60 protein-coding genes are annotated in these 50369 nt (G+C 29.5%); 44 read left to right on the plus strand and 16 right to left on the minus strand.

Features of this window, described 5'->3' with window-relative positions:
- Positions 1 to 61 precede the first annotated feature (61 nt).
- Positions 62 to 1972, minus strand: a complete 1911-nt coding sequence (locus L8W56_RS05880) for a motility associated factor glycosyltransferase family protein (protein ID WP_263659704.1) — start codon at positions 1970 to 1972, stop codon at positions 62 to 64.
- Between the two features lie 2 nt (positions 1973 to 1974).
- The gene (pseI, locus tag L8W56_RS05885; RefSeq protein WP_263659705.1) at positions 1975 to 3009 is read right to left on the minus strand and encodes a pseudaminic acid synthase; all 1035 of its coding nucleotides are present in this window, start codon (positions 3007 to 3009) and stop codon (positions 1975 to 1977) included.
- A 119-nt stretch (positions 3010 to 3128) separates the two neighbouring features.
- Here pseI and L8W56_RS05890 point away from each other — a divergent pair, with 119 nt between their 5' ends.
- Genes L8W56_RS05890 through L8W56_RS05900 form a run of 3 tightly spaced genes read left to right on the plus strand, consistent with a single transcriptional unit; the run spans position 3129 to position 4599 of the window.
- Positions 3129 to 3551, plus strand: coding sequence for a chemotaxis protein CheX (locus tag L8W56_RS05890; RefSeq protein ID WP_133319685.1), 423 nt, complete (start codon positions 3129 to 3131; stop codon positions 3549 to 3551).
- Positions 3548 to 3844: a flagellar motor switch protein FliN gene (gene fliN / locus L8W56_RS05895; protein WP_133319684.1), complete on the plus strand. Its 297-nt coding sequence runs from the start codon at positions 3548 to 3550 to the stop codon at positions 3842 to 3844. The genes L8W56_RS05890 and fliN overlap by 4 nt, the downstream gene beginning before the upstream one ends.
- Positions 3841 to 4599, plus strand: a complete 759-nt coding sequence (locus L8W56_RS05900) for a hypothetical protein (protein ID WP_263659706.1) — start codon at positions 3841 to 3843, stop codon at positions 4597 to 4599. Before fliN ends, L8W56_RS05900 begins: the two co-directional genes overlap by 4 nt.
- Here the strand turns inward: L8W56_RS05900 and L8W56_RS05905 are convergent.
- From L8W56_RS05905 to plsY, 5 genes are all read right to left on the minus strand, one after another.
- Positions 4596 to 6092: a Ppx/GppA phosphatase family protein gene (locus L8W56_RS05905; protein WP_263659707.1), complete on the minus strand. Its 1497-nt coding sequence runs from the start codon at positions 6090 to 6092 to the stop codon at positions 4596 to 4598. The genes L8W56_RS05900 and L8W56_RS05905 overlap by 4 nt on opposite strands.
- Entirely contained in the window at positions 6092 to 6337 is a 246-nt protein-coding gene (locus tag L8W56_RS05910) for a YfhL family 4Fe-4S dicluster ferredoxin (RefSeq protein WP_012660922.1), read from the minus strand. Before L8W56_RS05910 ends, L8W56_RS05905 begins: the two co-directional genes overlap by 1 nt.
- Before the next feature lie 119 nt (positions 6338 to 6456).
- A complete protein-coding gene (hsrA, locus tag L8W56_RS05915; protein WP_263659708.1) occupies positions 6457 to 7131 on the minus strand; it encodes a homeostatic response regulator transcription factor HsrA in 675 nt (224 codons plus the stop codon).
- A gap of 77 nt (positions 7132 to 7208) precedes the next feature.
- Positions 7209 to 7526 (minus strand): dihydroneopterin aldolase, encoded by a 318-nt coding sequence (locus L8W56_RS05920; protein ID WP_133319680.1) that lies wholly within the window; start codon positions 7524 to 7526, stop codon positions 7209 to 7211.
- Positions 7511 to 8122 carry a glycerol-3-phosphate 1-O-acyltransferase PlsY gene (plsY, locus tag L8W56_RS05925; protein ID WP_263659709.1) on the minus strand — a complete coding sequence of 204 codons (612 nt, stop codon included), beginning with the start codon at positions 8120 to 8122 and terminating at the stop codon, positions 7511 to 7513. Before plsY ends, L8W56_RS05920 begins: the two co-directional genes overlap by 16 nt.
- A gap of 198 nt (positions 8123 to 8320) precedes the next feature.
- On the opposite strand from plsY, the gene L8W56_RS05930 reads away from it, so the two are divergent.
- The 28 genes from L8W56_RS05930 (at position 8321) to recO (ending at position 29153) form a co-directional block, all read left to right on the plus strand.
- Positions 8321 to 9355, plus strand: coding sequence for a cytochrome-c peroxidase (locus L8W56_RS05930; protein ID WP_263659710.1), 1035 nt, complete (start codon positions 8321 to 8323; stop codon positions 9353 to 9355).
- A gap of 151 nt (positions 9356 to 9506) precedes the next feature.
- Positions 9507 to 9815, plus strand: coding sequence for a 50S ribosomal protein L21 (rplU, locus tag L8W56_RS05935; protein WP_263659711.1), 309 nt, complete (start codon positions 9507 to 9509; stop codon positions 9813 to 9815).
- A gap of 10 nt (positions 9816 to 9825) precedes the next feature.
- The gene (gene rpmA, locus L8W56_RS05940) at positions 9826 to 10080 is read left to right on the plus strand and encodes a 50S ribosomal protein L27 (RefSeq protein ID WP_039649045.1); all 255 of its coding nucleotides are present in this window, start codon (positions 9826 to 9828) and stop codon (positions 10078 to 10080) included.
- 95 nt (positions 10081 to 10175) lie between these two features.
- Positions 10176 to 11219 (plus strand): GTPase ObgE, encoded by a 1044-nt coding sequence (obgE, locus tag L8W56_RS05945; protein ID WP_133319676.1) that lies wholly within the window; start codon positions 10176 to 10178, stop codon positions 11217 to 11219.
- Complete coding sequence (locus L8W56_RS05950; RefSeq protein WP_133319675.1) at positions 11219 to 11686, plus strand: DUF6194 family protein; 468 nt, start codon at positions 11219 to 11221, stop codon at positions 11684 to 11686. Before obgE ends, L8W56_RS05950 begins: the two co-directional genes overlap by 1 nt.
- Positions 11683 to 12594 (plus strand): methionyl-tRNA formyltransferase, encoded by a 912-nt coding sequence (gene fmt, locus L8W56_RS05955; protein WP_263659712.1) that lies wholly within the window; start codon positions 11683 to 11685, stop codon positions 12592 to 12594. Before L8W56_RS05950 ends, fmt begins: the two co-directional genes overlap by 4 nt.
- Positions 12575 to 13210 carry a biotin--[acetyl-CoA-carboxylase] ligase gene (locus L8W56_RS05960; RefSeq protein ID WP_263659713.1) on the plus strand — a complete coding sequence of 212 codons (636 nt, stop codon included), beginning with the start codon at positions 12575 to 12577 and terminating at the stop codon, positions 13208 to 13210. Before fmt ends, L8W56_RS05960 begins: the two co-directional genes overlap by 20 nt.
- A complete protein-coding gene (locus L8W56_RS05965) occupies positions 13207 to 13989 on the plus strand; it encodes a ParA family protein (RefSeq protein WP_012660935.1) in 783 nt (260 codons plus the stop codon). Before L8W56_RS05960 ends, L8W56_RS05965 begins: the two co-directional genes overlap by 4 nt.
- A 3-nt stretch (positions 13990 to 13992) precedes the next feature.
- On the plus strand, positions 13993 to 14844 hold the full coding sequence (locus L8W56_RS05970) for a ParB/RepB/Spo0J family partition protein (RefSeq protein ID WP_263659714.1): 852 nt from the start codon (positions 13993 to 13995) through the stop codon (positions 14842 to 14844).
- 63 nt (positions 14845 to 14907) lie between these two features.
- Complete coding sequence (locus tag L8W56_RS05975) at positions 14908 to 15333, plus strand: FoF1 ATP synthase subunit B' (RefSeq protein ID WP_133319671.1); 426 nt, start codon at positions 14908 to 14910, stop codon at positions 15331 to 15333.
- Between the two features lie 9 nt (positions 15334 to 15342).
- Complete coding sequence (locus L8W56_RS05980; RefSeq protein ID WP_263659715.1) at positions 15343 to 15855, plus strand: F0F1 ATP synthase subunit B; 513 nt, start codon at positions 15343 to 15345, stop codon at positions 15853 to 15855.
- Positions 15855 to 16376, plus strand: coding sequence for a F0F1 ATP synthase subunit delta (locus L8W56_RS05985; protein ID WP_133319669.1), 522 nt, complete (start codon positions 15855 to 15857; stop codon positions 16374 to 16376). The genes L8W56_RS05980 and L8W56_RS05985 overlap by 1 nt, the downstream gene beginning before the upstream one ends.
- A gap of 9 nt (positions 16377 to 16385) precedes the next feature.
- Complete coding sequence (gene atpA / locus L8W56_RS05990; RefSeq protein WP_133319668.1) at positions 16386 to 17891, plus strand: F0F1 ATP synthase subunit alpha; 1506 nt, start codon at positions 16386 to 16388, stop codon at positions 17889 to 17891.
- Positions 17892 to 17900: 9 nt separating this feature from the next.
- Positions 17901 to 18785: an ATP synthase F1 subunit gamma gene (atpG, locus tag L8W56_RS05995; protein WP_263659716.1), complete on the plus strand. Its 885-nt coding sequence runs from the start codon at positions 17901 to 17903 to the stop codon at positions 18783 to 18785.
- A 14-nt stretch (positions 18786 to 18799) separates the two neighbouring features.
- Entirely contained in the window at positions 18800 to 20197 is a 1398-nt protein-coding gene (atpD, locus tag L8W56_RS06000; protein WP_133319666.1) for a F0F1 ATP synthase subunit beta, read from the plus strand.
- 2 nt (positions 20198 to 20199) lie between these two features.
- Positions 20200 to 20592 (plus strand): ATP synthase F1 subunit epsilon, encoded by a 393-nt coding sequence (atpC, locus tag L8W56_RS06005; protein ID WP_133319665.1) that lies wholly within the window; start codon positions 20200 to 20202, stop codon positions 20590 to 20592.
- The gene (locus L8W56_RS06010) at positions 20592 to 21152 is read left to right on the plus strand and encodes a MotA/TolQ/ExbB proton channel family protein (RefSeq protein ID WP_220566504.1); all 561 of its coding nucleotides are present in this window, start codon (positions 20592 to 20594) and stop codon (positions 21150 to 21152) included. The genes atpC and L8W56_RS06010 overlap by 1 nt, the downstream gene beginning before the upstream one ends.
- Positions 21153 to 21542 (plus strand): ExbD/TolR family protein, encoded by a 390-nt coding sequence (locus L8W56_RS06015; RefSeq protein ID WP_133319663.1) that lies wholly within the window; start codon positions 21153 to 21155, stop codon positions 21540 to 21542.
- A gap of 3 nt (positions 21543 to 21545) precedes the next feature.
- On the plus strand, positions 21546 to 22322 hold the full coding sequence (locus L8W56_RS06020; protein WP_133319662.1) for a TonB C-terminal domain-containing protein: 777 nt from the start codon (positions 21546 to 21548) through the stop codon (positions 22320 to 22322).
- Entirely contained in the window at positions 22322 to 23521 is a 1200-nt protein-coding gene (gene tolB / locus L8W56_RS06025) for a Tol-Pal system protein TolB (protein WP_220566503.1), read from the plus strand. Before L8W56_RS06020 ends, tolB begins: the two co-directional genes overlap by 1 nt.
- Before the next feature lie 66 nt (positions 23522 to 23587).
- On the plus strand, positions 23588 to 24073 hold the full coding sequence (pal, locus tag L8W56_RS06030) for a peptidoglycan-associated lipoprotein Pal (protein WP_263659717.1): 486 nt from the start codon (positions 23588 to 23590) through the stop codon (positions 24071 to 24073).
- 11 nt (positions 24074 to 24084) lie between these two features.
- Complete coding sequence (locus L8W56_RS06035) at positions 24085 to 25077, plus strand: tetratricopeptide repeat protein (protein WP_220566502.1); 993 nt, start codon at positions 24085 to 24087, stop codon at positions 25075 to 25077.
- A 13-nt stretch (positions 25078 to 25090) separates the two neighbouring features.
- Positions 25091 to 25672, plus strand: a complete 582-nt coding sequence (locus L8W56_RS06040) for an FKBP-type peptidyl-prolyl cis-trans isomerase (RefSeq protein WP_263659718.1) — start codon at positions 25091 to 25093, stop codon at positions 25670 to 25672.
- A complete protein-coding gene (gene fabD / locus L8W56_RS06045) occupies positions 25672 to 26592 on the plus strand; it encodes an ACP S-malonyltransferase (protein WP_263659719.1) in 921 nt (306 codons plus the stop codon). The genes L8W56_RS06040 and fabD overlap by 1 nt, the downstream gene beginning before the upstream one ends.
- Positions 26589 to 27275, plus strand: coding sequence for a 5'-methylthioadenosine/adenosylhomocysteine nucleosidase (locus tag L8W56_RS06050; RefSeq protein WP_133319656.1), 687 nt, complete (start codon positions 26589 to 26591; stop codon positions 27273 to 27275). Before fabD ends, L8W56_RS06050 begins: the two co-directional genes overlap by 4 nt.
- Positions 27272 to 28033, plus strand: a complete 762-nt coding sequence (locus tag L8W56_RS06055) for an ATP-binding protein (RefSeq protein WP_263659720.1) — start codon at positions 27272 to 27274, stop codon at positions 28031 to 28033. Before L8W56_RS06050 ends, L8W56_RS06055 begins: the two co-directional genes overlap by 4 nt.
- On the plus strand, positions 28026 to 28538 hold the full coding sequence (locus tag L8W56_RS06060; protein WP_263659721.1) for a cysteine hydrolase family protein: 513 nt from the start codon (positions 28026 to 28028) through the stop codon (positions 28536 to 28538). Before L8W56_RS06055 ends, L8W56_RS06060 begins: the two co-directional genes overlap by 8 nt.
- On the plus strand, positions 28539 to 29153 hold the full coding sequence (recO, locus tag L8W56_RS06065) for a recombination protein RecO (RefSeq protein WP_263659722.1): 615 nt from the start codon (positions 28539 to 28541) through the stop codon (positions 29151 to 29153).
- Here the strand turns inward: recO and L8W56_RS06070 are convergent.
- From L8W56_RS06070 to bamA, 7 genes are all read right to left on the minus strand, one after another.
- The gene (locus tag L8W56_RS06070; protein WP_039617382.1) at positions 29137 to 29457 is read right to left on the minus strand and encodes a hypothetical protein; all 321 of its coding nucleotides are present in this window, start codon (positions 29455 to 29457) and stop codon (positions 29137 to 29139) included. The genes recO and L8W56_RS06070 overlap by 17 nt on opposite strands.
- A 61-nt stretch (positions 29458 to 29518) precedes the next feature.
- Positions 29519 to 30445 carry a tRNA dihydrouridine synthase gene (locus tag L8W56_RS06075; protein ID WP_263659723.1) on the minus strand — a complete coding sequence of 309 codons (927 nt, stop codon included), beginning with the start codon at positions 30443 to 30445 and terminating at the stop codon, positions 29519 to 29521.
- A complete protein-coding gene (locus L8W56_RS06080; RefSeq protein ID WP_220566495.1) occupies positions 30442 to 31425 on the minus strand; it encodes a hypothetical protein in 984 nt (327 codons plus the stop codon). Before L8W56_RS06080 ends, L8W56_RS06075 begins: the two co-directional genes overlap by 4 nt.
- Entirely contained in the window at positions 31422 to 31778 is a 357-nt protein-coding gene (gene dksA / locus L8W56_RS06085) for an RNA polymerase-binding protein DksA (RefSeq protein ID WP_133319649.1), read from the minus strand. The genes L8W56_RS06080 and dksA overlap by 4 nt, the downstream gene beginning before the upstream one ends.
- A gap of 8 nt (positions 31779 to 31786) precedes the next feature.
- Positions 31787 to 32242, minus strand: a complete 456-nt coding sequence (locus L8W56_RS06090) for a 23S rRNA (pseudouridine(1915)-N(3))-methyltransferase RlmH (protein ID WP_133319648.1) — start codon at positions 32240 to 32242, stop codon at positions 31787 to 31789.
- Positions 32243 to 32244: 2 nt separating this feature from the next.
- The gene (accD, locus tag L8W56_RS06095) at positions 32245 to 33087 is read right to left on the minus strand and encodes an acetyl-CoA carboxylase, carboxyltransferase subunit beta (RefSeq protein WP_263659724.1); all 843 of its coding nucleotides are present in this window, start codon (positions 33085 to 33087) and stop codon (positions 32245 to 32247) included.
- A 50-nt stretch (positions 33088 to 33137) separates the two neighbouring features.
- Positions 33138 to 35354 carry an outer membrane protein assembly factor BamA gene (bamA, locus tag L8W56_RS06100; protein ID WP_263659725.1) on the minus strand — a complete coding sequence of 739 codons (2217 nt, stop codon included), beginning with the start codon at positions 35352 to 35354 and terminating at the stop codon, positions 33138 to 33140.
- Positions 35355 to 35431: 77 nt separating this feature from the next.
- Between bamA and L8W56_RS06105 the strand changes: the two genes are divergently transcribed.
- The 13 genes from L8W56_RS06105 (at position 35432) to ribD (ending at position 48223) form a co-directional block, all read left to right on the plus strand.
- A complete protein-coding gene (locus L8W56_RS06105; protein WP_263659726.1) occupies positions 35432 to 36259 on the plus strand; it encodes a prephenate dehydrogenase in 828 nt (275 codons plus the stop codon).
- Positions 36260 to 36335: 76 nt separating this feature from the next.
- A complete protein-coding gene (locus L8W56_RS06110) occupies positions 36336 to 37715 on the plus strand; it encodes a M23 family metallopeptidase (protein WP_263659727.1) in 1380 nt (459 codons plus the stop codon).
- A gap of 2 nt (positions 37716 to 37717) precedes the next feature.
- Positions 37718 to 38602 carry a UDP-3-O-acyl-N-acetylglucosamine deacetylase gene (gene lpxC / locus L8W56_RS06115; protein WP_263659728.1) on the plus strand — a complete coding sequence of 295 codons (885 nt, stop codon included), beginning with the start codon at positions 37718 to 37720 and terminating at the stop codon, positions 38600 to 38602.
- A gap of 41 nt (positions 38603 to 38643) precedes the next feature.
- The gene (locus tag L8W56_RS06120) at positions 38644 to 39051 is read left to right on the plus strand and encodes a tRNA threonylcarbamoyladenosine biosynthesis protein TsaB (RefSeq protein ID WP_263659737.1); all 408 of its coding nucleotides are present in this window, start codon (positions 38644 to 38646) and stop codon (positions 39049 to 39051) included.
- 8 nt (positions 39052 to 39059) lie between these two features.
- Complete coding sequence (thrB, locus tag L8W56_RS06125; protein ID WP_263659729.1) at positions 39060 to 39938, plus strand: homoserine kinase; 879 nt, start codon at positions 39060 to 39062, stop codon at positions 39936 to 39938.
- A 24-nt stretch (positions 39939 to 39962) separates the two neighbouring features.
- A complete protein-coding gene (locus L8W56_RS06130; protein WP_133319640.1) occupies positions 39963 to 40229 on the plus strand; it encodes a DUF448 domain-containing protein in 267 nt (88 codons plus the stop codon).
- Positions 40210 to 42840: a translation initiation factor IF-2 gene (infB, locus tag L8W56_RS06135; RefSeq protein ID WP_263659730.1), complete on the plus strand. Its 2631-nt coding sequence runs from the start codon at positions 40210 to 40212 to the stop codon at positions 42838 to 42840. The genes L8W56_RS06130 and infB overlap by 20 nt, the downstream gene beginning before the upstream one ends.
- Complete coding sequence (gene rbfA / locus L8W56_RS06140) at positions 42837 to 43199, plus strand: 30S ribosome-binding factor RbfA (RefSeq protein ID WP_039617407.1); 363 nt, start codon at positions 42837 to 42839, stop codon at positions 43197 to 43199. The genes infB and rbfA overlap by 4 nt, the downstream gene beginning before the upstream one ends.
- Positions 43189 to 43611 (plus strand): ribosome maturation factor RimP, encoded by a 423-nt coding sequence (gene rimP, locus L8W56_RS06145; protein ID WP_133319638.1) that lies wholly within the window; start codon positions 43189 to 43191, stop codon positions 43609 to 43611. The genes rbfA and rimP overlap by 11 nt, the downstream gene beginning before the upstream one ends.
- Before the next feature lie 73 nt (positions 43612 to 43684).
- Complete coding sequence (locus tag L8W56_RS06150) at positions 43685 to 43972, plus strand: hypothetical protein (RefSeq protein WP_263659731.1); 288 nt, start codon at positions 43685 to 43687, stop codon at positions 43970 to 43972.
- An 11-nt stretch (positions 43973 to 43983) separates the two neighbouring features.
- Entirely contained in the window at positions 43984 to 45894 is a 1911-nt protein-coding gene (locus tag L8W56_RS06155; protein ID WP_263659732.1) for an McrB family protein, read from the plus strand.
- Positions 45894 to 47222, plus strand: a complete 1329-nt coding sequence (locus tag L8W56_RS06160) for an McrC family protein (protein WP_263659733.1) — start codon at positions 45894 to 45896, stop codon at positions 47220 to 47222. Before L8W56_RS06155 ends, L8W56_RS06160 begins: the two co-directional genes overlap by 1 nt.
- An 8-nt stretch (positions 47223 to 47230) precedes the next feature.
- Positions 47231 to 48223 carry a bifunctional diaminohydroxyphosphoribosylaminopyrimidine deaminase/5-amino-6-(5-phosphoribosylamino)uracil reductase RibD gene (ribD, locus tag L8W56_RS06165; protein ID WP_263659734.1) on the plus strand — a complete coding sequence of 331 codons (993 nt, stop codon included), beginning with the start codon at positions 47231 to 47233 and terminating at the stop codon, positions 48221 to 48223.
- On the opposite strand, the gene sppA is transcribed toward ribD, so the two are convergent.
- Complete coding sequence (gene sppA, locus L8W56_RS06170; protein ID WP_263659735.1) at positions 48220 to 49113, minus strand: signal peptide peptidase SppA; 894 nt, start codon at positions 49111 to 49113, stop codon at positions 48220 to 48222. The genes ribD and sppA overlap by 4 nt on opposite strands.
- A 24-nt stretch (positions 49114 to 49137) precedes the next feature.
- The coding region (locus tag L8W56_RS06175) for an autotransporter outer membrane beta-barrel domain-containing protein (RefSeq protein WP_263659736.1) at positions 49138 to 50369 on the minus strand (1232 nt) is incomplete at its 5' end.

A 50369-nucleotide genomic window follows, 5' to 3' on the forward strand; every position in this document is an offset into this window, starting at 1 on the left:
ATTCATTTAAAGTCCAAATTTTTATTTTATTATATCAAAATTACTATATTTTATAAAAACATTAAAACAAGGTATTTTTTATCCTTGAAATTTGTTTTTGGAGATTTTTATTTATCAATTCTTTTTCTAAATTTGTAATATTTTTTTCTAGACTTTCTTGTAATTTTTTTATATGACCTATTATAAGTTCTAACCATTCTAAGTGTTCTTTAATCCAAAGATAATTTTTGTTAAAAACATCTTCTTTTGTTTTTGGGTTAAGTACATAAATTCTGGCAAGATTAAGCTCAAATTGAGTGTTTAAAGGATTAACTAATTCTTTTAAAACATTTATTTTTTCAAATTTAGTTTTAAAACAATCTAATTCTTTAATCAATAATGAAAAATTCTTTTCATCATTTCCTATAAAATTTAGTTTGTTTGATAAGTGAATGCATTCTTTGATTAAAGTGTGGCTTAGTTTTAAAACTTGATGAATTTTGTAAAATGCTTTTAACATTAATTCTTTTTGCTTGTTCTCATTTAATTTTTCAAGTTTAGCAAAAGGTTTTTTGAGTTCTTTTATTAGTAGTTCTTTGCATACTTGCTTAAATGGTTTTTCTATGGTATGATTAATTCTGGCTCCACCTTCGGTGCAATTATAGGTTGTGATATTAAGAAATTTCTTTGCATTAAAAACAGCTTCTTCTATTTGGGTTTTAAAAAGTATCCAAATTTCATTTGTTTTTACATAATGATTCCCATTGTAAGCTAATGTTGTTAAGCTATAATCAATTTCTTGAGGATCATAAGTATCATATTTTCCATAGTAATATTCTTCAGGATGTGAAGCTCCATCATCAGCATAAGCTAAGTCTTGGCCTATAAATATAATGTTTTCAAAATCTAAATTTAGGGCTAAAAAATATGCCATAGTCGCTACACTGTGCCCCATATCCATATAGCCAAAATTATGCAGCCCTATAAAGTGTGTAAAAAAAGTATAATAATTAATTAAAGTTGTTTTTCTATATTTGCTTTTAAGATGTTTAAATGTAATAGGATGGATTAAAGATTTTAAAACAAACACTATATTCTTATCAAAATCACCAAAATCATTATTAAAAAATTCTGAAGTTTCTATTATTCTTTCTAAAGATAATACATAATCAGGTTTTATATTGTGTTTTGCTAGTATAGGATAAGCACTATCAGCACAAAATATACTAGCATAATTAGCATATTGCTTTAATAAAGGAAGTTGTTTTATTAGTGATGGTCCTGTAGAAACTATGATTGCGTTTTTTGCTTGTTTTTTTCTTTTTAAAAGTAATTCTTTGAAAGAATAATTTGAGATAATATCAGGAAGATTGTAAACAAAATTTTCTATACCTTGTAAGGCATCAATGGAATCGTTTCCATATCTGAAAATAGATTTTTTTATGTATATTTGCATGTTTTTATTGGTTTGTATAATATCTTCTTGATATTTTTCATAATAATCGCAGTGCAAATCTAAAAAATATGTTCTTAAAAAATTAAAAAAAGGACTATTTGAACAAATTTCTTCAAAAATATTAACATCGATCGCGCTGGTATCTAAAATAATCAAAGAATTATTTTCTAATTCCTCACTAAAATCTATACATTGAAAACTTAGATAAATAAATTCTATTTCTTTTTCAAAAATAACTATTTTTTGTCTATTTTTGTTTTGTAAAAGGGCTTTATATAAAATTCCATTACCAAAACCATAAAAATAAAGCACAGGATATAAAAGATATTTATCATTATATAAGTTTAGTTTTTCATTTAACTCATTAAGAGTATTGCTATATAGTGTATACCCCCCCCCATGATGTATAAAATTAATATCTAGGGAGTCTTTTCCTTGTAGAATTTGGAAATTTTGGGGTTTAAAATTTTCTAATTTTTCTTTTAATTTTTTATTTTTTAAAGCTTCTAAATTTTTATTAAAAATATGTTTTTCCATGATTATTCCTTGAAATGTTTTTCTTCTAAAGCTTTAGCAAATTCTATATCACAACTTGCTTTTTTACCAAGCATGATAGGTAAAAATTTAGGATGCAAACCTAGGCTTGGTCTTACGCTTTTTATATTTTCTTGTGTGAAAATATCACCTTTTTTGATGTCTTTGCTTGCGTATAAACTTCTTGCAAAATGGCGGTTTTTTAAAGTTTTTTCATCCATGCTAAATTCTTTGTTTCCTAAAGCTTGCTCGCTTAAACGCACCATAGAACACATTTGCTTAAACTCCTCAAAATCAAGACTAAATTTAGCATCAGCACTATTTAAAGTTTTGTCTAATATAAAATGTTTTTCTATGACTCTTGCGCCAAGAGCTACGGCTAAAGTTGGTGCTAAAAATCCCTCGCTATGATCACTTAAACCAATAATAGTGTTAAATTTTTCTTGTAAAGTTTTTATGACATTTAAATTTAAATCACAAATTTGTGAAGGATAAGCCGAGGTGCATTTAAGCAAAATCAAATTCGGATTGTTTTCTTCTTTAAAAATTTTAACAATCATTTCAAGTTCTTCTTCATAGGCTATGCCTGTAGAAACTAAAGTAGGTTTGTTTTCTTTTGCTACATAACGCACAAAATCATAATCATTTGCTTCAAAGGAAGCGATTTTATAAGCTGGGGGATTAAATTGCCTTAAAAAATTTACATCTTCCTTAGAAAAAGGACTAGAAAAGCAAATTAAACCTTCATTTTTAGCACATTCAAAAAGTTTTTCATGCCACTCATAAGGAGTTTTAGCTTCTTCGTAGAGCTCATATAATTTGCGTCCATGCCATAAACCACCTTCAATAATAAAATCTTTTTTGTCAGAATTTAGTGTTAAGCTATCTGGGGTATAGGTTTGAATTTTTATAGCATCAGCTCCTGCTTGTTTGGCTGCTTGTATAGTTTTCAAAGCTATTTCAAGATTATTTGCATGATTGGCTGAAAGTTCAGCGATGATGAAAACTTTTTCATTTGTGTTAAAATTTTCTATAAACATTAAAAAACCTTTTTTAATTTAAATAAAAATTTACTATATTTTATATTTTAATTATTAATTATGATTAAAGGTTTATTTAGTAAAATAAATTTATTATAAAGTTATCTAAGGAAAAAACTATGACTAAAACACTAGAATATTCGATTTATCACTTTTGTGAACACATTTTAAAACTTAAAATTACACCAACAAGCGTGATTAGAGGCGAGCTTTATGGGGCTTCTATACCTTTGTATTTTAAAGATGAAGAATATAGTTTTTATCTGTTTTTTCAAAAAAAGGCTCTTAATGAGATTGCGCAATTTTTATTGCATGAAGAGTTAAAAGAAGATGATCTAGCAGATTTAGTAAAAGAAGTAGCTAATCAAATTATAGGTTATGCCAAAAAATTACTTAATGACACTAATGGCAAAGATGAATATCGCTTGGGTGTTCCTGAATATTTAGGACGTATTGATGGATTTTCAAAAATCAAACTCAAAGAAAAATTTACTTATGAAATGAAAAATGCTCGTTTTAGAATAGGTTATAAAAAATTATGATAGAAGATCATTTAGGATTGTTGCAATCTTATGAAGATATTTTAGATATTAGCGTTGATTTTGTTAGTGAGCTTGGTACTACTAATATGAGTGTAAGAGAACTTTTAAAGCTAGAAGTTGGTTCTGTGATAGACCTTGAAAAGCCAGCGGGTGAAAGCGTGGAACTTTATTTAAATAGAAGAATTTTTGGAAAAGGTGAGGTAATGGTGTATGAGAAAAACCTTGCTATAAGGATTAATGAAATTTTAGATTCTAAATCAGTATTGCAGTATTTCAAAAAAGAATTGCAATGAAATTTATTTGGATTTTACTACTTGCTTTACCTCTTTTTGGGGCAAAAATTCTTGATTACAATATTTATCCAAGAGAAGATAGGGTGGATATTACTTTTTCATTTGATGTTCCTTATAAAGAAGGTATTAGTCAAAAGAAAAAAGATGGTATTATTATTTTTACTTTAAATGCTAAAAGTGCAAAAGAGGAAGATAGAGCGTTAAATTCTGATATTATAAAAAAAATTAAAATTTTTTCAGAAGATAAAAAAACTTTTATAGCTTTAAGTGTAGGTGATAAAATACAAATTACCGCTGATGCGATTGGCGAATATGGTTTAAGGTTGCGTGCTCAAAAAGAAGGTGTAAATTTAAGTACTAAAAAAAGCTTAGAGGAAAAAAACGAGGAAATAAAAATGCAAGAATATGATTTTACAAATTATATTTTAGTTGTAAGCGTTTTGATACTTTTGCTTGTTGGACTTTGGTTTTTAAAAATATATCTAAGACAAAAACACCCTTTAGATAGGAATTTTAATTTAATCTTTCAAAGACCACTTGATAGACACAATCAACTTGTAGTTTTTGAGTATGGTTTGAAGCGTTATACTATGATTATAGGAAACTCTAATGTGGTATTAGAAACAAATGAAGCTTTGATAAAAAATGAAGAACAAAACAAAGCACCTCAAAAGCCAAAAGAAAAAGATTTTGACTCTTATTTTGAAGAAAATAAACAAAGATTGCAAAATTTACTTTTAAAACAAAATAATTAATTTTGCTGATTAAAAGCTAAAATGATAAGTTTTGGCTTCGAAATTTTTTTGATTTCTTCTTTTGAAAAATAAATTTGTTTTTTAGTCGAGTATATATACAAAGTATGATTTTTTAGCGTGAAATCAAGATTCTCATCAGTGTCTTTTGCAAGTTTTTTTGATAAAGCTAAAATAAAATTAAGCCAAGCTAATATGTGATTATTTGGTAGTAAATCTTTTATATTTTCTATCGCAAATGGATTGATTTTTTTTCCATTGGCTTTTAAAATAGTAGAAATTAATAAAATTTCTTTATGTGAAAAACCAAAATGCAGGCTATTTAGAGCTATATAAGCACTATGTTCATTGGCAAAATAGAAATTAATTCTCTCGCCTATATGCGATAATTTTGCAGCATTTATAAGATCTTTTTTAAAAGCAAGATTAATTTTATGGATAGGCAAAAGAGTATCAAATAGTTTATTTGCAAAATAAGCACTTTTATCATTATAATCTATACTAAAACGATCTTGTATAGATTTTAAGCTTGGATTGAAATTCGGAGGAAATTTGGCATTAAATTTTGAAAAATCCGTTGTTTCGTTTTTTATTTTAGTATATTTTTGAAAAAGATTAGATAAAAATACACCTTCTCTAACACCCACTGCAGAGGTGATGATATTTTTAGCTTTTAAATTTTTTGCTAGTGCTAAAAATATCACACATCCTTCTTTTATAGTATCAAAACGATCTTTTTTTATGTTAAAATCATTTAAATTTTTAGCATTTTGAATTTTTTCTATGTGATTTTTTTCTTTTTCAAAACTATAACTAAAATTATGAATCATTTTTAACGGGTAAGAGTTTTTTTTCATTATAGAATTTGACAATGCCCTTAAACTTCCACCTATGGCAATGATATTTTCATTTTGAAAATGCTTTGGAACTTGTTTTAGTGCTTCTTGTATAAATTGGTCTAGTGCATTAAATTTTTTTGTATCGTAAAAAATTTCTTTTAATCTTACTGTGCCAAGATCAAGTGAAATACAATCTACAATCTTACCTTCTTTGATTAAACAAAGCTCAGTCGATCCTCCACCTATATCTATAGTGGTGGCATTTTGAATATCTGATAGTAAATTTAGCGCAGCAAGCCCACCTAAAAATGACTCTGTTTTTCCATTAATACATTTTATATTTAAACCTACATTTTTTGCTATTCTAGCTATGAAATCTTTAGCATTGGGCGCATCTCTTAATGCAGAAGTTCCAACAGCAATAATTTTTCTACATTTTTCTTTTAAAGCTTTTTCCTTAAAATAAGTTAAAGCTTTTTCGGCTTTAAGCATGGCTTCTTCTTGAAGAATTTTATTATTATTGTAAGCATTTTCTCCAAGTCTTACTTTCTTTTTGTGCTCACTACAAATGAAAAAACCATATCTTGAGGTTTTTTCAAAAACTACCATACGAACGGAATTAGAGCCAAGGTCAATTACTGCTGTTTTTTTAGCCATTAAATATCTTTATTTTTATGTTTTAAGCGAAGCTCATCAATGCTTTCTACATTATCAGGATCAGGTATGATACAATCTACTGGACAAGCTACTATACAAGCTGGTTCTGAAAATTCATTCACACATTCAGTACAAAGATCAGGATCTATGACATAAATTGGATCATTATCATAGATTGCTTCATCGGGACATTCTTCCCTACATGCATCACAGGATATGCATTCTCTAGTGATTAAAAGTGACATATTTTTTTCCTTTTTATAAGTAATAAAGCAAACTTATACTATATAAAAACTTATAGGTAATTTAAAATGAAAGAAAAAACAAAATCTACTTTTTAGAATGATTAAATCATTCTAAAATTTTAGTTAGTTTTTTTAGGAAAACAAAAACGATACCCTCTACGACGCACGGTTTCTATGGTAGAGATATTAAGCGGTTTATCCATTTTTTGTCTTATTTGATTGATTGCAACCTCTATAACATTTGGAGTTACAAGTTCAGGTTCTTCCCAAATAGCATCTAAAAGTTGTTCTTTTGACACAATCTGATCTGAATGTCTAGCTAAATGAGTTAAAACTTCAAAAGGTTTTCCTTTTAATTCTATATCTTTTCCTTGATAAGTGATTTTTTCTTCATCAGGATCAATCACTAAATCATCGATTTTGATCACATTTGTTCCGCCAAATCTAAGTCTAGCTTCAATTCTCGCCATTAAAATTTCAAAATCTAAAGGTTTTTTTATATAATCATCTGCTCCAGCTTTCAAAGCTTTGATTTCATTTTCTTTATCTGCTTTTGCGCATATTGTAACTATAGTGGTTCTTGGAGATTTTTGCTTAATGGCATTAATTAAATCACTTGCGTCATTATTGCCAATAGTCCAATTTGATAATACTAAATCATAGTGTCTAATACCTATAAAATACTCAGCGTCTTTAAAATTTTCTGAAGTATCACTTTGGTAGCCAAACTCATTTAAGGTATTTGATAGAGTTTTATTAAGTGATGCTTCATCTTCTACAACTAAAATACGCATTTTATTCCTTTGAAGATAGTTTTAGTGCAAAAGTATAACACAAATTAAGCAAATGTTCAAAATTCTTTAAAAAAATTTTAATATTTTTTACTCAGACTAGCTCCAACGCATGCATTTTTGATAATATCAGGTTTGTAACAAGTGATATTTATAAATTTAAGCTTTTTATTATGTTTTTTAATATCCTTGCATATGTATTTTAAAGATTTTTCTATAGTTTTAAATTTTTTCTTTTTATAAATTTTTTCTATTCTAATACAAAGTTTTGCATAATCTAAAAATTTTTTACTTTTAGCTTCTAGTTCTATAATAACTTTTTGTTCTTGAATTCTTTCAAAATCCAAAAGCCCTATAATACATTTAAATTCTAAACTGACTTTTATATGACTTTGCATTCTTGTTTTCCAATAAGTCTTAAAATATTTGGTATATGTTTATAAATTACTATAAATGCAATAACAAAAATTGGTGCATGGGTGTTGATCACAGGCATGTCATAATGAAAAATAAATGAAGTAGCTATTAAAACAATTAAAGCTCCTAATGAAGCTAAGCTTGAAATTTTAAATACCTTTCCTATGATAAACCAAGCTAAAACCGCAGATATTATTTCAAAAGGTAAAAATACTGCTAAAACCCCAGCCCCTGTAGCCACTCCTTTGCCACCTTCAAATTTTAAATAAGGAGAAAAGCAGTGCCCAAATACTGCTAAAACAGCCATAGTCCATAAGATATTTTCATCATAGCCCATAAATTTTGCCACTAATATAGGTATGATTCCTTTTAATGCGTCTAAAATAGCGGTTGCAATAGCAAGTATTTTAGCTAGTTTAGGATCGCTTTCTTTTACTACCCTTAAAACATTTGTAGCGCCTATACTTTTGCTACCCATATTTTTAATGTTTGTTTTAGCAAAGATTTGAGCTAGTAAAAGCCCAAATGGTATAGCGCCTATGAGATAAGCTAAAAGATAGATTATTAAATTTTCCATTTACTTTTCCCTAAGATTTTTGTAAAACTCTGTAATAATAGCAAAAAACCCTGAAATAAATATTTAAGAGATATTTTCTCCTATAATAATTTTTATTGTTAAATATAAATTTTTTATATTATTTAAAGAAAATTATAGATATATTTTCAATAAGTTTATTTTAAATAGGCTTTATTTTATCTTATTTAGGAGTAGATAATGAAAAAAATTTCATTATTAGTTGCATCATCATTATTAGTTGCATCAACTGCTTTTGCTAACGATAAAGCTTTGCTTGATGAAGCAAAAGCTGCAGGTTTGGCGCCTTTACCAAAAGATCAGACAGGTGTTGAAAAACTATTAAAAGAAATGGGTATTAAAGCTAGTAAATTCTCTAAAGAGAAAGCTAACCTTGGTAAAAAGCTGTATTTTGAGCCAAGACTTTCTAAAAGTGGTTTGATTTCTTGTAATACCTGTCATAATTTAGGTATGGGTGGTACTGATGGTATAGCGGCTGCTGTAGGACATAAATGGACAGCTAATCCTCATCATTTAAATTCGCCAACAGTTTATAACTCAGTTTTAAATTCAACTCAATTTTGGGATGGTAGAGCAGGAACTTTAGCAGACCAAGCAAAAGGGCCAATCGAAGCAGAACCTGAAATGGCAACTCCTGCTAAATTAGCAGTAGAAAAAATAGCTTCTATGCCAGAATATGTAAAAGAATTTAAAAAAGTTTATGGTAGCAGTGGAGTAACTTTTGATAATATTGCAGATGCTATTGCTACATTTGAAAGAACACTTTTAACTCCATCTAAAATTGATAAATTCTTAGAAGGTGATACAAAAGCATTAAATAAAAAAGAAAAAGAAGGTTTGAAAACTTTCATCGATAAAGGCTGTACAGCTTGTCATACAGGGGTAAATTTAGGTGGTAGTATGCAGGCTTTCCAAGTAGCAGCTAAATATAAATTTGCAAATGTAGGAGATTTTAAAGGTGATGCAAATGGCTTAGTTAAAACTCCAACCTTAAGAAATATTGCTGAAACTGCTCCGTATTTTCACAATGGTGCTATTTGGTCTTTACAAGAAGCAATCAAAGAAATGGGCAGTGTGCAACTTGGCATAGAAATTTCTGATAAAGAAGCAGCTTCTATAGAAACTTTCTTACATGCCCTAACAGGTAAAAAACCAAGCATTACTTACCCTCAACTTCCAAAAGCAACTGAAAAAACTCCAAAACCAGAGCTTTAATTTAAATCTTAAGACGCTTTTTTGCGTCTTAAGCTTACTTTATATAAAATCAAGATATAATTACTGCTTTTAGCCATTAAAGCTTTCTAAATTTATGTTTATGCATAATGCTTTATGGTGCTACCAAAATATTTTAAGAAAGGATAGCTGTATGTATGCTATTATAAAACACAGTGGAAAACAATACAGAGTAAGCCAAGGTGATGAGCTTAAACTAGATCGTTTTGAAGCTGAAGCAAAATCAAGCATAGAAGTAAGTGAAGTTCTTGCTATATGCGATAAAGAATTAAAGGTAGGTGCGCCGTTTGTTGCGGGTGCAAAAGTTGTTTTAGAAGTGATTGCTCATGGAAAAGACAAAAAAGTTGTGATTTATAAAAAAAGACGCAGAAAAGACTCAAAATTAAAACGCGGTTTTAGAAGACAATTTACTCGCGTTAGAGTAGTAGATATTAAAGCTTAAGGAGTAAAGAATGGCACACAAGAAAGGTCAAGGTTCAACTCAGAATAATCGTGATTCTATAGGTCGTCGTCTAGGTGTTAAAAAATTTGGTGGAGAATTTGTTCGCGCTGGCAACATCATCATCCGCCAAAGAGGAACAGCAACTCATGCGGGTAATAATGTAGGCATAGGAAAAGATCATACAATTTTTGCTTTAATTGATGGTTTCGTAAAATTCGAAAGAAAAGATAAAAATAGAAAAAAAGTTTCTGTTTATCCTGCATAATTTTAAGGCTACTTTGTAGCCTTTTTCTTCTTTTTAATCTTAATATATTAAAAAAAATATAATATCATTTTAAAAATTTATACTTTGGTGATTGTATGTTTATAGATAATGTGAAATTAGTTTTAAGTTCAGGTAATGGTGGCAAAGGTGCTGTGAGTTTTCGCCGTGAAAAACATGTTCCACTCGGTGGGCCTGATGGTGGCGATGGTGGAAATGGCGGCGATGTATATTTTATATGTGATAATAATACCCATACGCTAGCGCACTTTAAAGGTAAAAAAGAACTTAAAGCACAAAATGGCCAGCCAGGCTTAGGTCGTAATAAAAACGGCAAAAGAGGGGAGAGTTTAGAATTAATCGTTCCTCAAGGCACTCAAGTAATTGACGCACAAAGTGGGGAAGTTTTGCTTGATATGTTAGTAGAGGGCCAAAAAGAATTATTTTTAAAAGGCGGTAAAGGTGGTCTTGGTAATACTCATTTTAAAAACTCTACTAATCAACGCCCAGATTATGCCCAACCGGGTGTGGCAGGAAAAACCTTAAGTGTGCGCTTAGAATTAAAACTCATAGCAGATGTTGGACTTGTGGGCTTTCCAAATGTAGGAAAATCCACTCTTATAAGCGTAGTATCTAATGCAAGACCTGAAATAGCTAATTATGAATTTACTACTTTAACTCCAAAACTTGGCATGGTTGAAGTAGATGATTATAATTCTTTTGTGATGGCAGATATCCCAGGTATTATAGAAGGTGCAAGCGATGGTAGGGGTTTGGGACTTGAGTTTTTAAGACACATAGAAAGAACTTCTTTTTTGCTTTTTGTGCTTGATCCATTAAGAGATATGAGCTTAAAAGAGCAATTTTGTATTTTAAGAAAAGAATTGGAAAAATTTTCAAGCAAGCTTTATGCAAGAAATTTTGGCTTAATGCTTTCAAAAAGTGATAGCGTAAATTTAGGCGAAGAATTTGCACAAAAAATAGAAGATGATTATAATGAGCTAAAAGCTTATTTGCAAAGTCAAAATAATCCGCAAAGTTTTTTCATCAAGGTTTCAAGCCTTGAAAAAACTGGACTTAAAGAGCTTAAATTTATGCTTTTAGAAGAAGTTAAAAAAATTAGAAGTCAAAATAATCTTTGATGAGTGAAAATTTAACTATAGATTTTATTCAAGAATATATCAAGTCTAATTTTAAAGGCTTGGTATATAAATTTACTTATAAAGAACATAGCTTTTTTTATAATCCCGATAAGGTTTTAAAAAACGGAGTTTATTTTTGCACTATTAAAGAAAATGATGGCATAAATGATAAAGCTTCGAATTTAAATAGAGAAGGTGTATTTCGTCTAAGTTGCTCTCTTTGTGATCAAGATTACCAAAATCTTTTTGGTAAAAAACCTAAAAAAGCTTTAAAGGGTGAGGTTGTTAGTTTAAATTATGATTTTTCTATGCTTGATTTTATCATGCCTCATCCAATTTATGCTTATATGGGATATATTTGCATCAACAACCCTTCTAGAAAAAATTTTGAAATTTTTAAAGATTATCTTGAGCTTTCATATCAAAAAGCTATAAAAACTTATAAAAAAAGGATAGTGGTATTATGAAAAATATCATTTTTATGGGAACTCCATCTTATGCAACTTGTATTTTAAAAGAGCTTGTTGATAAAGGGTTTAATATCCAAGCTTTATTTACTCAACCTGACAAACCTGTGGGTAGAAAGCAAATTCTAACTCCAAGTGATACTAAAAAATTTGTTTTAGAAAATAATTTAAATATAGAAATTTTCACTCCAAAAGACTTAAAAGATGAAAATATAATCAATGGAATAAAAAGTTTAAAACCTGATTTCATAGTTGTTGCTGCTTATGGGAAAATTTTACCAAAAGAAATTTTAGATATTGCCCCTTGTATCAATTTACATGCTTCCTTACTTCCTAAATATCGTGGTGCTTCACCTATACAAAGCGCTATTTTAAATGGGGATAAAATAAGCGGGGTTTGCACTATGCTTATGGAAGAAGGGCTTGATAGTGGTGCAATTTTAGAAAGTATAGAATGTGATATAGAAGGTAAAAATTCAGCTGAAGTGTTTATTATGCTTTCAAATTTAGCAGCTAAGCTTACTGTTTCTACACTTTTGAATTTTGAAAAAATTATCCCAAAAAAGCAAGATGAAAATTTAGTTACACATTGTAAAAAAATCAAAAAAGAAGATGGGTTGATTAATTTGGATAATGCAAGTGAAATTTATCAAAAATTTCTAGCTTTTACACCTTGGCCTGGAATTTTTTTAGAAAATGGTGTGAAATTTTTAGATATAGAATTAGTCGATAGTGAAAAAACTCAAAAATCAGGTGTGATTTTACAAATAGAGAAGGAAGGCTTTTTGCTTTCATGTACAAAAGGTGTTTTAAGGATTAAAAATTTACAAGAAAGTGGAAAAAAGGCTTTAGATGCTAAGACTTATTTAAATGGAAAAAGGTTAAAACTTGGAGATAGTTTATTTTGATGAGCTTGAATCAACTCAAATTTATTTAAGTGATAAAATTCGTAGTGGAGAAATTACTAACAATACAGCCATTTGTGCTTTTATCCAAAGTGCTGGTATAGGTAGTAGGGACAATGCTTGGCAAAGTAAGCAAGGAAATTTACATGTATCTTTTTGCATAAAAACTCAAGAATTAGCACAAGATCTTCCTTTGGCTTCTGCTAGTATATATTTTGCATTTTTAATGAAAGAAGTATTGCAAAGAAAAAATTCGAAAGTATGGATTAAATGGCCCAATGATTTTTATATAGAAGATAAAAAAATAGGCGGTCTGATGAGTTCTAAAATCAATGATTTTTTGGTTGTAGGAATAGGGATTAATCTTAAATATGCCCCATTTAATGCTGAAATTTTAGATATAGAAGTAGATATAGCAAAACTTTTAAATGAGTATTTTTCTTATGTAGATGAGAAAATTTTATGGAAGAATATTTTTAGCAAGTATATGCTAGAATTTGAAAAATCAAGAAATTTTTTTATACATAATGAAGGTAAGATTTTATCTTTAAAAGATGCTTTATTGTATAAAGATGGTTCTATATTGTTAGATAATAAAAGGATATATAGTTTAAGATGAGTGAGATAATAACTATTGCAAATCAAAAAGGTGGGGTAGGTAAAACTACTACCGCTATTAATCTAGCGGCTTCTTTAGCAGTAGCTGAAAAAAAGGTTCTTTTGATAGATATTGATCCACAAGCTAATGCTACAACAGGACTTGGTTTTAATAGAAGTAATTATGAGTATAATATTTACCATGTTTTTATAGGCAGGAAAAAACTTTCTGAAATCATTTTAAAAACTGAACTTCCACAATTATACTTAGCTCCATCAAATATTTCTTTGGTTGGAATTGAACAAGAAGTAGTAAAAGAAAGCGGAGAATATAGAACGATTTTAAGAGAAAAAATTAAAGAAATTGCTAAAGATTATGATTTTATTATCATAGACTCACCTCCTGCACTTGGAAGTATTACGGTAAATGCTTTTGCAGCAAGTGATAGTGTTATTATCCCTATACAATGTGAATTTTATGCGCTTGAGGGTGTTGCGATGGTTTTAAACACCATAAAATTTGTGAAAAAAACTATCAATCCAAAGTTAAAAATAAAAGGTTTTTTACCAACTATGTATAGCTCACAAAATAATCTTTCAAAAGATACTGTGGAGGATTTAAAGCAAAATTTCAAGCAAAAGCTATTTAGAACAGGTGATAATGAAGATGATTTTATTATCATACCAAGAAATGTAAAACTTGCTGAAAGTCCAAGTTATGGAAAACCTATTATACTTTATGATATAAAATCCCCAGGTTCAGTAGCATATCAAAATTTAGCACATTCTATATTAGGATAAAAAATGGCAAAAAAAAGTGCATTAGGAAGAGGTTTAAGTAGTATTTTGGCTGATATTGATGAGGTTTATGAAAAAGAATTGGGATCAAAAGAAGGCAAAATAGAAGAAATTGATATAGATTTAATTAGTCCAAATCCTTATCAGCCAAGGAAAAATTTTGATACACAAGCTTTAGAAGAGCTTGCGGGGTCTATTAAAGAATATGGTTTAATTCAGCCTATTGTAGTTTTTAAAAAAGATGAATTTGATTATATTATAATAGCTGGCGAGAGAAGATTTAGAGCATGTAAGCTTTTAGAAAAAGAACAGATTAAAGCCGTAGTTTTAAATGTGGATGATATAAAATTACGCGAGCTTGCTTTGATTGAAAATATCCAAAGGGAAAATTTAAATCCTATAGAATTGGCACATTCTTATAAAGAATTATTGGAAATTCATGACATAACTCAAGAAAAATTAGCAGATCTTATTCACAAGTCAAGACCACAAATTGCTAATACCTTAAGACTTTTAAATTTAAATGAGCAAACACAAAATTTCATTATAGAAGGTAAAATTTCACAAGGTCATGCAAAAGTTTTAGTAGGACTTGAAAAAGAAGAAGAAAAAATGATAGTTGATACTATAATAGGTCAAAAACTTAATGTAAGAGATACAGAAAAACTGATTAAAAATTTTAAAAATTCAAATAATTTAGAAAAAAATACAAATTTAAATAAGCAAAATCAATCTATATTAAATTTAAAAGAAAAAATAGAATCTTTTGGATTTAAGACAGTGGTGAAAGATTTAAAAATTATTGTTAATTTTTCTGACGAAAATGAGATTTTAAAATTTTTAAAAATACTAGATTAAATATGCTTTTAGGTATATTTTGGTATAATTGCGCGTTTTATTTAGATTTATTTAGGAGTATTAATGTTTAATGATGTACATTTTTCCATCATGATAGCTACTGGTGTCATTTTTTTGCTCATGATAGCAATTTTAAATTCTATACTCTATAAACCTTTGATTAAATTTATGGATTCTAGAGATTTGACCATTAAAAATGACGAAGAAAAAATGAAAAAAAATTCTGATGATGTTTCAAATGTAGAAAATGAGTTGGAAAAAATTCATATACAAACAAGAGATGAGATTAATCAAATCAAAGCAAAAGCAGTAGAAGAAGCTAAAATAAAACAAGAAAAAGAATTATCAATAAAGAAAAAAGAATTAGAAGAACAAATGCATGTTTTTCTAAAAAGTCTAAGAGAAAAAGAAAAAGAATTAAAAGAAGAGATGCGGTTAAAAATGCCAGAATTTAAGCAAAGCTTTAAAGATAGCTTGAGTAAAATTTAAGGAAGATAAATGTTGAAAAAAATTACATTATTATTGGTGCTTCCTTTTTATGCTTTTGCAGCAGGTAATGGAAGTGGCGAGTATGATATTATCCCAAGAGCAGTTAATTTTGTTTTGTTTGCTGCTATTTTATATTATTTTATAGCAACACCTTTAAAAAATTTTTACCACGGAAGAATTGCAAAAATTGCCTCTAGGATGAATGAAATACAAGAAAAACTTATTGCAAGCAAAAATCATAAATTAGAAATGATGAAAAAACTAGATTTAGCTAAACAAGAAGCAATTAATGCAGTTGCTCTTGCAAAAAAAGAAGCAGAAATCATTACAGATAAAATAGAAGCTGAAACAAAAATGGAGATTAAGGCTTTAGAAAAAACTTATGAAGAACATAAAGAATATGAAATAAGAAGAATGGAAAAAGAAGTTGTGCAAGCGGTTTTAGAAGAAATTTTTGAAGATCAAAGTTTACAGCTTCAGCAAAAAGAAATTTTAAATATCATGATGAAAAAGGTGTCTTGATGGAAAGTGTAATTGCAAAAACCTATGCAAAAGCTATATTAGAAAGAAAAGATTTTGAAAATTTTTATTCAAATTTATTACAACTTAGTTCAGCTTTTGCTTCTGATAAATTTGTAAGTATTTTAAATGCTTATGAGCTTAAACAAGAAAAAAAATTAGATTTTATACTTTCTTTATTAGATAATCCAAGTGATGCTTTTAAAAATTTTATGAGCTTAGTTGTTGGCAACAATAGAGAGATGTTAATTCCAAGCATTACTAAAGAATTGAGTGAACAAAAAGCATTAAAAGAAAATGAATTTTTAGGGCAAGTTTATTCAAAAGAAAAATTAAGTGAAGAAGAAATTAAAAATTTAGAAGAAAAACTTAGTCTTAAATTCAACGCAAAGATTAGATTAGATAGTAAAATAAGTGATAATGACAGTGTAAAAATTAGCTTAGATGGACTTGGTTATGAAATTTCATTTTCAATGCAAAGCTTAAAAGCTAAAATGAATGAATATATATTAAAAGCAATTTAAGGAGACTTGATGAAATTTAAAGCAGATGAAATTAGTTCTATTATAAAAGAAAGAATTGAAAAATTTGATTTTAATCTTGAAATAGAAGAAACCGGTAAGATTATTTCAGTTGCTGATGGTGTTGCTAAGGTTTATGGTCTTAAAAATGCTATGGCCGGTGAGATGGTTGAATTTGAAAATGGCGAAAAGGGAATGGTGCTTAACCTTGAAGAATCAAGTGTTGGTATTGTTATTTTAGGAAAGGGACTTGGCTTAAAAGAAGGAAGTTCTGTAAAAAGATTAAAAAAACTTCTAAAGGTTCCAGTTGGTGATGCGTTGATAGGCCGTGTTGTGAATGCTTTAGGTGAGCCAATTGATGCTAAAGGAGCTATTGAAACAAGTGAATATCGCTTTGTGGAAGAAAAAGCAAAAGGTATTATGGCTAGAAAAAGTGTTCATGAACCATTACATACGGGTATTAAAGCTATTGATGCTTTAGTTCCAATTGGTAGAGGACAAAGAGAGCTAATTATTGGTGATAGACAAACGGGTAAAACTACTGTTGCAATAGATACGATTATTAGTCAAAAAGGTAAAGATGTTATTTGTATTTATGTGGCAATTGGTCAAAAACAAAGCACAGTGGCTCAAGTAGTTAAAAAGCTTGAAGAATACGGCGCAATGGATTATAGTATAGTGGTAAATGCAGGTGCTTCAGATCCTGCTGCATTGCAATATCTTGCTCCATATACAGGTGTAACTATGGGTGAGTATTTTAGAGATAACTCAAGACATGCGTTGATTGTTTATGATGATTTGAGTAAGCATGCTGTTGCCTATCGTGAAATGTCTTTGATTTTGCGTCGTCCTCCGGGTCGTGAAGCTTATCCAGGGGATGTATTTTATTTACATTCAAGATTGCTTGAAAGAGCAAGTAAATTAAGTGATGAGCTTGGTGCAGGAAGCTTAACAGCATTACCTATTATTGAAACTCAAGCAGGGGATGTTTCAGCTTACATTCCAACCAATGTTATTTCAATTACCGATGGTCAAATTTTCTTAGAGACAGATTTGTTTAACTCAGGTATTCGTCCTGCGATTAATGTTGGTTTATCTGTGTCTCGTGTTGGTGGTGCTGCACAAATTAAAGCAACAAAACAAGTTTCAGGTACCTTAAGACTTGACTTAGCTCAATATAGAGAATTGCAAGCTTTTGCACAATTTGCAAGTGATTTAGATGAAGCAAGTAGAAAGCAACTTGAACGCGGACAAAGAATGGTTGAAGTTTTAAAGCAACCTCCATATTCTCCGCTTTCAGCTGAAAATCAAGTAGTGATGATTTATGCGGGAACTAAAGGATATTTAGATGATATAGCAGTTTCTAAAATTGGAGAATTTGAAGCAGCTTTATATCCATTTATTGAAGCTAAATATCCAGAAATTTTTGAGCAAATTAGAACCAAAAAGGCTTTAGATAAAGATTTAGAAGAAAAATTAGCTAAAGCATTGAGTGAGTTTAAAGCAAACCACATATAAGGTTTTTAAATGTCTAATTTAAAAGAAATTAAAAGAAAAATAAAAAGTGTTCATAATACACAAAAGACAACTAATGCTATGAAGCTTGTCTCTACTGCCAAATTAAGAAAGGCAGAAGAGGCAGCTAAAAAGTCAAAAGTTTTTGCTCAAAAAATTGATGAAGTTTTATCTGAAATTGCTTTCAAGATTAATCAATACGAAGGACTTGATGATAAACTTCCGTTTTTTAGAAAAAAAGACAATATTGAGAAAATGGATATTATTTTCATTACTGCTGATAAAGGTTTATGCGGTGGTTTTAACATTAAAACTATTAAAACAGTAAATGAAATGCTTGAAGATTGTAAAGCAAAAAAAATCAAAGTAAGATTAAGAGCTATTGGTAAAACAGGTATAGAGTATTTTAATTTTCAAAATATTGAAATTTTAGAAAAATATTTAGACACAAGCTCCAGCCCTGATTATGAAAAAGCTTGTGCTATTATTGAAAATGCAGTTGATGATTTTATAAATGAAGTTACAGATAAGGTTGTAATTGTACATAATGGCTATAAAAATATGATTTCACAAGAAATTCGTATTAATGAATTATTACCAGTGCAAGCTATTGCGAGCAAAGAAGAACAAGAGTCTCAATCTTTAATGGATTTAGAACCTGAAGATGAAGAAATTTTAAATGATTTATTAAAAACTTATTTTGAATATAATATGTATTTTTCTTTAGTTGATTCTTTGGCGGCTGAGCATAGTGCAAGAATGCAAGCTATGGATAATGCAACCAATAATGCAAAAGCTAGAGTTAAACAGCTCAATTTAGCTTATAATAAAGCAAGACAAGAATCTATTACCACCGAATTGATAGAAATTATCAGTGGTGTTGAGTCAATGAAATAAATTTAGGAGTGATGATGCAAGGTTTTATTTCTCAAGTTTTAGGACCAGTGGTTGATGTTGAATTTAAAGAGTATCTTCCACAAATTAACGAAGCTATAATCGTAAATTATGAATTAGAAGGAAAAGAATGCAAGCTAGTGCTTGAAGTAGCTGCGCATTTGGGTGATAATAAAGTAAGAACTATCGCTATGGATATGACTGATGGTCTTGTTAGGGGTTTAACGGCTGTTGCGACTGGAAACCCAATTAGCGTTCCAGTGGGCGAAAAAGTACTTGGAAGAATTTTTAATGTAACAGGTGATTTGATTGATGAGGGCGAAGAGATCAATTTTGATAAACATTGGTCAATCCATAGAGATCCACCTCCATTTGAAGAGCAAAGTACAAAAAGTGAAATTTTTGAAACAGGTATTAAGGTAGTTGATTTGTTAGCTCCTTATGCAAAAGGTGGTAAAGTAGGACTTTTTGGTGGTGCAGGTGTTGGTAAAACCGTTATTATTATGGAGTTAATCCACAATGTTGCATTTAAACATAGCGGTTATTCTGTTTTTGCAGGTGTTGGTGAAAGAACTCGTGAGGGTAATGATCTTTACAATGAAATGAAAGAAAGTAATGTTTTAGATAAAGTTGCATTATGTTATGGTCAAATGAATGAACCACCAGGAGCAAGAAATCGTATTGCTTTAACAGGTCTTACTATGGCTGAGTATTTTAGAGATGAAATGGGACTTGATGTATTGATGTTTATTGATAATATCTTTAGATTTTCACAATCAGGTTCTGAAATGTCGGCACTTTTAGGAAGAATTCCTTCAGCCGTTGGCTATCAACCAACTTTAGCTAGCGAAATGGGTAAATTCCAAGAAAGAATTACTTCAACTAAAAAAGGTTCTATTACTTCAGTTCAAGCAGTTTATGTGCCAGCAGATGATTTAACAGACCCTGCTCCTGCAACTGTTTTTGCGCATTTAGATGCAACTACGGTTTTAAATAGATCAATTGCTGAAAAAGGTATTTATCCAGCTGTTGATCCGCTTGATTCTACTTCAAGAATGCTTGATCCGCAAATTATTGGTGAAGAGCATTATAAAGTAGCTCGTGGAGTACAATCAGTACTTCAAAAATACAAAGATTTGCAAGATATTATTGCTATTTTAGGTATGGATGAATTGAGTGAAGAAGATAAATTGATCGTTGAAAGAGCAAGAAAAATTGAAAAATTCCTATCTCAACCATTCTTCGTTGCTGAAGTATTTACAGGAAGTCCTGGTAAATATATTAGTTTAGAAGATACAATAGCAGGTTTTAAAGGTATTTTAGAAGGAAAATATGACCATTTACCTGAAAATGCTTTCTATATGGTAGGTGGAATTGATGAAGTTATTGAAAAAGCAGAAAAACTTAAGGCTTAATAATGGATAATTTAATACATATAGAGGTGGTAACGCCTCTTGGTATGATTTACAATGATAATGTAAAATCTATTGTTCTTCCTGGAAGTGAAGGTGAATTTGGTGTTTTAAAAGGACATGCATCCTTAATTTCTTCTTTAAGGGCAGGGATTATAGATATAGAAAAATCAGATTCTACCCATGAGTTAGTTGCTATTGATTCAGGTCATGCGAAAGTTTCTGAAACGAAAGTAAGTGTTTTAGCAAAAGGTGCTGTGTGGGTTGGAGGAAATAGTGATAGTGAAATAGCAAAAAGATTAGCAGATGCAAAAGATTTAATCAAATCTATGAGTAGTGATAGTGTTGCTTTAGCTTCTACTTTTGCTAAGATGGATAATAATGTAAGGCAAAAATAGTGGATTTTCAATCAATTTTTCATTTTTTTGAAAATACAAGCTTAATTACTTATATTGTATTGGCTTGGCTTTCGGTGTATTTTATACTTAGTTTTAGCATTTTATTCTCAAGATTAATGCTTATTAATAAATGGATGCAAGATGAAAGTCAGGCTTTAGAAGCTTTGATGAGAGGAGAGAGGGATTTAAGCCAAAGTGCATCAATTTTAAAAAAATGTATTGAGATTGATGAAACTAAGATGAATATTTATAAAAATTCTGTTGAAAAAAAAGCCACAATTGGATTAACTTGGCTTAGTATTATTGCTTCAACCTCTCCTTTTATAGGTCTTTTTGGTACAGTTATTTCTATACTTGAAACTTTTGGTGGTTTAGAAATGCAAAATTCTTTGAGTATTATTGCACCAAAAATTAGTGAAGCTTTGGTAGCTACAGGTTGTGGAATTTTAGTGGCAATTCCCGCATATAGTTTTCATTTGATTATCAAACGCAAAGCTTATGAACTAATTAATATTTTAGATAGTGAGATAAAAGTATTAGTAAGTTCAGCAAAGGTTTAATTGATGTTTTTAGAAGAAAAACCCGAACTAAATATTACACCTTTAGTGGATATTATGCTTGTATTGCTTGCTATTTTAATGGTAACAGCACCAAGTATTACATATGAAGAAAAAGTTCAACTTCCTCAAGGTTCACAAAAAACTTCAAGTGCTCCAAATATCAAAAGTTTAATTATAACAATTAATGCAAAAAAAGAAATTTTTATAGGAAAAGATAAATTTAATTTTTTAAGTTTTGCGGATAATATGAATGCATTAAAAGTGCAATATAATACTCAAGAAACAGTTTTCATTAGAGCGGATAAGAATTTAAAATATGATGATGTAATGAGTGTTTTAAGAACAATGAAGCATTTGGGTTTTCAAAAAGTTGCTTTGCAAACTGAGTAAAAAATGGAAGAAAATTCTACATATAATTTTAAAGCTTTTACTTATGCGATTTTAGTTTATTTTTTTGTTGTTTTTTTAGTATTTTTTAAGTTAGTCGAATATAAGCCAAAAGCTATTGAATATACTAATGATCCTAATAGTTTTATTAATATAGAACTTGGAGATAGTATAAATCAAAATCAAGTAAATATGATACAAGAGTTACAAAAGGAAAATTTGCAAAGTTTATTTGAAGAGAATCTTTTGCAAAAATACACTACAAATAAAAATGTTAATACTCAAAATGTAGAACAACAAGCTAGTGTTTTCAATGAGTTATTTGGCAAAATAGAAGACTATCAAGAAGAAAAAACTACAAAAGTGCAATCTTCAATGCCATCGAAAAAACCCACTTTTACTCAAAGAGAAAAAATCAATGATTTTTCTAAGCAATTAAATGAAAATCTACAAATTAATCAAGAACTAGGACAATCTGTTATAGAACAAAAAATAGGAGTTTATGATCAATTTTTAGGTGCTGTTAGAAAACATCTTGAAGATAGATGGAGAATATACAATCCTAGTGGTAATTTAAGTATAGAAGTAGAATTTGTAATTGATAATAACGGATATTTTTATTTGTTAAGTACCACTAGTGCACATAGTGATAATTTTGATAAAAAGGCAAAAGAATTTTTACAAAATTTAGAAGGAAAATACATAACTTTACCTCCAAATGGTAAAATAAGAAAAATTAAAATGAAACTTAGTGATATAATTGAGTTTAAAACGGAGAAGTGATGAAAAAAATATTAGCGTTTTTATTTTTTTGTTCAGTATTATTTGGGCAAGATGCGACAATATCTGTTGTAAATAAAGGTATGCAATTACCTAAAATTTATATTAAAGACCAATCAAGATTGAATGATTTAGATCTTAAAAAAAGCTTTTATAATATGCTTGTTAATGATATAAAAGTGAGTTCAAATTTTGAATTAACTCAAGATGAAAAACAAGGTGATTATATTTTTTCTTATGTTTTAAATAAAAATGGTAAGCTTTTGGATATTGATGTTGAAATTTTAGCTGCAAATGAAACAAAAACGAGATTTTATGAGCAAATTCTTTCCATTGAAGAATATCCATTTTTAGCACATAGAAGTGTCGCTCAAATGAATAGAAAATTAGGTTTTGCACCAGTTGATTGGATGGATCATAAAATTTTAATAGCTAGAACTCAAGGTAATAAGCAAAGTGATATTTTGTTAGCAGATTATACTTTAACTTATCAAAAGATATTAATATCAAAAGGTTTAAATTTATTTCCCAAATGGGCAAATAAAGAACAAGATGCATTTTATTTCACTGCTTATGAAGATGAAATTCCAACACTTTATAAATATAATATGAAAAATAAAAACATCACAAAAATCATTGCTAGTAAGGGTATGATGGTTGCTTCTGATGTTAGCGATGATGGTAAAAAAATTTTACTTACTATGGCGCCAAAAGATCAGCCAGATGTGTATTTGTATGATACAGATACAAAAGATTTAAAACAGATTACAAATTATACGGGTATTGATGTAAATGGCAACTTTGTAGATGATGATAAAAAAATCGTATTTGTATCAGATCGTTTAGGTTATCCAAATATTTTTATGCAAAATTTAGATTCTAATTTAACAGAACAAGTAGTTTTTCATGGTAAAAATAATTCTTCAGTTTCTACCTATAAACATTATATGGTTTATTCTAGCAGGGAGGTAAATCAAAGTGGGGTTTTTAATCTTTATTTAATGTCAACCCAGAGTGATTATATAAGACAACTCACTGCAAATGGTAAAAATCTTTTTCCAAGATTTTCAAGTGATGGAGAAAGTGTAGTATTTATTAAATATTTAGGTTCACAAAGTGCCTTAGGAGTCATTAGAATTAATGCAAATAGGGCTTTTCATTATGGTTTAAAGGTGGGTAAAATTCAATCAATTGATTGGTAAAATATCAAAATTGTATTTTTTTTGTTATAATTAAACATGATTTTTAAATAAAAAAGGGGAAAAGCAATGAAAAAAATCATTTTTGCTTCAATTACTGCGTTTGCTGTTATTGTAAGTGGTTGTGCTACAAAAAATACTAGTGTAAGCAGTTCAAGTAGTGTAGATGGATCAAAAGGTAGTGGTGGTTCTGATAGATTTGAAAATCTTGAATCTTTAAATTCTATTGCAAATGTGTATTTTGATTTTGATAAATTTAATGTTAGAAGAGATATGCAAAAAGTTGTTGCAGATAATGCTGAAATTTTCAACAAAGAAGCCGCGAATGCTGCAATTGTAGTTGAGGGAAACTGCGATGAATGGGGAACTGATGAATACAATCAAGCTCTAGGTTTAAAAAGAGCTAAAGCTGTTAAAGAATCTTTAGTAGCTCAAGGTGTTAGCGCAGATAGAATAAGCGTAAAAAGTTATGGAGAAACTAATCCTGTATGTACTGAAAGAACAAAAGCTTGTGATGCGCAAAATCGTCGTGCAGAATTTAAATTATCAAAATAAGTTTTAAATAAATGAAAATCAAATTATTATCAGTAGCTCTTTTAGGAGCTACTTTTTTATACGCTGAAATTTCAGCATTTGATGCAGGAAAAGTAGATACAAAAACACCTTATGGCTTAACTCAAAATGAAAAATTACAATACGAAAATCAAGAACGCTTAAAAGCTTTAAATGAATATTATACTAATTTGACTAGTAAGATAAATACTGCTGTAGAAAATATAGAAGGTTTACAAAGTGTAACTGAGGGTTTAAATGCTCAATATTCTAAAGCAAATACAAAATTACTTTCACTAGAAGAAAACTATCAAAATTTTGATGCAAATATCACAAAAGAAATTCAAAATTTAAGAGCTTATGTAGAAGAAAATAGGCAAATTCAAGAAAAAAATCACCAAGAAATTCAAAAAGTATTGAGCGAAATAACAACTTTGATCAATAAAATTAATGATGATTATGTTTCTAAAGAAGATATGAACCAAACCATAACTTTTTTTCAATCGGAAATAGCTAGAGTGCAAAATCAAACAAATAATATCCAAGTTGTTCCTATTGCTAGTGAAAGCAATAAAACCCAAGAAGTCATTAAAGAAGTAAATACGACTTTGGAAAAAGAAATTGTTCAAGTGAAAGATGATAGTTGGAAAAAACTGCAATCTAGCGAAATTTTAAAAAAAGCTATTGATGAAACCAATAAAAATCAATTTGATGATGCAAAAGAAAAATTTGAGCATTTAATTAGTATCCATTATAAACCTGCTAGATCTACTTTTTGGCTTGGAGAGATAAGATATAAACAAAAAGATTATGCAGGCGCTTTGGGATTTTACAAAAAAAGTTCTGCTATAAGCACCAAGGGTGATTATGTGCCAAAATTACTTTATCATACGGCTATTAGCTTAGATAAAGTTGGGGATCCAAAAAGTGCTAATAAATTTTACAAAGCTTTAAAGACAGCTTATCCTGATAGTCCTGAAGCAAAAGTTTCGCCAGATAGAAAATAAAAAAGGAGATAAAATGGCTATAGAAAAAAATAGTGTAGTTTCAATGTTTTATGAGTTAAAAGATGCAAACACAAATGAAGTTTTAGAATCAAATATTTATGCTGAACCTATTTCTTTTATTTTAGGTAAGGGTCAAATTTTAGAAGGACTAGAAGAAGAAATTCAAAAACTTGATGCCCCGTGTAATGCCGATATTGTGATAAAAAAAGAAAATGCTTTGGGTGAATATGATGCAAATGCATTGCAAACTTTACCAAAAGAACAATTTGCAGGGATTGATTTGCAAGTTGGTATGGAGCTTTTTGGCGAAGGCGAAGATGGTAATACAGTAAGAGTAATTGTTAGAGAAATTACTGAGAATGAAGTTACTATTGATTATAATCATGCTTACGCAGGAAAAGACTTGTTATTTTCAATTAATATTGTAGATGTTAGAGCTGCAAGTGAAGATGAAATTTTAACAGGAATTATTGCAGGTAGCAGAAGTTGTGGATGTGGTGGTGGAGGACATCATCATGATCATCATCACGGACATGGTGGTGGATGTTGTGGTGGCCACGGACATGGTGGTGGCGGTTGCTGCGGTGGACACTAATGAATAGTGCATTTATTTTCCCAGGCCAAGGCTCTCAAAGTGTTGGTATGGGGCTTAGTTTTTATGAGAATTCACTTAAAGCAAGAGAATTATTAGATTGTGCAAGTGATTATTGTAAAATTGATTTTAAAAATTTGCTTTTTAAGGAAAATGAAAATTTAAATAAAAGTGAATTTACACAAATGGCCATAGTGTTAAACTCACTAATGGCTTATGAAGCTTTAAAAGAGCAAGCTAGTATAGAAGCTAAGTATAGTTTAGGCCATTCACTAGGAGAATTTAGTGCTTTAGCGACTCAAGGTGCATTTGACTTTTTAGATGTTATAGCACTTGTTAACAAGCGTGGCCAATTTATGCAGGAGGATTGCTCTAAAATCGAAGCTGGTATGATGGTGGTTTTAGGACTTGAAGATAAAGTAGTAGAAGAACTTTGCCAAAAGGCATTAAGTGAGCAAAAAAGTATTTTTGCAGCTAATTATAATTGTGAAGGACAGGTTGTAGTAGCGGGTTTAAAGCCTGATTTAGCTTCTTATGAGAGTGAGTTTAAGAATGCAGGAGCCAAAAGAGCTATGCTTTTGAATATGAGTGTTGCAAGCCATTGTCCATTATTAAAAAATGCGTCTTTAAAACTTACAAAAGAACTAGAGCTTGTGTTAAAAGATGATTTTAAAAGTGTAGTTTCAAATGTAAATGCAAAAATATATAGTGATAAAACTCAAGCTTTAACACTTTTAAGCGAGCAACTTATAAAGCCTGTTCTTTATAAGCAAAGCATTAAAACAATAGATAATGAAGTGGATTTTTATATAGAATTTGGTGCGAGCGTGCTAAAGGGCTTAAATAAAAAAATCACTCAAAAAGAAACTTATGCTTTAAGTAAAATAGAAGATATTGATGAAATTCTAAAGGTGATTAAATGAAAATAGCTATTTTAGGAGCTATGCCCGAAGAGGTTACTCCTTTACTCGAAACATTAAAAGAATATCAAACAATTGAATATGCAAATAATACTTATTATATTGCAAAATACAAAAATCATGAATTAATCATCGCTTATTCTAAGATAGGGAAAGTAAATTCCACTCTTAGCGCAACTATTATGATAGAAAAATTTAAAGCTGAACTTATGCTTTTTACAGGAGTGGCTGGTGCTTTTAATCCTAGTTTGGAAATAGGGGATTTAATCTATGCTACAAAATTAGCTCAATATGATTTAGATATTACAGCTTTTGGACATCCGCTTGGTTATGTTCCTGGTAATGAAATTTTTATAAAAACAGATGATAAGCTTAATAATCTTGCCATAGAGGTCGCTAAAGAACTTGGTGTTAAATTACAATCAGGTATTATCGCTACGGGTGATGAATTTATTTGTGATGAGAATAAAAAAGCAAAAATTAGAGAAATTTTTAACGCAGATGCTTGTGAAATGGAAGGAGCTAGTGTGGCTTTGGTATGTGATGCTTTAAAAATTCCATGTTTGGTTTTAAGATCAATGAGTGATAAGGCAGGTGAAAAAGCTGAATTTGACTTTGATGAGTTTGTAGAAAAATCCGCTAAAATTTCAGCTAATTTTGTTTTAAAAATTTGTGAGAAATTATGATAAATCTTAGCAAAAGACTAATCAGAGAAGTTGCAAAAGCAAATGCCAAGTTTTCCTTAATAGGAGATAATGATAAAGTTTTATTAGGACTTAGTGGCGGGAAAGACTCTCTAGCCCTAGCTCATCTTTTAAAGCGTATGCAAGCACATGCACCTTTTAAATTTGAACTTAAAGCAGTAACTTTAAGTTATGGCATGGGTGAAGATTACACCAAACTTCATAATCACTGCAAAGAACATGGTATTGACCATGAGGTTATTGATTCTAATATTTATGAAATTTCAGGTGATACCATTAGAAAAAATTCAAGCTTTTGTAGCTATTTTTCAAGAATGAGACGTGGAGCTTTATATACTTACGCCTTAGAAAATGGTTTTAATAAGTTAGCCATAGCTCATCATTTAGATGATGCAGTAGAGAGTTTTTTTATGAATTTCATTTATAATGGTACTCTTAGAAGTTTAGCGCCAAAATATAAAAGTAAAAGAGGTATAGAAGTCATCCGTCCTTTGATTTTTGTAAGAGAAAGGCAATTAAGAGAAAATGCTATTAATAATGAATTAGAAGTAATTGGTAATGAATTTTGTCCTGGCATGAAATTAAGTGAAAAAAATGTAAAATTTCCTCATGCTAGAGAAGAAGCTAAACAGCTTTTAGCAAATTTAGAAAAAGAAAATCCAAAATTATTTACGAGCTTAAAAACTGCATTTGAAAATATCCACACGGATAGTTTTTTCATGGTTAAGGATAATGACTAAACTTTTAATTATAGTTGATTATCAAAATGATTTTATCGATGGTAGCTTAGGTTTTGAAAAAGCTACCAAGATAAAAGATAATATTCTTACTCTTTTAAAAAATCATCAAGGTGATGTTGTTTTTACTTTTGATACGCATGATGAGAGCTATTTAAAAACCCAAGAAGGAAAAAAACTGCCTATTTATCATTGTATTAAAGATACTTTTGGTTGGCAAATGCCAAGTGATTTTAATGCGTATTTAAAAAATGCAAAAAAAATCTTTTATAAGAATGCTTTTGGTAGTTTAGAATTGGCTAATTTTTTAAAACAAAATCATTATGAAAGTATAGAATTTTGTGGTTTGGTTTCGCATATTTGTGTATTTAGTAATATTATTTTAGCTCAAAGCGCCACGCCTAATTCTAAAATTATTTTACATAAAAATGCTACTGCAAGTTTTAATGAATCTTTAGAAAATAGTGCTTATGAAATTTTACAAGCTTATGGCATAGAGCTTTTATAGATGCAAGGCTTTATTTTGCACACTCAGAGCGTAAAAGATGAGGATTTGATTGTTTATCTTTTAAGTGCCAAAAAAGTTATTAAAAGTTATAGATTTTACGGAATGAGACATTCTAATATTCTAAATGGATATAAGATTGATTTTGAACTTGAAGAAAGTTCTAGATTTTTACCGCGCTTAAAAGATGTTTTACACATTGGATTTTCTTGGGTTTTAGATAGAGAAAAAATGTTTTTTTGGCAAGAATTTATCAGGCTTTTTTATTGGCATTTAAAAGATGTTGAGGAGATTGATAGTTTTTATTTTGAGCTTTTAGAAGATTGTGCTAAGCGTTTTGAAAAACAAGATTGTAAGCGTGTGATTGTGGATGCTTATTTAAAGATTCTAAACTTTGAAGGGCGCTTGCATAAGGATTTTGTTTGCTTTTTATGCGATGAGTGTATAAAAGAAGATGTTGTATTGGTAAGGGCTTTTTTGCCTGCGCATAAAAAATGTGCTTTTGGCTATGAGTTTAAAACTAAAGATCTTGTGAGGTTTTATGAAAATTTTAATTCATCGCATTTTAGCGATGAATATATTGATAATTTATATAAAATCATTAAAGAGGGTTTTTAAGAGTAATATCATACATCATAATAGCCTCTTGTCTTAATTTTGCGATGATATTTGCACTATCAATATGTGTATTTTTTATAATAGCTTCCTTGCTATTTTTAATATCTTCAAGCAAATTTCCAAGTTGTTTTTGAGAACTTTGTAAGCAAGTGCTTATACATTTTGGTTGTGTTTGTTGTAAAACTTGCTCGAAATTTAAACTTTGATTGTTAAGCTTTGAAGCATGTGCTGCTAGATTATTTGCACTTGTTCTAATGCCACCTAATGCTTTGTAAATCCCTTTTGAATTGATATGAGCTGCCATGAACCTTCCTTGTTTTATGGTATCTCTTCATTCATATTGCTTAGAATTTTACAAGCAAAAATCATTCCTTATTGAAAAATTCTTGCATATATTTTCGCATAATTTCTGCATCATTAATGCGATTAACACAATCTCTAAAATTTGAAGCATCTTCATAGCCTTTAGAATATTCATGTAAGTGCTTTCTAAATATGCTTATACCTTGTTCTTTATAATGTTTTAGCATTTCTTCAAAATGCGTAAAGATGATTTTGTTTTTTAAAGTTTTATCGATTTTTTTACCAGTTTTTACCTCGTGAAATATCCAAGGTTTTCCTATGCTTGCACGCCCTATCATCAATGCATCACAATTTGTTATTTTAAAAACTTCTTTAGCATTTTCTGTGCTAATATCGCCATTTGCAACTAAAGGAATTTTGATATTTTCTTTAGCTAAAGCTATAGCTTCATAATCAGAATTTCCACTATACATTTGTTTTCTAGTGCGACCATGCATACTGATAAAATCTACCCCAGCATTTTCACATGCTTTAGCAATGGTAATAGGATCTTTTTTTTCAAACCCTAATCTTACTTTGACACTAGTTAGCTTTTTATTGCTTGTTTTTTTGATAAGTTCTAAAATTCTTTGCAATTTATCAAGATCTTGCAAAAGAGCACTGCCTGCACATTGTTTTATAACTTTATTTACAGGACAGCCGCAATTAAAATCAATCCCATCTATAAAATCAAAACGATTTAATATTTCTACCGCCCTTTGAATCACACTTTCATCCGAGCCTGCAATTTGAACTATATAAGGATTCTCAAGTTCAGCTTTTTCCAACATTTTAAGAGTTTTTGAGCTTTCATACACTAAAGCATTAGAACTTATCATCTCACTAATTGTTACATCAGCCCCAAATTGTTTAACTAAATTTCTCAAAGGCAAGTCTGAAAAACCTGCCATAGGAGCTAAAAACAAAGGTTTTTTACTAAAATCTATCATTGTATAAATTTTTCGAGTTCTATTTTTTTATTATGTTCTCTTAAAAAGAGCAAGAGTCTAAAATCCTTATGTTCGTTTTGATCATTTCCTAATTCATTAAGCAATTCATCATACATACCAAATTCTGCTAAAGTATAAAGATAAGCTCTTAAAGCTTGAGAATGACTATCTTTTAACTTTTTAAATAAAGCAATTAATATTTGAGGCTCTATTTTTTTACAAAGTATTTTTGTGCATTGTAAATATGACTTATCATCTAAGGTATTCATGCTAAGCAAAACTTCGATTTCAGCATGATTTAATTCCAAATTTTCTTTTTCAAATCTATCCAAAAGTAATAAAATATCATCTTGATTTTTTTGTATTTTTAGTGTTTTAATTTGGCTATAAGGTGCATTATCTAATACCATTTTATAAGCAAAATTTTCTAATTCATTTGTCAGAGTTTCTTTATTTTTAATAAAAGAAAAAGCATAGTCGCTATCTTTTTGGAAATGATTTTTTTCATTTAAAATGAAAATTTCATTATGTGGATCGAGTTTGTATTTTTTTAATTCCACAAATTCCTTTTTGTCTAACTGCTCTAAAATATTTATAATATCATCTATTTTTGTATTTTGATTTTTTTCTTTAAAATAAAGAGCTTGAGTGTTTTTGGCTATATCTTGAAATTCTTGAGTTTTAAATTTAATTTTGCTTATTTTTTTCAAAAATACATCAATTAAAAAATTTTCATAATTTTTGCTATCTTTAATAAGATTTTTGTATTGTAAATGTTTTAAAAAGCCATAAAAACTCATATGCAATAAAGCTAAAACCATCAAAATAAATGCAGGTAAAATTACCCACAAGCTGATAGGTAAATTTAGCTCAAAAGTAGAAATTGTGAAAGTGTAATTTCCCAAATTTAGATTATAAACTAAGGCTGCTACGATTAAAAGATAAACCAAACTTGCAAAGAAAAATAATTTTACTTTCATAATTCTTTCCTTTTTTCTAAGTTTTCACGACAATTTATACAATATTTTGCGTGAGGTTTTACTTTGAGTCTTTCAGGATGTATATCTTCATCACAATACTCACAAATTCCATAAGTATTGTTATCTATTTTGCTTAATGAATGTTTAATTTCTTCTAATTCTGTTTTTAAATTTTCATTGATTTTTAAGTCAATATGTGAGCTGTTGTCAATTTGCTGTAAATCAACTTCATCTCTTGGTTCACTATCTTGTAGATCATGGATATTGTCTATATTACCTTGAAGTTCTTGTAAAATTTCTTTTTGTCTTTGAAGTAATATATTTTTAAATTCTTCAAGATTTAACTCTTGCATAAATGCTCCTATTTGTGGTATGGATGATTTGTATTAATGCAAAATGCACGATAAATTTGTTCTAAAAGCATAGTTTTAGCAAATTTATGCACTAAAGTCATTTTGCTAAGAGCTATGCTTGTATGCATTTGTGCGATAAATTCTTTTTCAAGGCCATAAGCACCGCCTATAAAAAAAGAAATTTCATTTTTATCTTGTAATAATTTAGCAAATTCTATACTTGTAAGCTCTTTACCCTTTTCATCTAAAGCTATGCAAAAACCTTTTTTATAAGGATTTAGCGCGTTTGTATAAGATTTTTTTGCTTCTATGGTATTGGTATTTTGTGCTAAATTAATTTTATTGTTAAAAATACAAATATCATTAAAATTGCAAAATTTTTTGATGAGCTTGGTGTAGTGCTCATCTATTTTACTAAATTCATTATTATTGTTTTTTTGAATGCTTAAAAGATTAATATGCATTTTTAATTTTTAGAAAAAAATCTTAAAAAATCTGCTATAAATTTTTTATGTTCACTTCTTTCTACAATAGCATCAATTAATCCATGTTCAAGTAAAAATTCGGCCTTTTGAAAGCCCTCTGGTAAATCAGCACCTATAGTTTGTTTGATAACTCTAGCTCCTGCAAAGCCTACTAGGGCGCCAGGTTCAGCCATAATGATATCTCCAAGCCAAGCAAACGATGCGCTCACTCCACCCATAGTTGGATCGGTTAAGACTGAAATATAAGGAAGCTTTTCTTCTGCTAATAGCTTTAATGCCGCACTTGTTTTACTCATTTGCATTAAAGAATAAGTGCTTTCTTGCATTCTAGCTCCACCACTTGCACTCACTATAACAACAGGAGTTTTTTTCTCAATCGCTCTTTCAATAGCTCTAAGAATTTTTTCACCTTCTACTGAGCCCAAACTTCCACCCATGAAAGAAAAATCAAAAACAACTAATTGAGTTTTAATGCCATCTATATTGCACTCGCCGCTTATTATAGCGCTTTTTCTTCCTGTTTTTTCTTCATTTTCTGCTAATCTTTTTTTATATGATTTACTATCAACAAATTTAAGCGGATCAATCGCATGTAAGTCTTTATCCATTTCTATAAAAGTATCTTCATCACTAAGTAGCTCGATGCGTTTTAAAGGATTTAATCTCATATGAAAATTACATTTAGGACAAACATTATAACAAGTTTCTATTTCTTTATAATACATTAACGCATGACAAGAATTACATTTTACCCAGTGATTTGGAGCTTCGCTTGGAGCGGCTTGTTTGCGTCTTATACTAGAAAAAATATCTAAAAAATTCATTATCTCTACCTAAAATAAAATTTCAAAATTATAGCAAGATTTTAGTATTTTTAAAATCTTGCACCCAACATAAACTCGAATTTGCTTAAGTCGTCTTTTGAATTAGTGTTAAATGGTTTAGCAAAAACTAAATTTAAAGCACCTAGTGGGGTTAGCCACTCAAAGCCAACACCTGTGCTCCATCTTTGAATTTGACTTAAAGAACTCTCACCTATGGCACCATAGTCAAAAAACACACTTCCTCTTAGTTTGATTCTATCAAAGATTGGAAAGCTAAGCTCTACAGAATTTGCAAAAGCCACTGTACCACCTGTTTCATCACCCCATTTGTTTTTAGGACTCACGCTTCTTCTATCAAAACCTCTAATAGTTCCTATGCCTCCAAGGTATAATTTTTCATTGATAGGTAAATAACCTTGATCCCATACCTTATAAAAACTTGCTTTATAGCGATAAATCAAATCCCAACCTATAAATTCTTCTAAGCCTTGATAATAATTAAATTTAGTAGTAGAGCTTATAAATTCTTGATCTCCACCTAAGCCTGCATATTCAAGTGAGGTTGAAGCGATAAAACCTGATCTTGGTAGATAATAATCATCTGTATTGTTAAATACTATTGAAGGAGTGATAGAGCTTTTGTAAGTTTTACCAAGTTTATATCCTTGAGCGATTAAGCGATCACTCAAATGATAAATATCACTTTGCTCAAGATTGTAAGTTAAATCTATACTTGTATATCTTCCCAAAGTTTTACCAACACTTATATCAAAACCATAGTTTCTCTCATCATAACTATCCCATTCTAAACGATCTGAATATAATGATCCTCCAAGAGAATAATCACTATCATTTACTCTAGGATTTCTTAAAGATATTCTACCTGAAAGTGTATCATCGCCTTTGTCTATACTTACACTTCCTTTCATGCCAGAGCCTAAGATATTTGCATCAGATAATGAAGCACTAAGTAAAATTCCATCACTAGTTCCATAACCAATACCACCTGAAATAGCTCCAGTTGAAGCTTCTTTGACTTCTACTATCAAATCAATATGTGTATCATCTACTCTTTGTTCTTTAATATCTACATTTTCAAAATATGCAGTTCTTCTTAGAGCATTTCTTGAGTCTATTAAATCAGTTCTATTATAAAGATTGCCTTCGGTTAGATAAAGCTCTCTACGAATAACCCTATCAACTGTTTTAGTATTACCTGAAATTTCAACATTTCTAACATATACTTTTTCATTAGGTATGACTTTAAAAATAATCATAGCTTCATGGTTTTCTTTATCTTTTTGTATATCAGGTATAACCTGTACAAAAGCATAACCCAAATCAGCTGTCTTTGTTTCTATAGTTTTTATATCTTCTCTTAGTTTTTCTATATTAACTATTTTTCCAACACTTAATTTTAAATCATTTGCTAAAGCTTCATTTTCTTCATCACTAAAAATAGGATTAAAAATTTTAATTCCTTTAACTTTATAAACCTCACCCTCGTTGATAAAATAAGTTAAATCAGCTTGATAAGTATCTGTGTAAGTATTTAAAAAAGCAGGAGATACGCTCACATCAAGATAACCTTCTTTTAAATATACATCTGAAATTCTTGAGCTATCATTTGCAAGATCAAAGATTTTAAGCTTACCATCGTTAAAGCCCCACATCCAGCCTAGGGCTTCTCTTTGTTTATTTGCTACCGCAGGTTCAATATCTGAATAGCTTAAATTTTTTGCACCACTTAAATGTACTTTTTCTATGATGATATTTTCCCCACGATTTACAACAAAAGTAAGTTTTAATGAGCTTGAATTACTTAATTTTTCATCTTTGATTTCTACAACAGTATCATAAAAACCTTTGGCTTGATAAAAAAGTTTGATTTTTTCAGCTGCGTCTTTAGCTGAATTTTCATCATATAAAATTCCAGGTTTTAAACCAACAAGGCTTTCTATTTGTTTTCTATCGTTACTTGCTATACCTTGAATATCTATTTTTCCAATGGAAGGTTTTTCTATTACTTTAAAAGTTAGCACCCCATTTTTTTCTTCTACTACTATATCTTTAAAATAATTTCTATCAAAAAGGTTTTTAATTGCTGTATCTATACTAGCAGGATCGATTTTTTGTCCTATTTTTAATTTAGAAATCGCAATAGCACTTTCTTTAGAAAGTTGCGATAAGCCTTCAAATTTTATATCTTTAATCGTAGCTGCACATAAAGAACTTGAGAGTGCAAAGAAAACAAACCATTTTTTCATCATTTTACCTAAATTTTTATATACAAAATCGTTATAATACCAAAATATTTTTAACTAATGCTTTTTAAGGAAAATTTATGAAAGTAGGTATAATCGGACTTGGCTTAATAGGTGGATCTTTGGGCCTTAGTTTAAGAGAGAATAAATTAATAGATTTAGTTTGCGGATATGATATAAACAAAGAATTTGAACAAATCGCGCTAGAGCGAAAATTAATAGATAAAATTGTTTCATTTGAAGAGTTAAAAAAATGTGATGTAATTTTTTTAGCTATCCCTGTAAGAGCTATTGTAAAAATTTTAAAAGAATTTCAAGATATTTCTAAAGATTGCACTATCATTGAGCTTGGAAGTACAAAAGAAGAAATTATTAAAAATTTACCATCTGATTTACAAAGTCAATTTATCGCAGCTCATCCTATGGCAGGAACAGAAAATAGCGGTCCAAATGCAGCTATAAAAGACTTATATAAAAATGCAGTTTGTGTTTTATGTGATGTGCAAAATGCTGATCATATCCATCAAAAAAGAGCTATAGAAATTTTTTCAGATTTAGGAATGAAGCTTGTATTTATGGATAGTATCGCGCATGATCATCATGCTTCTATCATTTCACACTTACCGCATGTGATTAGTTTTTCCTTGGCAAATTTTGTAATGAAAGAAGAAAATAAAAAAAATATAGCCCACCTAGGAGGTCCTTCTTTTAAAGATATGTGTAGAATTGCAAAATCAAACCCTCAAATGTGGAGTGGTATTTTTGAACAAAACAAACAAAATTTATTAAATTCTATTGATTTATTTCAAAAAGAATTACAAGAGTGTAAAAAAATGATAGAAAAATGTGATATAAATGAACTTGAAGCTTGGATTAAAAGTGCAAATAAGTTAAGAGAAATTTTGTAAAATTTTTTATAATTTACTCTTAATTTGCTAAAGCATAATATATTTTTACAAAAATTATACAATGAAAGTGGAGAATATGGTTTTTACGCGTAAAAGATCAAATAAAAAATGGATTTTTCTAGTTTTTTTAATACTTTTAGCCTTTGGGGTTTTTGTGTTAAATACAAAGCTGTTTGAAAAAAATCCTCCATTAATCCAAACAAAATCAGATATTATTTATAGCAATTTAACAGATCCTATATCTATAGAAATAAGCGATGAAAGCGTTTTAAAAGATGTTAAAGTCACACTATTTAAAGCAAATGAATTAAATGGTGAAATGCTTGTTAATGAACATGTTAAAGGTAATAAAAAAAGTGTCCATTTTGATTTAAAACTACCAAAACCAGCTTATAAAGAAAATGTTGATTCTTATAAGCTTGTAATAGAAGCAAGTGATAGTAGTTTTTGGAATTTCTTTTTAGGAAATCAAGCGCTTAAAGAAGTGAAAGTTATCATTGATACCAAAAAACCATTTGTAGAAATTTTAGACAATTCTTATCAAATCGAACAAGGTGGAGTAGGTAGTGTGGTATTTAAAGCAAGTGATGAGAATTTGCAAGAAGTTTATATCACAACTGATAAAGATAAAATTTTTAAAGCAACTCCTTATGTGAAAGAAGGATATTATGCTGCTTTGATTCCTTGGGAGGCAACTGATGAGCATTTTAGAGCTTATGTAGTGGCAGTAGATAAAGCAGGTAATGTAAACAAGCAAAGAATTAGATATTATTTTACCAATAAAAAATACCGAGTATCTAATATAAAAGTAAGTGATAGATTTTTAGATGGAAAGATTGAATTTTTAGCACAAAAATATGCTCCAAAAGATAGAGAGTTAAGCAGGCTTGAAAAATTTAAATTTGTTAATGAGGACTTAAGAGCTTCTAATGAAGTTATCATTCATGATATTACGAGTAAAGTTCCTGATACTATGATTAATAATTTTAAAGTCAATCTTTTCAAGCCTTTAAAAAATGGCCAAAAAGTGGCTGATTATGCTGACCATAGATTTTATTCTTATAATAATCAAGCATTTAGTAGTTCTTATCATATGGGACTTGATTTAGCAAGCGTAAAAGAAGCGCCTATCATTAGCAATAACGATGGTGAAGTGGTATTTGTACAAGAAAATGGAATTTATGGACTAAATATTATTATTTATCATGGTTTTGGGATTTATACTCTTTATGGACATTGCACTAATGTGGATGTAAATGTGGGCGATAGAGTTAAAGCGGGTGATGTTATAGGCACTACAGGCACTACAGGCTTAGCACTTGGAGATCATGTGCATTTTGGTGTTTTGGTGCAAGGTGTTGAAGTGCGTCCTGAGCAATGGCAAGATGCAAAATGGATAAAAGAAAATATCTATAATGTATTAGAATCAAGCAAAAAAAGAATTTTGAGTGAATAAAAATGAATCAAACAACAATAGCAAAAGAAGTTAAAGGTGTTGGTATAGGTTTGCACAAGGGTGAGCCTATTGGTATAAAATTAGAGCCATTAGAAGCTGGTAGTGGTATAGTGTTTTATAGAAGTGATTTGGGAATTTCTTATGAAGCAAAGCCTGAAAATGTCATCGATACACAAATGGCTACTGTAATAGGCGATCATAGGGGTTATGTTTCTACTATAGAACATTTAATGAGCGCGATTAATGCTTATGGTATTGATAATGTGCGTATAGTTTTAGACGCAAACGAAGCTCCTGTAATGGATGGTAGCAGTATAGGTTTTTGTATGATGCTTGAAGAAGCAGGTATAAAAGAGCTTGATGCGGCAAAAAAAATTTTAGTGATTAAAAAAAGTGTAGAAGTAAAAGAAGGCAATAAATTTGTGCGTTTAAGTCCTACGGATATGCCTATTATAAACTATACAATCGAATTTGATAATCCTATTATAGGCAAACAAAATTATTGTTTTGAATTTAGCAAACAAAACTACATAGAGCAAATAGCAAGAGCAAGAACCTTTGGATTTTTAAAAGATGTTCAAGCTTTAAGAGCTATGAATTTAGGTCTTGGTGGAAGCCTAGAAAATGCTGTTGTGGTTGATGATAATCGTATTTTAAACCCTGAAGGTTTGCGCTTTAAGGATGAATTTGTGCGTCATAAAATTTTAGACGCTATTGGGGATTTAACCTTGCTTGGATGTAGAGTTTTTGGAGATTATACTTCTTATGCAGGTTCACACAAGCTTAATCATCTTTTAACTAAAGAACTTTTAAAAGATCCTAGTGCCTATGAAGTGGTAAGCTTAGAAAAAAGCACACATAAGGTTTATGAAAAGGTTTTTGCATAAAAAAGGTTACTTTGCTTTTAAATGCCATAGCAAAACCTTTAATGCTTGGTATTTATGAAAATGATTTATTGTTAAATACCATTGAAAGTGATTTAAAAGTTAGCGAGGTTTTACCAAAAATATTGCAAGAATTACTTTCGCAATATGAGTTTGAAAAGCTTATTTATGTACATGGACCAGGTTCTTACATGGGTATAAAGATTTCTTATGTTTCTTTTGAGACATTAGCCATAGTCAAAAACATTCCTTTAAAAGCAATCAGTGCTTTTGAGTTAAATAACAACACTCCTATACCTGCAAACAAACATTTATGTTTTGTAAAAAAAGACAATGGTGAAATTATTTTAGAGAAGACACAAGCAGGAAGTTTTTTTATGCCTCAAAGTTTAAAAGGTTTAAATTTAAGCAAAGAAAGTACACCTTTTTATGTTTTAGATGCAATTAATTAAGGTAAAAAATGAAAATTTTAGTTCCTGCGACAAGTGCAAATTTAGGTCCTGGTTTTGATTGTTTGGGCTTGAGTTTAAAACATTTTAATCAAACCATAGTTGAAAAATCTAAATTTTTTAGTATTAACATACATGGAGAAGGTGAAAATAATATCTATCTTAAAAAAAATAATACTTTTGTTAATATTTTTTATGAAATTTATCAAAGACTTAGCGGTAAAAAAGATAATTTTCGTTTTGTTTTTCAAAATAATATCCCTTTAGCAAGAGGTATGGGAAGTTCTTCTGCTGTAATAATTGGAGCTATTGCTTGTGCTTATGAATTAAGCGGATTTAAAGCAGATAAAAATATCATTTTAAATGAAGCTTTAAAATATGAAAATCATCCAGATAACATAGCTCCAGCAGCTCTTGGAGGTTTTGTGTGTGCATTAAATCACAATCAAAAAGTCTTAGCTATAAAAAAAGAAGTAGATAAAGACTTACAAGCTGTTATAACTATACCAAATGTAGCGATGAATACTCAAAAATCAAGAACAGTTTTAGCTAAAAAAATTAATCTAGAAGATGCTGTTTTTAATCTTTGTCATGCTTCATTTTTAACAGCTTGTTTTTTAGAAAAAAAATATGACATGTTGAAATATGCAAGTTTAGACAAACTTCATCAAAATCAAAGAATGAAACTTTTACCTGAGCTTTTTGAAGTACAAAAATTAGCTTTAGATAATAATGCTCTCATGAGCACGCTTTCAGGCTCAGGTTCGAGTTTTTTCACTCTAGCCTATAAAGATGATGCTAAACAAATCAAAGAAAAAATCAAAAATAAATTTGCTAAATTTAGAGTTGAGCTTTTAGAATTTGATGATGAGGGCTTTAAAATTTGCTAAAAATTCCAAAAAAAAGATATAATTTTGAAAAACCATATACCCATTAGAATGTGCATTGTTTGCAAAGGTCGTTATGAAAAGCAAAGTTTGCATCAATTTCAAATAAAAAATTCTCAAATTATCACTAAAGTGGAATTTGGTAGGAGTTTATATATTTGTAATCCATGTTTTGAAAAAGATGAAAAAACATTGCAAAAGGCTTTTATGAGAGCTTGCAAAGGCAATTTTTATGGCAGTATAAATCAGCAGGATTTAAAGGAGATATTTTTTAATGACAGATGTAAAGATTAGCGAAATCGCTCAAGAGTTAGGATATACTAGTAAAGAAATTATAGAAAAAGCCAATGAAATAGGCTTGGAGGATATAAAATCCCCTAACAAAAAAGTATCTTCTGAAATCGCAGAAGCGATTTATCAATATGTGCAATCAGGTGAAATACTAGATGTGGTAAAAAAAGTGGCAAAGCCTAAAAAAGAAAGCGCGACTAAAAAAACTACTAAAAAAGAAGAAAGCAAAAAAGAAGAGAAAAAAACTACTAAAAAAGAAACAAAAACTCCTGTTAAAACAACAAATGAAAAGAAAGAAGAAAGTAAAAAAGAAGAAAAGCAACCTGAAAATCCTATTAAAAATGAAGCATTAGAGGAAAAAAAAGAAGAAATTAAATTCGATGAAAAACTAGGCTCTAATTTAAATTTAGCTAAAAGAAGAGGTTTAGTTATCGTTAAAAAGAAAAAAGAAGAAAGCAAAGAAAACCAAATAAACAATGAAGAAAAATCTAATATACAAAATACTCAAGGCTTGAGCCTTAGTATGATTTTTTCAAATTCAGATGAGAATTTAAAAAGAAAGAAAAAAGAAAAGAAAAATCATCCTGCGACAAGTAAAAAAGAAAACACTACTAAAATGGATCTTTTAGGAGATAAAGACTTTGCTGATATTTCTTTAGAAGATGACGATATGGTAGTTTTACCTGATTTTAGTGTAAAAGAAAACAAACCAGCACAACCAGCAAACAAAAAACAACCAAATATCTTAAAGCAATCTTTAAATAACTCTATCAACCCATTTGGCGAGGGTGGTATACAAAGAAGAAGTCGTAAAAAACCACCTAAAAAGGTAGAGAAAAAAGAAAGTGAAGCTATAACAAGTGTAAGCATACCTAAAGAAATTCGTGTGTATGAATTTGCTGAAAAACTTGGTAAAAACACCGGAGAAGTTATCTCTAAACTTTTCATGCTTGGTATGATGACGACTAAAAATGACTTTTTAGATGAGGATGCTATAGAAATTCTTGCTGCTGAATTTGGAGTGGAGATTAATATCATTGATGAGGCTGATGAGTTTGATTATGTAAAAGATTATGATGAAAATCAAACAGAAGAAAATTTAAGCCAAAGAGCCCCGGTTATCACTATCATGGGGCATGTGGATCATGGTAAGACTTCTTTGCTTGATTATATAAGAAAATCACGTATTGCAAGTGGCGAAGCAGGTGGGATCACTCAGCATGTTGGCGCTTATATGGTGGAAAAAAATGGTAGAAAAATCACTTTTATCGATACTCCAGGCCATGAGGCATTTACTGCTATGCGTGCAAGGGGAGCTAGTATAACGGATATTGTTATTATCGTAGTAGCTGCAGATGATGGGGTAAAACCACAAACTAAAGAGGCGATCAATCATGCAAAAGCAGCTAATGTGCCTATCATCATTGCTATTAATAAAATGGATAAAGAAAACGCAAATCCTGACATGGTAAAAACCCAACTAGCAGAAATGGACATCATGCCAGTAGAATGGGGCGGAAGCCATGAATTTGTGCCAGTTTCAGCTAAAAAAGGTGATGGTATAGAGGATTTACTTGAAATTGTATTATTACAAGCTGATATTTTAGAGCTTAAAGCAAATCCAAAAGCCCATGCTAAAGCAAGTATTATAGAATCTTCAGTGCAAAAAGGTAGAGGTCCTGTGGCTACTATCATCGTGCAAAATGGTACTTTAAGAGTAGGAAATACAGTCGTAGCAGGGGAAGCTTATGGTAAAGTGCGTGCTATGAGTGATGATCAAGGCAAAGCTTTAAAAGAAATAGGTCCAGGTGAGTGCGGAGTGATCATAGGTCTTAGTGAAGTAGTTGATGCAGGAGAAACGCTAATAGCCGTAGATAGTGATAAGCAAGCAAGAGAATATGCTAATAAACGCCATGAATACAACCGCCAAAAAGAACTAAGTAAATCTACTAAAGTAAGCATAGATGAGCTTGGTGCAAAAATCAAAGAAGGCAATTTAAAAGCCCTTCCTGTGATCTTAAAAGCAGATGTGCAAGGTTCACTTGAAGCGATTAAGGCTAGTTTAGAAAAACTTAAAAACGATGAGATTAAGGTTAATATCATCCATAGTGGCGTAGGTGGGATTACTCAAAGCGATATAGAGCTTGCAAGTGCTAGTGAAAACTCTATCGTTTTAGGCTTTAATATACGCCCAACTGGTGAGATCAAAGAGCGTGCCAAAGATAAAGGCGTAGAGATAAAAACTTATAATGTTATTTATAACTTGCTTGATGATGTAAAAGCCTTGCTAGGTGGTATGATGAGCCCTATTATCTCTGAAGAACAACTTGGTCAAGCTGAAATTCGCCAAGTGATCAGTGTGCCAAAACTAGGACAAATCGCAGGTTGTATGGTAACAGAAGGCACAATCAATCGTGGTGCGAAAATCAGACTCATTAGAGATGGGGTTGTGGTATTTGAAGGTAATGTAAGCTCACTCAAACGCTTTAAAGATGATGTAAGAGAAGTTGCAAAAGGCTATGAATGCGGTGTAGGCATAGAAGGTTGTAATGATATGAGAGTGGGGGATTATATAGAAAGTTACAAAGAAGTTGAGGAACAAGTAAGCCTATGAACCCAGCCGAAATCAAAAAGCTACGCACAGAAAGCATTTTAAAAGAACTTATACCAGAAGCTTTAGCAAATTTAGACAACGAAGCTTTAAAAAATTTGTGCGTAGTGGATGTAGAGTGTAAAAAAGGCAGATACGATGCTTTTGTGTATTTAGATAAAATGTTTTTTAATACCCAAGAGCAAGAAATCATACTCAATCAACTCAAAAAAGCCGCCCGTGCTTTGCAAAATTATTGCATGAGTGAGCAAGGGTGGTATAGATGTCCGAATTTTCACTTTAAATTTGATGATAGATTAGAGTATCAAAATCATATGGATGCTTTATTTGAAAAAATCAAAAAGGAACAAAATGAATCTTGAAGCACTTTGTAAAGAAGCAGGGCTTAGCTTTTATGATGATGAGCTAGTAAGTGAAAATGGTAGAAAGATTTATAGAATTTATGTGCAAAAAGAAGGCGGGGTAAATCTTGATGATTGTGCTAAGCTTAGTGAGATTTTATCGCCTATTTTTGATGTAGAGCCACCTGTGGGCGGGGAGTATTTTTTAGAAGTATCAAGCTGTGGGCTTGAGAGAAAACTTAGCAAAATTGAGCATTTTGCAAAAAGCATTAACGAACTTGTAAAAATCACAACTAGTGAAAAAGAAAAAATCGAAGCAAAAATTATCGCCGTAGATGATGAAAATATCACTTTAGAAAATTTAGAAACTCAAGAAAAAACTACTTTAAATTTTAGCGACATAAGAAAAGCTAAAACTTTCATACAATGGTAAAAATTTAGAAATCTAAATTTTTACTTATCTTTTGTATAATTGAATTTAAACATAAGAATAAAAAAGGCGTATAATGCTTGAAAATAAATATGATTATAAAATCAGTAAAGCAGATAAAAATGGCAATGTGTATTATCATTTTCCAAAAGATGAAGATGAATTTAAAGAAGCAGTTGTAAAAAATGGTGGCATGAGTGTGTATGTTTATCAAGATGATAAATTAATAGATGAATTTCATACAAAAAGTCAAGGCTATAAATGGACTTCACCCGTTTTTACCTATTTAAGAACTATGAATAAAAATGGGGAAAGATTTTATAGATATTATAAAAATTGCAAGTTATTTGCGATTATAGATTAAAAGGCTGTATTATGATTGAATTTTCTAATGAAGAAAGAGAAAAATTTAAAGATTATTTGATTAATTTTTTTAACAATGCATATGGTGGTAATAAATTCTCTCGAAAAGATGAAGAGGATAATTTTAATTTTTTAAAAAAATATAGCTATTTTGTCAAATTGAGTTATGGAAGAGGAATCGTATCTAAAATTCCTTGGATTATATTTGTAAGAATGGATACGCAAGAGTATAAGGCATCTTATGGTGTTTATGTGTATTGCGGCATAAAGCGAGAAAATGGAGAAATCATAGTTTGTATCGGAGAGAGCGAGGATGTAATAATTAACTATACTGCAAAAAATAAAGTTGACGAATATAATACAAAGTTCAATAATGTGGCTTTTAATTATCTAAATTTAAATAATGATATTGAAGTGATTGTTGATAAAATCATAGAAAATATGCAATGGTTTGCAAAGTTGCCATTAAATGAAATTCAAGATAGAAATGCTTTATCTATAAGCAATAATAAAGAAATAAGAAATAATGAAAATGAAATATCAAATAAAAAAGAAAATCAAAATCCGCCTTTAAATCAAATTCTTTATGGGCCTCCAGGGACAGGAAAAACTTATCAAACGATAGATAAGGCTTTAGAGATTATATCAAAAGAAGAAAAAATACAAATTCCAAGCAAAGATGATAGAAAAAATAGAAAAGAATTATTTGATGAGTATGTAAAAAATGGGCAAATAGTTTTTACCACTTTTCATCAAAGCTATGGATATGAAGAATTTGTAGAAGGTATAAAACCTATAATAAATAACGATGAAAATTCTCAAGAATTAAAATATGAGATAAAAAATGGTGTTTTTAAAGAATTGTGTGATAAATCTTTGAAAAACTATATTTCATCAATACAAAATGAGAATGAAACTGACTTAGATAAATTAATTTTTGAATTTGCTAATTATATTAATCAAAATTTTCTAGACAAAGGAAATGAATTTCCTTTAGAAAATAAAGTTAATGTTAAAAAAATCCTTTTAAATTCCAAAGATGAATATCGTTCTTTTTTGTTGGGTGGCTCAATTAAAAGTCCTCAAAGATTGACTATTGATGTTATAAAAAGAGATTATTTAGATTTTATAAATGGAAGAATTTTATCTTTTAAAGATATTAAGCCAAAATATGACAGCCAAAGTGATTACCATGGTAATGCGACTTATTATTTTATGTTTTATAAAAAATTAAAAGAATTTGAAAGTTTGCAAAATGAAAAATTTAAAATAAAAAAAGATAACTTAAAACCTTATATAATAATCATAGATGAGATTAATCGTGGTAATGTAAGTAAGATTTTTGGTGAGCTTATCACTTTAATAGAACCTAGCAAAAGAATAGATGAAAGCGAGGGATTAAAAGTTACTTTGCCTTATAGCGGTGAAAAATTTGGAGTGCCTAAGAATGTTTATATCATAGGCACTATGAATACAGCTGATAGAAGTATAACTTCACTTGATACAGCTTTGCGAAGACGCTTTGAATTTATCGAGATGATACCTAAACCTAATGTTTTGTCAGATAATTGCGAAGGTGTTAATTTGCAAGAATTATTAAAAGCTATTAATACTCGCATAGAATACTTGCTAGATAGAGAAAAGACTATAGGACATGCATTTTTTATAGGCATTGAGAATTTAGAGAAATTAAAAAATGTTTTTCAAAATAAAATCATCCCGCTACTGCAAGAGTATTTTTATAATGATTATGCTTTGATTGACGCAGTTTTAAATAAAAATGGTATGTTGGAAAATGTTATTGTTGAAAATAAAGATTATTTAAAAAATATGACAGAATTTATAGAAAGTGATAAGGTTATTTATAAGTTTAGTGATAGTCAAAAATGGGATGAAGCTACTTTTAAAAAAATATATGAATAATGAAAACAATTAACACTTTTTCTATCATCGAATATCAAGCTTTTTCTAAAGAAGATTTAAAAGAAATTTTCAAAGAAAAGACTGAAATATTTTATAAAGAGCTAGAAGACTTTGCAAAAAATAATGAAAGTCTTCTAGGCTTTAAAAACAAAAATACCTTAAAAGCTAAAAATTATGTCGGCATTATACAGACTAAAAGCGGTGTTTTGGAGATCTTTCCAAAATGCACAAATTTGGATAGCTATAAAAAAGAAGATAAATCCTCAAATTATGATAAAGAAAAATTAAAAAAATACTACGAATTAGAAAATATCTCTAAAAATGATGATTCTAGTGAAGAAGATCTTAAAAATGATCCTAGAAATCTTTTAATCAACATGCTAAAAACCTTAAAAAATTTCCCCTTTAAAAAGTCTCAAATTTCATCTTTACAAATTGCTAAAATGCCTTTGTTTGAAGTATTTATCGCGATGTTTTTAGATGAATTTGATAGTGTGTATAAAAAAGGTTTGATGAGATCTTATGTAAGTAGCGAAGAAAACAGAACTTTTTTAAAAGGAAAATTACTTTTTAATGAGCATATAAAATCAAATTTAATACACAAAGAAAGATTTTTCACAAGTAGCGATGAATTTGTTTTAGACATAGCGCCAAATCGTTTGATAAAATCAACATTAAATTTTTTAAAATCCAAAACAAGCTTGAATAAATATAAAATCATCAAAGCTATGCAAATGCTTGATGAGGTAGAATTTTCTACAAATTACGAAAAAGATTTTAGTTTTGAAATTTCAAGACATTTTGATTATTATGAAAATATACTTTCTTGGTGTAAGATATTTTTGCAAAATCAAAGCTTTGCTCCATATAAAGGTAAAAACGAAGCCTTTGCTTTACTTTTTCCTATGGAAAAACTTTTTGAAAACTATGTGGCTTATATGTTTAAACTTGCTAATCCTAGTGAAAATATAAAAACCCAAAGTAGTGGAAAGTATTTAATTTCAAAAAATGATGAAAAGTGTTTTATGTTAAAGCCTGATTTATATATAGAAAATAAAATGATCCTAGATACCAAATGGAAAATTCCAGATGATAACGAAGATGAGAAAAAGGACGGTATATCGCAAAGCGATTTATACCAAATGTTTGCTTATGCAAATAAATACGAGATAAAGGAAATTTATCTTATTTACCCTCTATGTGAGAGAACTTTTGACTTAAGAGAGAAATTAAAAACTAAAGATATTAAGTTTTTAGCACAAGGTTTTTTAAAAGCTTGTGATGAGCATGTAAAGCTTAAGGTATTTTTTGCACCTTTACCTTTTTAGGAAGTAATATGAATCACGAATTTTATATGAATTTAGCTATAGATAAAGCTTGGAAATATCAACTTTTAACCTACCCAAACCCAGCCGTAGGCTGTGTGATCTTAGATAAAAATGGCAAAATCTTAAGTATAGAAGCGCATAAAGAAGCAGGCAAGGCTCATGCAGAGCTTGAAGCAGTGAGTAAAGCCTTAAAAGTGCTTAATCCAAATTTAGATTTACCACAAAATGCAAACGATTTGCATGAGTTTATTTGCAAAAATCATCAGGGGTTGTTAAAAGGCACTAGTGCTTATGTGAGTTTAGAACCTTGCAATCATCAGGGCAAAACCCCACCTTGTGCAAAGCTTTTTAGCACACTTGGTTTTAGTGAAGTTTTTATTGCTACTAAGGATGAGCATAAGCTCGCAAGTGGTGGAGCAGAGTTTTTAAAAGATCAAGGCATAAAAGTTCACATGGGAATTTGCGAGCAAAGAGCCAAAGAGCTTTTAAAGCCTTTTTTAAAATGGCAAAAATCAAGTTTTAAATTTTTTAAACTAGCCCTTTCTTTAAATGGCTCTGCTTATGGTAAAATCGTAAGTTCTAAAGCAAGTAGAACCTATGCTCACACATTACGCTCAAAGCTTGATTTGCTTGTAGTGGGCGGAGAAACTATAAGACATGATAGGCCTATTTTAGATGCAAGGTTAGTTCAAGCTAAAGCACCAAATTTATGCATACTAAGCCATCAAAATTTAGAAAGTTTTGATCCAAACATTCCTTTATTTAGCGTGCCCAAAAGAGAAATTTTTACAAGCATTCCTAGTGAAGCAAAGCTCATCATGTATGAGGGCGGGGAGAATTTTTTAAAAGCCTTTAAAGATGAGTTAGATATGCTTTTGATTTTTTCAAGCTCGAATTTAAATACCTTTGAAAATGTTAAGTTAGATTTAAAGCTAAAGCCTTTATACAAAGGCTTTTTAGAAAATGATACTTATGGATTTTATGAGATTATTAAATCTTAGTAGATTTTTTGTGAGCTTACTTGTGTGAAAAATTGCGCTAAAGTGTTAGCAAAAAAGCTAGCACTTTGCTCTTCTAATCGTTTTAAAAACTTATCTATAGCATCTTCTTTTTGCCAGATAGGGTTTTGCACTTTGGCTAGTTTTTCTAACTCTTTTTTGGCTTGCTCGTAATTGCTTATTTTATCAATGAGTTTTAATTTTAAAGCCTCATTTGCTAAAAACACTTTCGCATCAGCCCATGAGCTTGTTTGATTTAAATCTAGCTTGCGATTTTTAGCGACAAATTGCGTGAAAAGTTCATAGCTTTGATTGGCTAAATTTTGCAAAAAGTCTTTTTCATCTTTGCTCCATTTACGCATGAAAGTTCCTGCTTCTTTATAGCTTCCTGCTTTGATGGTTTGCTCATTTATACCAAGTTTTTGTGCAAGCTCACTTACTTCAAAACCTTGCATAATTACCCCAATAGATCCTACAAAGCTAGCAGGATTAGCGATGATCATATCAGCTCCTACTGCGCTTAGGTAGCTTCCACTTGCTATAGTTCCACCTGCATAGACTACCACAGGTTTTTTAGCTTTAAGATCTTGTATAGCTAAAGCTATTTCCATGCTTGGTGCAAAAGCTCCACCAGGACTATCTATAAAAAGCAAAACCCCTTTTATAGCTTTATCATCTTTGACTTTGTAAATTTGTTCTAAAAGATTGCTCGCATCGCTAATTTCACCTTTAAGATTAATTTGAGCTAGGTTTGCATTAGAAAGTTTGGCATTATCCCCGCTTGGAGTAAGGATCAAAAACACGATAAACAAAAACACAAAGGTTTTAAAATAAGTGTTGATATAAGAAATGGTTTTTCCAATTCCTTTAAAAAATGATTTTATAATCTGCATTCTTTTCCTTTTTAAGTTGTTTAATCAAAAATTAAATCCAAAATTTGACACCAAATTAACATTATACTGATTTTTATAAATTTCATTTAATAATTTTATATCAAAAAAGAATGTTTTATTTGGTTTGAAATTTAGTCCAAGGTTAATGTTGAGTAAGTTAGTATCTAAATCATAGTATTGTTTAAATTTTTGATTTTTAAAATCAATAAAATTTGCATTATTGCTTATCTTTTTTCCTGTTAATCTTTTTTCATACAATATAGAACCTGTTATAGTATTTTTATTTTCATCTAAATTTGGTAATACATAAGAAGAAGTAATCCCTAAAACTAAAGATGTGCTGTTGTGTTTTATGCTATCGTAAGATTTTGAAAAAATTCCACTGCTTTCACTAAATGCATTTTGTTGAAAATAATTGTAATTAAAATATACCAAAGGAGTTAAATTTAAATTTTTATTATAACTAAATTCTTTTGCTACACCTAATTGGGTAGAAGTTATCAATCCATTATATGTTCCTTTTAAAGTATCTGAATTTAGTATATATCTTTGCATGTTGCTTGAGTATAATCCTATGCCAATACCGCTTAAAATTTTAAAATTTTCTAAATTCAAAATATAATTGCTTGATAAATTTGCGTTTTTTGTTTTGATATTAGATGTTGAAAAATCAACATTAGAATATGAAGTACTTAAATGCGTTGCGAACATTGAAGAATTAATTTCTTTTCCTACGCTAAGATTGAGTCCATAGGAGCTTCCATGAAAATCATTACCATATATTTTTTTAAAACTAGGTCCCATTTGGAAGATATATGTTTGATTATCATAAAAATTAAAATTGGCTACATCACTTTGATATAATAAATTTGTCGGATAAGTATTACTAGCTAATCTAATATCCTCCATAGGTGTATTTATGAAAGTTGGATTAAGAGTCGAGAGCATGTTATTTTGTCCGAAATTACTGTAGGTGTTTAATAATTGGATTGAATTGGATAAATAATCATTTGATTCCAAGCTTTTTAGACTACTTTGAACGATTTTTTTATCTGCATTATCTAGTAAAATAAAATAATTTTTATAGTTTTCATTTAAGTTATCCATCATTCTAATGCTTCTTAATGCTTGTCCTATGGTGCTATTTTGAGTATTATATGCATTGTTTTTTATAATAGGCTTGACTATTATTTGAGAGTTATCATGTTCAGGTTTTGGTTCAGGTTTTGGTTCAGGTTTTGGTTCAGGTTTTGGTT

The organism is Campylobacter sp. IFREMER_LSEM_CL1085 (genome assembly GCF_025772235.1).
Classification (GTDB): Bacteria; Campylobacterota; Campylobacteria; order Campylobacterales; family Campylobacteraceae; genus Campylobacter_D; species Campylobacter_D lari_D.

Coding starts and splice junctions, on each gene's coding strand:
- rpmA (WP_039649045.1), top strand. CDS start 9,826: ATGGCACACAAGAAAGGTCAAGGTTCAACTCAGAATAATCGTGATTCT.
- fmt (WP_263659712.1), top strand. CDS start 11,683: ATGAAAAATATCATTTTTATGGGAACTCCATCTTATGCAACTTGTATT.
- thrB (WP_263659729.1), top strand. CDS start 39,060: ATGAAAATTTTAGTTCCTGCGACAAGTGCAAATTTAGGTCCTGGTTTT.
- lpxC (WP_263659728.1), top strand. CDS start 37,718: ATGAATCAAACAACAATAGCAAAAGAAGTTAAAGGTGTTGGTATAGGT.
- ribD (WP_263659734.1), top strand. CDS start 47,231: ATGAATCACGAATTTTATATGAATTTAGCTATAGATAAAGCTTGGAAA.
- L8W56_RS06050 (WP_133319656.1), top strand. CDS start 26,589: ATGAAAATAGCTATTTTAGGAGCTATGCCCGAAGAGGTTACTCCTTTA.
- atpA (WP_133319668.1), top strand. CDS start 16,386: ATGAAATTTAAAGCAGATGAAATTAGTTCTATTATAAAAGAAAGAATT.
- L8W56_RS06020 (WP_133319662.1), top strand. CDS start 21,546: ATGGAAGAAAATTCTACATATAATTTTAAAGCTTTTACTTATGCGATT.
- rimP (WP_133319638.1), top strand. CDS start 43,189: ATGAATCTTGAAGCACTTTGTAAAGAAGCAGGGCTTAGCTTTTATGAT.
- recO (WP_263659722.1), top strand. CDS start 28,539: ATGCAAGGCTTTATTTTGCACACTCAGAGCGTAAAAGATGAGGATTTG.
- L8W56_RS06075 (WP_263659723.1), bottom strand. CDS start 30,445: ATGATAGATTTTAGTAAAAAACCTTTGTTTTTAGCTCCTATGGCAGGT.
- L8W56_RS06080 (WP_220566495.1), bottom strand. CDS start 31,425: ATGAAAGTAAAATTATTTTTCTTTGCAAGTTTGGTTTATCTTTTAATC.
- L8W56_RS06040 (WP_263659718.1), top strand. CDS start 25,091: ATGGCTATAGAAAAAAATAGTGTAGTTTCAATGTTTTATGAGTTAAAA.
- L8W56_RS05890 (WP_133319685.1), top strand. CDS start 3,129: ATGACTAAAACACTAGAATATTCGATTTATCACTTTTGTGAACACATT.
- tolB (WP_220566503.1), top strand. CDS start 22,322: ATGAAAAAAATATTAGCGTTTTTATTTTTTTGTTCAGTATTATTTGGG.
- infB (WP_263659730.1), top strand. CDS start 40,210: ATGACAGATGTAAAGATTAGCGAAATCGCTCAAGAGTTAGGATATACT.
- L8W56_RS05905 (WP_263659707.1), bottom strand. CDS start 6,092: ATGGCTAAAAAAACAGCAGTAATTGACCTTGGCTCTAATTCCGTTCGT.
- fabD (WP_263659719.1), top strand. CDS start 25,672: ATGAATAGTGCATTTATTTTCCCAGGCCAAGGCTCTCAAAGTGTTGGT.
- dksA (WP_133319649.1), bottom strand. CDS start 31,778: ATGCAAGAGTTAAATCTTGAAGAATTTAAAAATATATTACTTCAAAGA.
- L8W56_RS05920 (WP_133319680.1), bottom strand. CDS start 7,526: ATGCAAAGTCATATAAAAGTCAGTTTAGAATTTAAATGTATTATAGGG.
- L8W56_RS06150 (WP_263659731.1), top strand. CDS start 43,685: ATGCTTGAAAATAAATATGATTATAAAATCAGTAAAGCAGATAAAAAT.
- accD (WP_263659724.1), bottom strand. CDS start 33,087: ATGAATTTTTTAGATATTTTTTCTAGTATAAGACGCAAACAAGCCGCT.
- rplU (WP_263659711.1), top strand. CDS start 9,507: ATGTATGCTATTATAAAACACAGTGGAAAACAATACAGAGTAAGCCAA.
- L8W56_RS05975 (WP_133319671.1), top strand. CDS start 14,908: ATGTTTAATGATGTACATTTTTCCATCATGATAGCTACTGGTGTCATT.
- L8W56_RS05930 (WP_263659710.1), top strand. CDS start 8,321: ATGAAAAAAATTTCATTATTAGTTGCATCATCATTATTAGTTGCATCA.
- pseI (WP_263659705.1), bottom strand. CDS start 3,009: ATGTTTATAGAAAATTTTAACACAAATGAAAAAGTTTTCATCATCGCT.
- atpD (WP_133319666.1), top strand. CDS start 18,800: ATGCAAGGTTTTATTTCTCAAGTTTTAGGACCAGTGGTTGATGTTGAA.
- L8W56_RS06060 (WP_263659721.1), top strand. CDS start 28,026: ATGACTAAACTTTTAATTATAGTTGATTATCAAAATGATTTTATCGAT.
- bamA (WP_263659725.1), bottom strand. CDS start 35,354: ATGAAAAAATGGTTTGTTTTCTTTGCACTCTCAAGTTCTTTATGTGCA.
- L8W56_RS06155 (WP_263659732.1), top strand. CDS start 43,984: ATGATTGAATTTTCTAATGAAGAAAGAGAAAAATTTAAAGATTATTTG.
- L8W56_RS06160 (WP_263659733.1), top strand. CDS start 45,894: ATGAAAACAATTAACACTTTTTCTATCATCGAATATCAAGCTTTTTCT.
- rbfA (WP_039617407.1), top strand. CDS start 42,837: ATGAACCCAGCCGAAATCAAAAAGCTACGCACAGAAAGCATTTTAAAA.
- fliN (WP_133319684.1), top strand. CDS start 3,548: ATGATAGAAGATCATTTAGGATTGTTGCAATCTTATGAAGATATTTTA.
- atpG (WP_263659716.1), top strand. CDS start 17,901: ATGTCTAATTTAAAAGAAATTAAAAGAAAAATAAAAAGTGTTCATAAT.
- atpC (WP_133319665.1), top strand. CDS start 20,200: ATGGATAATTTAATACATATAGAGGTGGTAACGCCTCTTGGTATGATT.
- L8W56_RS06055 (WP_263659720.1), top strand. CDS start 27,272: ATGATAAATCTTAGCAAAAGACTAATCAGAGAAGTTGCAAAAGCAAAT.
- L8W56_RS05900 (WP_263659706.1), top strand. CDS start 3,841: ATGAAATTTATTTGGATTTTACTACTTGCTTTACCTCTTTTTGGGGCA.
- L8W56_RS05965 (WP_012660935.1), top strand. CDS start 13,207: ATGAGTGAGATAATAACTATTGCAAATCAAAAAGGTGGGGTAGGTAAA.
- plsY (WP_263659709.1), bottom strand. CDS start 8,122: ATGGAAAATTTAATAATCTATCTTTTAGCTTATCTCATAGGCGCTATA.
- L8W56_RS05980 (WP_263659715.1), top strand. CDS start 15,343: ATGTTGAAAAAAATTACATTATTATTGGTGCTTCCTTTTTATGCTTTT.
- pal (WP_263659717.1), top strand. CDS start 23,588: ATGAAAAAAATCATTTTTGCTTCAATTACTGCGTTTGCTGTTATTGTA.
- obgE (WP_133319676.1), top strand. CDS start 10,176: ATGTTTATAGATAATGTGAAATTAGTTTTAAGTTCAGGTAATGGTGGC.
- L8W56_RS05880 (WP_263659704.1), bottom strand. CDS start 1,972: ATGGAAAAACATATTTTTAATAAAAATTTAGAAGCTTTAAAAAATAAA.
- L8W56_RS06120 (WP_263659737.1), top strand. CDS start 38,644: ATGCTTGGTATTTATGAAAATGATTTATTGTTAAATACCATTGAAAGT.
- L8W56_RS06105 (WP_263659726.1), top strand. CDS start 35,432: ATGAAAGTAGGTATAATCGGACTTGGCTTAATAGGTGGATCTTTGGGC.
- L8W56_RS05970 (WP_263659714.1), top strand. CDS start 13,993: ATGGCAAAAAAAAGTGCATTAGGAAGAGGTTTAAGTAGTATTTTGGCT.
- hsrA (WP_263659708.1), bottom strand. CDS start 7,131: ATGCGTATTTTAGTTGTAGAAGATGAAGCATCACTTAATAAAACTCTA.
- sppA (WP_263659735.1), bottom strand. CDS start 49,113: ATGCAGATTATAAAATCATTTTTTAAAGGAATTGGAAAAACCATTTCT.
- L8W56_RS06035 (WP_220566502.1), top strand. CDS start 24,085: ATGAAAATCAAATTATTATCAGTAGCTCTTTTAGGAGCTACTTTTTTA.
- L8W56_RS06070 (WP_039617382.1), bottom strand. CDS start 29,457: ATGGCAGCTCATATCAATTCAAAAGGGATTTACAAAGCATTAGGTGGC.
- L8W56_RS06110 (WP_263659727.1), top strand. CDS start 36,336: ATGGTTTTTACGCGTAAAAGATCAAATAAAAAATGGATTTTTCTAGTT.
- L8W56_RS05910 (WP_012660922.1), bottom strand. CDS start 6,337: ATGTCACTTTTAATCACTAGAGAATGCATATCCTGTGATGCATGTAGG.
- L8W56_RS06090 (WP_133319648.1), bottom strand. CDS start 32,242: ATGCATATTAATCTTTTAAGCATTCAAAAAAACAATAATAATGAATTT.
- L8W56_RS05950 (WP_133319675.1), top strand. CDS start 11,219: ATGAGTGAAAATTTAACTATAGATTTTATTCAAGAATATATCAAGTCT.
- L8W56_RS05985 (WP_133319669.1), top strand. CDS start 15,855: ATGGAAAGTGTAATTGCAAAAACCTATGCAAAAGCTATATTAGAAAGA.